57 protein-coding genes (1 of these 57 running past the window's edge) are annotated in these 55,631 nt (G+C 67.0%); 18 read left to right on the plus strand and 39 right to left on the minus strand.

Going from position 1 to position 55,631, the window contains the following annotated elements; genetic code table 11:
* Positions 1–210 precede the first annotated feature (210 nt).
* Together HNP51_RS12025 and HNP51_RS12030 are read right to left on the minus strand one after the other, a co-directional pair.
* The gene (locus HNP51_RS12025; protein WP_178827166.1) at positions 211–1,308 is read right to left on the minus strand and encodes a PepSY domain-containing protein; all 1,098 of its coding nucleotides are present in this window, start codon (positions 1,306–1,308) and stop codon (positions 211–213) included.
* Positions 1,308–3,476 carry a TonB-dependent receptor gene (locus tag HNP51_RS12030; RefSeq protein WP_184270663.1) on the minus strand — a complete coding sequence of 723 codons (2,169 nt, stop codon included), beginning with the start codon at positions 3,474–3,476 and terminating at the stop codon, positions 1,308–1,310. Before HNP51_RS12030 ends, HNP51_RS12025 begins: the two co-directional genes overlap by 1 nt.
* A gap of 349 nt (positions 3,477–3,825) precedes the next feature.
* Between HNP51_RS12030 and HNP51_RS12035 the strand changes: the two genes are divergently transcribed.
* Positions 3,826–4,062: a transcriptional regulator gene (locus tag HNP51_RS12035; RefSeq protein WP_258526377.1), complete on the plus strand. Its 237-nt coding sequence runs from the start codon at positions 3,826–3,828 to the stop codon at positions 4,060–4,062.
* On the plus strand, positions 4,059–4,592 hold the full coding sequence (locus tag HNP51_RS12040) for a HipA N-terminal domain-containing protein (protein ID WP_260398477.1): 534 nt from the start codon (positions 4,059–4,061) through the stop codon (positions 4,590–4,592). Before HNP51_RS12035 ends, HNP51_RS12040 begins: the two co-directional genes overlap by 4 nt.
* Here the strand turns inward: HNP51_RS12040 and HNP51_RS12045 are convergent.
* From HNP51_RS12045 to HNP51_RS18615, 5 genes are all read right to left on the minus strand, one after another.
* A complete protein-coding gene (locus tag HNP51_RS12045) occupies positions 4,539–5,252 on the minus strand; it encodes a TonB-dependent receptor (RefSeq protein WP_184270666.1) in 714 nt (237 codons plus the stop codon). The two genes, HNP51_RS12040 and HNP51_RS12045, sit on opposite strands and share 54 nt — an antisense overlap.
* Before the next feature lie 81 nt (positions 5,253–5,333).
* Positions 5,334–6,296, minus strand: coding sequence for a FecR domain-containing protein (locus HNP51_RS12050; protein WP_184270669.1), 963 nt, complete (start codon positions 6,294–6,296; stop codon positions 5,334–5,336).
* A gap of 14 nt (positions 6,297–6,310) precedes the next feature.
* Positions 6,311–6,847, minus strand: coding sequence for an RNA polymerase sigma factor (locus HNP51_RS12055; RefSeq protein WP_184270672.1), 537 nt, complete (start codon positions 6,845–6,847; stop codon positions 6,311–6,313).
* 389 nt (positions 6,848–7,236) lie between these two features.
* Positions 7,237–7,983, minus strand: a complete 747-nt coding sequence (locus HNP51_RS12060) for a hypothetical protein (protein WP_184270675.1) — start codon at positions 7,981–7,983, stop codon at positions 7,237–7,239.
* A 299-nt stretch (positions 7,984–8,282) separates the two neighbouring features.
* Positions 8,283–8,414: a hypothetical protein gene (locus HNP51_RS18615; protein WP_260398478.1), complete on the minus strand. Its 132-nt coding sequence runs from the start codon at positions 8,412–8,414 to the stop codon at positions 8,283–8,285.
* 165 nt (positions 8,415–8,579) lie between these two features.
* Between HNP51_RS18615 and HNP51_RS12065 the strand changes: the two genes are divergently transcribed.
* The 4 genes from HNP51_RS12065 to HNP51_RS18620 all read left to right on the plus strand — a co-directional run bounded on the left by HNP51_RS12065 (position 8,580) and on the right by HNP51_RS18620 (position 12,149).
* Entirely contained in the window at positions 8,580–9,494 is a 915-nt protein-coding gene (locus HNP51_RS12065; RefSeq protein ID WP_184270677.1) for a HEPN domain-containing protein, read from the plus strand.
* Between the two features lie 261 nt (positions 9,495–9,755).
* A complete protein-coding gene (locus HNP51_RS12070; protein WP_184270681.1) occupies positions 9,756–11,042 on the plus strand; it encodes an ATP-binding protein in 1,287 nt (428 codons plus the stop codon).
* 1 nt (position 11,043) lies between these two features.
* Positions 11,044–11,910 (plus strand): aminoglycoside phosphotransferase, encoded by an 867-nt coding sequence (locus tag HNP51_RS12075; protein ID WP_184270684.1) that lies wholly within the window; start codon positions 11,044–11,046, stop codon positions 11,908–11,910.
* Positions 11,911–12,014: 104 nt separating this feature from the next.
* A complete protein-coding gene (locus HNP51_RS18620) occupies positions 12,015–12,149 on the plus strand; it encodes a hypothetical protein (RefSeq protein WP_260398479.1) in 135 nt (44 codons plus the stop codon).
* 48 nt (positions 12,150–12,197) lie between these two features.
* Here HNP51_RS18620 and HNP51_RS12080 read toward each other — a convergent pair whose 3' ends face one another.
* From HNP51_RS12080 to HNP51_RS12095, 4 genes are read right to left on the minus strand one after another with little or no spacing between them, the layout of a single operon-like run.
* Complete coding sequence (locus HNP51_RS12080; protein ID WP_184270687.1) at positions 12,198–12,917, minus strand: SOS response-associated peptidase family protein; 720 nt, start codon at positions 12,915–12,917, stop codon at positions 12,198–12,200.
* 43 nt (positions 12,918–12,960) lie between these two features.
* Entirely contained in the window at positions 12,961–13,227 is a 267-nt protein-coding gene (locus HNP51_RS12085) for a hypothetical protein (protein WP_184270690.1), read from the minus strand.
* Positions 13,224–13,544 (minus strand): hypothetical protein, encoded by a 321-nt coding sequence (locus HNP51_RS12090; protein ID WP_184270693.1) that lies wholly within the window; start codon positions 13,542–13,544, stop codon positions 13,224–13,226. The genes HNP51_RS12085 and HNP51_RS12090 overlap by 4 nt, the downstream gene beginning before the upstream one ends.
* A 3-nt stretch (positions 13,545–13,547) precedes the next feature.
* The gene (locus HNP51_RS12095; protein WP_184270696.1) at positions 13,548–13,790 is read right to left on the minus strand and encodes a hypothetical protein; all 243 of its coding nucleotides are present in this window, start codon (positions 13,788–13,790) and stop codon (positions 13,548–13,550) included.
* 305 nt (positions 13,791–14,095) lie between these two features.
* On the opposite strand from HNP51_RS12095, the gene HNP51_RS12100 reads away from it, so the two are divergent.
* The 5 genes from HNP51_RS12100 (at position 14,096) to HNP51_RS12120 (ending at position 19,590) form a co-directional block, all read left to right on the plus strand.
* Complete coding sequence (locus HNP51_RS12100; RefSeq protein WP_184270699.1) at positions 14,096–15,565, plus strand: hypothetical protein; 1,470 nt, start codon at positions 14,096–14,098, stop codon at positions 15,563–15,565.
* 375 nt (positions 15,566–15,940) lie between these two features.
* Positions 15,941–16,420 (plus strand): hypothetical protein, encoded by a 480-nt coding sequence (locus HNP51_RS12105; protein ID WP_184270702.1) that lies wholly within the window; start codon positions 15,941–15,943, stop codon positions 16,418–16,420.
* A complete protein-coding gene (locus HNP51_RS12110; protein ID WP_184270705.1) occupies positions 16,417–17,799 on the plus strand; it encodes a 7-cyano-7-deazaguanine synthase in 1,383 nt (460 codons plus the stop codon). The genes HNP51_RS12105 and HNP51_RS12110 overlap by 4 nt, the downstream gene beginning before the upstream one ends.
* Positions 17,796–18,977, plus strand: a complete 1,182-nt coding sequence (locus HNP51_RS12115) for an XRE family transcriptional regulator (RefSeq protein WP_184270708.1) — start codon at positions 17,796–17,798, stop codon at positions 18,975–18,977. The genes HNP51_RS12110 and HNP51_RS12115 overlap by 4 nt, the downstream gene beginning before the upstream one ends.
* Entirely contained in the window at positions 18,952–19,590 is a 639-nt protein-coding gene (locus tag HNP51_RS12120; protein WP_184270711.1) for a hypothetical protein, read from the plus strand. The genes HNP51_RS12115 and HNP51_RS12120 overlap by 26 nt, the downstream gene beginning before the upstream one ends.
* A 203-nt stretch (positions 19,591–19,793) precedes the next feature.
* Here HNP51_RS12120 and HNP51_RS12125 read toward each other — a convergent pair whose 3' ends face one another.
* The 8 genes from HNP51_RS12125 to HNP51_RS12160 all read right to left on the minus strand — a co-directional run bounded on the left by HNP51_RS12125 (position 19,794) and on the right by HNP51_RS12160 (position 28,069).
* Entirely contained in the window at positions 19,794–21,029 is a 1,236-nt protein-coding gene (locus tag HNP51_RS12125; RefSeq protein WP_184270714.1) for a DUF3363 domain-containing protein, read from the minus strand.
* Between the two features lie 330 nt (positions 21,030–21,359).
* On the minus strand, positions 21,360–22,307 hold the full coding sequence (locus HNP51_RS12130) for a DUF2493 domain-containing protein (RefSeq protein ID WP_184270717.1): 948 nt from the start codon (positions 22,305–22,307) through the stop codon (positions 21,360–21,362).
* A gap of 304 nt (positions 22,308–22,611) precedes the next feature.
* Entirely contained in the window at positions 22,612–23,115 is a 504-nt protein-coding gene (locus HNP51_RS12135) for a GcrA family cell cycle regulator (RefSeq protein ID WP_184270720.1), read from the minus strand.
* Positions 23,116–23,248: 133 nt separating this feature from the next.
* Positions 23,249–23,668 (minus strand): single-stranded DNA-binding protein, encoded by a 420-nt coding sequence (locus HNP51_RS12140; RefSeq protein WP_184270723.1) that lies wholly within the window; start codon positions 23,666–23,668, stop codon positions 23,249–23,251.
* A gap of 30 nt (positions 23,669–23,698) precedes the next feature.
* Positions 23,699–24,109, minus strand: a complete 411-nt coding sequence (locus HNP51_RS12145) for a hypothetical protein (RefSeq protein WP_260398480.1) — start codon at positions 24,107–24,109, stop codon at positions 23,699–23,701.
* 121 nt (positions 24,110–24,230) lie between these two features.
* Positions 24,231–26,447: a ParB N-terminal domain-containing protein gene (locus HNP51_RS12150; RefSeq protein ID WP_184270726.1), complete on the minus strand. Its 2,217-nt coding sequence runs from the start codon at positions 26,445–26,447 to the stop codon at positions 24,231–24,233.
* 27 nt (positions 26,448–26,474) lie between these two features.
* Positions 26,475–27,407: a toprim domain-containing protein gene (locus tag HNP51_RS12155; protein ID WP_184270730.1), complete on the minus strand. Its 933-nt coding sequence runs from the start codon at positions 27,405–27,407 to the stop codon at positions 26,475–26,477.
* A complete protein-coding gene (locus tag HNP51_RS12160) occupies positions 27,404–28,069 on the minus strand; it encodes a RadC family protein (protein ID WP_184270733.1) in 666 nt (221 codons plus the stop codon). Before HNP51_RS12160 ends, HNP51_RS12155 begins: the two co-directional genes overlap by 4 nt.
* A gap of 420 nt (positions 28,070–28,489) precedes the next feature.
* Here HNP51_RS12160 and HNP51_RS12165 point away from each other — a divergent pair, with 420 nt between their 5' ends.
* Positions 28,490–28,690, plus strand: a complete 201-nt coding sequence (locus HNP51_RS12165; protein WP_184270736.1) for a hypothetical protein — start codon at positions 28,490–28,492, stop codon at positions 28,688–28,690.
* 102 nt (positions 28,691–28,792) lie between these two features.
* Here HNP51_RS12165 and HNP51_RS18870 read toward each other — a convergent pair whose 3' ends face one another.
* The 3 genes from HNP51_RS18870 to HNP51_RS12180 form a co-directional block, all read right to left on the minus strand.
* The gene (locus tag HNP51_RS18870) at positions 28,793–30,463 is read right to left on the minus strand and encodes a copper resistance protein B (RefSeq protein ID WP_311769947.1); all 1,671 of its coding nucleotides are present in this window, start codon (positions 30,461–30,463) and stop codon (positions 28,793–28,795) included.
* Positions 30,460–32,241: a copper resistance system multicopper oxidase gene (locus HNP51_RS12175; protein ID WP_184270739.1), complete on the minus strand. Its 1,782-nt coding sequence runs from the start codon at positions 32,239–32,241 to the stop codon at positions 30,460–30,462. The genes HNP51_RS18870 and HNP51_RS12175 overlap by 4 nt, the downstream gene beginning before the upstream one ends.
* A 243-nt stretch (positions 32,242–32,484) precedes the next feature.
* Positions 32,485–32,940 (minus strand): DUF305 domain-containing protein, encoded by a 456-nt coding sequence (locus tag HNP51_RS12180; RefSeq protein ID WP_184270742.1) that lies wholly within the window; start codon positions 32,938–32,940, stop codon positions 32,485–32,487.
* Between the two features lie 156 nt (positions 32,941–33,096).
* Between HNP51_RS12180 and HNP51_RS12185 the strand changes: the two genes are divergently transcribed.
* Positions 33,097–33,324, plus strand: a complete 228-nt coding sequence (locus HNP51_RS12185) for a heavy-metal-associated domain-containing protein (RefSeq protein WP_184270745.1) — start codon at positions 33,097–33,099, stop codon at positions 33,322–33,324.
* Positions 33,325–33,326: 2 nt separating this feature from the next.
* Positions 33,327–33,815, plus strand: coding sequence for a DUF411 domain-containing protein (locus tag HNP51_RS12190; RefSeq protein WP_184270748.1), 489 nt, complete (start codon positions 33,327–33,329; stop codon positions 33,813–33,815).
* A gap of 102 nt (positions 33,816–33,917) precedes the next feature.
* On the opposite strand, the gene HNP51_RS12195 is transcribed toward HNP51_RS12190, so the two are convergent.
* From HNP51_RS12195 to HNP51_RS12250, 12 genes are all read right to left on the minus strand, one after another.
* Positions 33,918–34,292: a copper-binding protein gene (locus HNP51_RS12195; RefSeq protein ID WP_184270751.1), complete on the minus strand. Its 375-nt coding sequence runs from the start codon at positions 34,290–34,292 to the stop codon at positions 33,918–33,920.
* Entirely contained in the window at positions 34,289–37,438 is a 3,150-nt protein-coding gene (locus HNP51_RS12200) for an efflux RND transporter permease subunit (protein WP_184270754.1), read from the minus strand. The genes HNP51_RS12195 and HNP51_RS12200 overlap by 4 nt, the downstream gene beginning before the upstream one ends.
* Entirely contained in the window at positions 37,435–38,727 is a 1,293-nt protein-coding gene (locus HNP51_RS12205; protein ID WP_184270757.1) for an efflux RND transporter periplasmic adaptor subunit, read from the minus strand. Before HNP51_RS12205 ends, HNP51_RS12200 begins: the two co-directional genes overlap by 4 nt.
* Positions 38,724–39,980 carry a TolC family protein gene (locus HNP51_RS12210; protein WP_184270760.1) on the minus strand — a complete coding sequence of 419 codons (1,257 nt, stop codon included), beginning with the start codon at positions 39,978–39,980 and terminating at the stop codon, positions 38,724–38,726. The genes HNP51_RS12205 and HNP51_RS12210 overlap by 4 nt, the downstream gene beginning before the upstream one ends.
* A 116-nt stretch (positions 39,981–40,096) precedes the next feature.
* Positions 40,097–40,438, minus strand: a complete 342-nt coding sequence (locus HNP51_RS12215; protein ID WP_260398481.1) for a hypothetical protein — start codon at positions 40,436–40,438, stop codon at positions 40,097–40,099.
* A gap of 130 nt (positions 40,439–40,568) precedes the next feature.
* Complete coding sequence (locus HNP51_RS12220; RefSeq protein ID WP_184270766.1) at positions 40,569–40,964, minus strand: copper resistance CopC family protein; 396 nt, start codon at positions 40,962–40,964, stop codon at positions 40,569–40,571.
* Positions 40,965–40,977: 13 nt separating this feature from the next.
* Entirely contained in the window at positions 40,978–41,361 is a 384-nt protein-coding gene (locus tag HNP51_RS12225; protein WP_184270769.1) for a hypothetical protein, read from the minus strand.
* Positions 41,362–41,377: 16 nt separating this feature from the next.
* Positions 41,378–42,559 (minus strand): copper resistance protein B, encoded by a 1,182-nt coding sequence (locus HNP51_RS12230; RefSeq protein WP_184270772.1) that lies wholly within the window; start codon positions 42,557–42,559, stop codon positions 41,378–41,380.
* A complete protein-coding gene (locus tag HNP51_RS12235; RefSeq protein ID WP_184270775.1) occupies positions 42,556–44,376 on the minus strand; it encodes a copper resistance system multicopper oxidase in 1,821 nt (606 codons plus the stop codon). Before HNP51_RS12235 ends, HNP51_RS12230 begins: the two co-directional genes overlap by 4 nt.
* Positions 44,377–44,516: 140 nt before the next feature.
* On the minus strand, positions 44,517–45,074 hold the full coding sequence (locus tag HNP51_RS12240) for an RNA polymerase sigma factor (RefSeq protein WP_184270778.1): 558 nt from the start codon (positions 45,072–45,074) through the stop codon (positions 44,517–44,519).
* Positions 45,075–45,079: 5 nt separating this feature from the next.
* Complete coding sequence (locus HNP51_RS12245) at positions 45,080–45,520, minus strand: periplasmic heavy metal sensor (protein WP_184270781.1); 441 nt, start codon at positions 45,518–45,520, stop codon at positions 45,080–45,082.
* On the minus strand, positions 45,520–45,789 hold the full coding sequence (locus HNP51_RS12250) for a hypothetical protein (protein WP_184270784.1): 270 nt from the start codon (positions 45,787–45,789) through the stop codon (positions 45,520–45,522). Before HNP51_RS12250 ends, HNP51_RS12245 begins: the two co-directional genes overlap by 1 nt.
* Positions 45,790–46,163: 374 nt before the next feature.
* On the opposite strand from HNP51_RS12250, the gene HNP51_RS12255 reads away from it, so the two are divergent.
* Positions 46,164–46,643, plus strand: coding sequence for a nuclear transport factor 2 family protein (locus HNP51_RS12255; RefSeq protein ID WP_184270787.1), 480 nt, complete (start codon positions 46,164–46,166; stop codon positions 46,641–46,643).
* A gap of 219 nt (positions 46,644–46,862) precedes the next feature.
* A complete protein-coding gene (gene petA, locus HNP51_RS12260; protein ID WP_184270790.1) occupies positions 46,863–47,408 on the plus strand; it encodes a ubiquinol-cytochrome c reductase iron-sulfur subunit in 546 nt (181 codons plus the stop codon).
* A 91-nt stretch (positions 47,409–47,499) separates the two neighbouring features.
* Here the strand turns inward: petA and copD are convergent, their stop codons facing one another.
* The 3 genes from copD to HNP51_RS12275 all read right to left on the minus strand — a co-directional run bounded on the left by copD (position 47,500) and on the right by HNP51_RS12275 (position 51,244).
* The gene (gene copD, locus HNP51_RS12265; RefSeq protein ID WP_184270793.1) at positions 47,500–48,426 is read right to left on the minus strand and encodes a copper homeostasis membrane protein CopD; all 927 of its coding nucleotides are present in this window, start codon (positions 48,424–48,426) and stop codon (positions 47,500–47,502) included.
* Between the two features lie 3 nt (positions 48,427–48,429).
* Positions 48,430–48,792: a copper homeostasis periplasmic binding protein CopC gene (gene copC / locus HNP51_RS12270; protein WP_184270797.1), complete on the minus strand. Its 363-nt coding sequence runs from the start codon at positions 48,790–48,792 to the stop codon at positions 48,430–48,432.
* Between the two features lie 106 nt (positions 48,793–48,898).
* Complete coding sequence (locus tag HNP51_RS12275; RefSeq protein WP_184270801.1) at positions 48,899–51,244, minus strand: heavy metal translocating P-type ATPase; 2,346 nt, start codon at positions 51,242–51,244, stop codon at positions 48,899–48,901.
* Positions 51,245–51,547: 303 nt separating this feature from the next.
* Here HNP51_RS12275 and HNP51_RS12280 point away from each other — a divergent pair, with 303 nt between their 5' ends.
* Both HNP51_RS12280 and HNP51_RS18875 read left to right on the plus strand, forming a co-directional pair.
* Positions 51,548–52,636: a class I SAM-dependent methyltransferase gene (locus HNP51_RS12280; protein WP_184270804.1), complete on the plus strand. Its 1,089-nt coding sequence runs from the start codon at positions 51,548–51,550 to the stop codon at positions 52,634–52,636.
* A 143-nt stretch (positions 52,637–52,779) separates the two neighbouring features.
* A complete protein-coding gene (locus tag HNP51_RS18875; RefSeq protein WP_184270807.1) occupies positions 52,780–53,265 on the plus strand; it encodes a DapH/DapD/GlmU-related protein in 486 nt (161 codons plus the stop codon).
* A 334-nt stretch (positions 53,266–53,599) separates the two neighbouring features.
* Here HNP51_RS18875 and HNP51_RS12290 read toward each other — a convergent pair whose 3' ends face one another.
* Together HNP51_RS12290 and hutC are read right to left on the minus strand one after the other, a co-directional pair.
* A complete protein-coding gene (locus HNP51_RS12290; protein WP_409360121.1) occupies positions 53,600–54,859 on the minus strand; it encodes an NAD(P)/FAD-dependent oxidoreductase in 1,260 nt (419 codons plus the stop codon).
* A gap of 137 nt (positions 54,860–54,996) precedes the next feature.
* Positions 54,997–55,631 carry the 3' portion of a histidine utilization repressor gene (hutC, locus tag HNP51_RS12295; RefSeq protein WP_184270812.1) on the minus strand. It continues 121 nt past the right edge of the window, so 635 of the gene's 756 nt are visible here — the last part of the coding sequence; its start codon lies beyond the right edge, outside the window; its stop codon occupies positions 54,997–54,999.

Genomic DNA, 55,631 nt, shown 5'->3' on the forward strand with positions numbered 1-55,631 from the left:
GCCATCCAGACTGCGAAGAGAAGCGTGACCCGCGTGATCGATCAGGCCGACAAGGATCACAAACCAGCTTGACCCCTATGCCCGATTAGAGAAGCGGACATTGGCTGAACGCCTGGAGGCGGACAGTCGCTTGGAGCGAGATAGACCCTCACCGTAGGATCCTCTCCTCTGCCCGTGTCAGTCTGGCGAACCTCTTCCCGCCCCAACCTCTTAGACACGCCGCGCACTTGGGCTTGGGCGTCGCCGTTTCGGCAGTCCGCTCGGGTTGGACCAGAAGGTGAAGACCGCCAGCGATCCCAGCAGGGTCAGCGCCAACCCGGAGGCGGCGACCACAAGTCGATAGGCCAGCCCCCCGACCTTGGCGGCGTGGATCGGGTACTGGGCGTTAATGACCCGCAGCCCAAGAGGCAGCCCCATGGCGTCGCGTGTTCCGACAATCCGTCCATCGGCGGGATCGAACCAGACCTGGGTCCGGCCGTTGGGCAGCCATTCCGCCGTCCGCCGCATCCGCAGGCCAATCAGACCGCCCTGTTTGGTTGGCAGGGAGACGATGCGCGCCTCGGCGTCAGGGAAGCGGGCCTGGGCCGCCGTCATCATAGCCGGCCAGTCCAGATCGGCGGACAACACCCCCCCTTCATGTTCCGGCTGGGCCATGACCGCCTTCAGGTCGGCGCCCGGCGACAAGGCCTGGGCCAATCCGTCATACAGGGGCGATAGGGCCACGATCGCCCCGGTCGTCAGGACGACGGCCAGGACCGGCGCGCTCCACACGCCCATGTCGCGATGATGCTTGACGATCCCTGGGCGCTTCCACGCCCTCGGCATGACCGCAAAGACGAAGGTGCGCCGCGTGGGCCACCACAGGATCACCCCGGTGACGACAAAGCCCAGACCCGCCAGGCCCGCGATCCCGGCGATGGTTTTTCCCGTGTCGCCGATCAGCAGATAGTGGTGCAGGTCGAACAGCCACAGCTCCGGCCGCGCCCACAGGCTTTCCCAGCGCGCTACGACCGCGCCCGACTGGGCGGCGTAGGCGCCGCGCGTCTTGTCCTCATAGTTCAGTCGGAGGACGCCCAGACTATCAGAGGCCAGGATGACCGAACGCGGACGGTCCGGCGCCGCGAACGCCTGATCCAGCGCCGCGCCAATAGCACTTGGGTCCGAAACCCGCGCCTCTGCGGCGTGGGGTACGACCAGGCGCAGCCAGTCGTCCTTAAACACCAGGACCGTCCCGGTCAGCCCCAGGACGAACAGCAGCAGGCCGATCAGCCCCCCGGTCCAGCGATGCGCCAGTCGAACCAGACGCATCAGAAGCGACGGTCCCACCCGAGGGTGAAGGAACGGCCCCGACCGGCGAAGTAGCGCAGGTTGTCGGCCGGATTGCTGGTGTCGGAGCTATAGGTCACATAGTCCTCGTTGAAGAGGTTCTGCACCGCCAGCGACACCCCGCCGAAGGCGAAGTCATAGCGCAGGTAGGCGTCCGCCACGGTGTAGCCTTCGAAATTGTTGCGCACGTCGCCGCCCTCGAAATCACGCGCCAGATAGGCCTGGACCTGCAGGCGCGCCGACAGCGGGCCGTTGGCGTAGACGGCGGCGGCGTTGATGCGGTCCGGCGAGATGTTGGCGCCGTCCAGGTCCCGGTCCACCCGGCCGTCGTCGTTGGTGTCGGTCTGGCCGCGCAGGCGGGCGTAGCCGGTCGAAACCGTCAGCCCCTCGATCGGGGTGCGGGCGCGCAGGTTGAGCTCCAGCCCCTCGATCTCGACGGCCTGGCGCTGGACGTCATAGACGCCGTCGGCGTTGCGAACGAGGAACTGACCCAGGTCCGACGAGGACCAGAAGTAGGTCGCCCCGGCTTCGAACGGACCGCGCTTCACCTCCAGCCCGATCTCCTGATTGTCCGAGACGACCGGACTGATGTCGAGGAAGCCCTCGACCGTGACCCCGTCGACGTTGATGGAGCGCAGGATGCGACCCACGTCAGGCACGGTGTAGCCCTCGGCGTAGCTGACATAGGCGCGCACGCCATCCAGCGGTTCATAGACCACGCCGCCGTTGACCAGGGTGGCCTCGAACTTGGGCTTGCCTCCCGTGACCCGGCGCGAACCATAGGAGGCCAGGGTGGTGAAGTCGTCGATCGACAGTTCGACGTTTTCCTGGCGCACGCCGCCGGCCAGGCGCACCCGGCCGTCAAACAGCCGCATATTGGCCTGGACGAAGGGCGCCACGCTCTGGAACTCGGTCGGCGGCACCCAGGCGCGGTTGGTGGCGATCATCAACTGCTCGGTGCGGTCCTTCATGGTGTCCAGACCCAGGGTCGCGGTCAGCCCTGGCACGCCCGGCACGGCCCGTTCATAGCTGGCGCGCGCGCCCAGCTTGCGCGACCGGTTCGACGACTGGTCGAACAGGGTCCCGATGGGAGCGATACTCGCGTCCTGGAAGGTGGCCGAGCGGTCGCCGCCGAAGGTGTCGCGCGTGCGGTTGAAGAAAACCTGGGCGCTGAAGTCGCCGCCGGCCAGATCGCTGTCGGTCAGCGAGGCCGAGACGGTCTCGACCCGGTTTGCGGCAGGCTCGCCCTGGACTTGACCGCGCACGCTGCTGGTCGGACGGCCGATGAGGCGATTGCCCGCCACCGCCACATAGTCGCCGTCGCCCTTCAGTTCGAAACGGTTGGCGAGCAGGTCGAGGCGCACCGTATCGGTCAGGTTCCAGCCGAAGCGGCCGAAGAAGGACAGGGCCTTGGAATCCTGCACCTCGCCCTGGGTGTTGTCGACGCCGACGCGGCGGCCGTTGGCGTCATAGAAGGCGCCGCGTTGGTCGAAAGCCACGCCGAAAACACCGTCGAAGTCACCGTGGCGATAGGCGGCCAGACCGCCCAACTTGGCCCCGACGCCGTCGCCTTCCGGCCCGCCCGCGCTCGAGACCTGGGCCAGCATCCGGCCCGTGAGGCCGTCTTCGGTCGGGGCTCCGACCGTCACCTGATTGACCACCCCGCCCGTGGCCCCGATGCCCTGCAGGGCGTTGGAGCCGTAGATCAGCTCCACCCGGTCGATGAAGAAGGGATCGATCGTATAGCCGTCGCGCGAACCGTCACGGATCGGCGTCGACTGCGGGATGCCGTTGATGGCGAAGAGCGGCGACCGGCCGCGCAGGCTCTCGCCCGAGCCGGTCAGCTTCTGCCGCGTCGGCGAGAAGGACGGCGACAGGGTCGCAACGGCGTCGATCACCGAACCGCTGATAGCCACCTGCTCGGCCAAGGCCTTGCGGTCGATCACCTCGACCGTCATCGGCAGGGCGCTGGCCGGCAGAATGGTCCGGGCCGCAGTGACCACCACATCCTCGACGGAACTGGCCGCTTGCTCCTGCCGCGCCGTCTGGGCGGCGGCGGTCGAGGCGAAGGCGGTCCCGGCCAGCAGGACCGAGACGGCGACAAGGCCCGAGGATCGGCGCAGCGGCGGAAGGGACGAGAAGAGAGGCATGGGGGCTCCTGAAGAAGGCCCCGCCGCTTAAATGCAATTGCGAGCGACTTGCAATAAAATTCCCAACTGAATCTTCAGCGAATGACGACCGGCCTGCGCCAGGGGCAGACATTGGGTCATTGCCGCTAAGTGGACCTTCGCCGAGTGTGTTGCAGCGATCAGTTTCACAGGCATCGAACTGCAGGATACGGGTCCGCTTCAGCGATCGCCTTCGCGAGCACCTTGGATAGTGATAGAATGATATCATTATTTATAAAAATCGTCTATTATCGTTATGATGATATCACTTCTTACCCCTGTCCGCGCCCTTGAGAAGCTCGGTGGGAATATCCGTGAGCGCCGACTGGCGATGGGCTTCACCCAGGCTGGTCTTTCCGCGCGATCCGGCGTGCCTCTGGGGACGCTGCGTAAATTCGAGCGTACCGGGCTGGGCTCCACTGAAGCTCTGGTGAAGCTGCTCTCCATTGTCGGCGGCCTTGAGGCGACCATCGAGGCGGCCAAACCAGAAGCGTTGACGTTCGCCTCGATTGACGAGGTCTTGAAGGATGCCCCTCGCTCCAGGCGGAAGAACGGATGGCGCACATGAACCTTTCACCCGTAGCCGCAGTGGCTGTCGGCCTGGATTTCGGCGGAGGCGCAACCCGCGTCGGCCGATTGGCCGCGCGCGATCGCAGAATCTATTTCGAGTACGACGCCGATTTCATCGCGAACGCCGTCGAAATTTCACCGCTCAGCCTGCCCTTGCGACCGGGCCTGCAGACGACCGATACCGCCCTGTTTGAAGGCTTGCCGGGCGCCTTCAATGACAGCCTGCCCGACGGCTGGGGCCGTCTCCTGTTCGATCGCGCCTTGCGCGTCCAGGGCCTTCTCCCGGAACAGATCAGCCCGCTCGACCGGTTGGCTCACGTGGGCGCCCATGGCATGGGCGCCCTGACTTACGAGCCCGACCTCACGCCAGAGGAGGCGGCGGCCGCCCAGACGCTCGAACTCGACCGGATCGCCGACCAGGCCCAGGAGGTGCTCGAGGGGCAGGCGGATGAGGTTCTGGCCGACCTTATCGCCCTAGAGGGCCGAAGCCCCATCCAGCAGGACATCGACGCGCGTCACCGCCGCTGACGGCAGGGCCGAGGCGTCAGCGAAGGCCCCGCGCGATCCTGTTCCCGCCAGCCTTCGGCCATTCACCAGGGTCAGGGTCGAGCCGACACCCAGCCCCCGCAGGTTGATCCCCGTCGCCAGGGCCGAATTGCCGCCCGAACTGTCCACGAACCCCAGGGCCGCCGCCGGCGTGCCCGACCCGGCGTAGTTCTGCGGCAGGTCCGCAAGCACGTCCGCCACGGTCGCGCGACCCCGCCGATCCAGCGCGTCGCGATCCAGAACCACGACCGGCGACGACAGGGGGCCAGACCCACGCAACAGGCTGCCGGTGACGATCACCTCCTCGAGCCGGGTGACCTCGTCGGTCGCGGCGTCGGCCGCGCCAAGAAAGATGACCCCGGGTCGGGTCTCCTTCCAGACCAGATCCGTGCCGGCCAGCAGTCGATCAAGGGCGACCGAGGGCGCATAGGCGCCGCTCAATCCAGCCGTTCGCCGTCCCGCCACGAGGTCCCCGGAAAACAGGATCTGCTGGTCGGATTGCGCCGCGAACAGGTTCAGGGCGTCGCGTAGTGAGCCGGCGGGAATGTTGAAGGCGCGCGTTTCCTGGGCGCAGGCGGGCGGGCTGGCGGCGAACAGGCAGGCCGCAATCGCGCTGGCGGACACTAGACTCAGACGTTTCATCTTCAGGACTCCCCACAACGCCCCATGGCGTTTGGGAAGAGATGGCTGAGCCCCCGAAAGACCCTGGCGCTCGCCCTCAGCTCATTCGTTCCGCCCCGTCAGGACGATGGTTCCGCCCGGTCCGGCCGAGGCCTTGAGGTCGAACACCTCGGTCGCCGTCGAGACGAAGGCGTCGCGATCTCCCGTCCTGAACACCCCGTTCACCGACGCCCGACCGGTCACCCTCTCGTCCAGAACAATCTTCTCCGGCAGGTAGCGGTTCACCTCCGCCACCGCCGCGCGCAGCGGGGCGTCCCGGAAGACGATGCGGCCGTCGACCCATCCCGTTTCCACGTCCACGTCCGCCGCCCTGGTCGTCACGCCGGCCTTGGTCACCTTGGCCTGCTGGCCGGCGGTCATGCGCTTGGCCGCCCCCGCGCTATCGGCCACCTCTACGGCTCCCGAGACCAGGATCACCTTAACGCCCGCCCCGTCACGCCGCACGTCGAAGACCGTGCCCAGCGCCGTGACCCTGGCGTCGCCGGCCGCCACCACGAAGGGGCGGCTAGCGTCATGCGCCACCGTGAAGAAGGCCTGGCCTTCCTGCAGCTCGATGAACCGGCGATCGCCGTCGAACCTCACCCTCACCCGGGAGGCCGTGTCGAGACGGACCGACGAGCCGTCGGCGAGCCGGACTAGCCGTTCTTCGCCCACGCCTGTCGAAAAGACCGTTCGGGACTGCAGCCAGAAGCTGAAGCCCCCCGCGAGCGCCGCCGCCGCGCCGACGGCGGCCAGGCCCAGAAGGAGCCGCGGCGGCCGACGCCGCTGCGTGCGCCGCGAGAAGGCGGCGTTGAGCGCCTCGGTCACCTGAGGGTCGCCCGCCAGTCGTGCGGTTCCCGACCAGACGGTTTCCACCCGCGCATAGGCCGCAGCATTCGCGGGCGACTGACGCCAGGCGAAGAAATCTTCGATCGTGCGGGTGTCGACATTCCGGGCGCCCAGGCGTCCGTGCCACTCTGCCGCTTCGATATCGGCGGCGCTCATACGGGCCTTCGGGCCAGCCATGCGATGCCCCATCCTTAGCGTCGAACCTGGGCGGCGCAGCGCGCCAAAGCCCGCGTCATACGCCATTCGACCGTTTTTGGACTGATACCAAGCTGGTCGGCGATCTGACTGTTGGTCAGTCCGCCCACACGGGAGAGCAGAAAGACATCTCGGAGAGGTTGTGGCAAGTCGAGGACCATCTGCCGGAAGAAGACCGTCTCCAGCTGATCGGCGTCCTCATGCGACACGGTCGGCGTCACGGCAGCAAACCGTTCCGCCACGGCGCCGCGTCTCACCTGCCCCAGCGCCAGGTTGCTCGCCACCCGCAGCAGGAAGGCCTTCGGATGACGAATGGCGTCGAAGCTGTCGAGCGCCGCCATCCGCAGCCAGGTCTCCTGGGTGATGTCCTCGCCGCTCTGACTGGAGAACCGCCGACGGATCTGGGCCGACAGCCAGCGGTCGTAGCGGGCGTGCCAGTCCGACAGGGTCTCTCCCTTCGAGACGTGGGCCCGCGCCGTCCCGTCCAACAGGGCGACGTCGCGCTCCCCGCCCGCTCCTCCCGGCTTGGCCATGCCCGTTCCTCCAAACGGCGTCAGGGGCGGCGAACAGCGCACATGGAAATCCTGCGGCCCCAAGCGGGGGCGTTCGGCGCAGCCCAAGGGAAGCGCCGATTCGCAACAGCTCGCGCACGCCGAAAGGCGCACTGCAGCTATCGTCATTGAGAAACATCGCAGGGGATTCCACGCCCCTATCGACCGAGGTCGACGCCGGAATCGTGGCCGATTTGATTCCAGGGCGCAAGACCGTCCGCCCTCCTCCTCAAAAAGGAAGGGGGGACGGGCGTTGGAACCTTGCGAGAAGGCCCGGAGGTTTCAGAAACGGCCCCACCGGCCGCCGGCTCTCGCCAGCGCCCCCCGGTCATCGGGCCAGCGCCTATCGCTCCGGCGCCCGTGATCTCGAGCTACTGGGCGATATACTTCGAGGCAAGGGCAAGTTCACGCTCAGTGTTGAACTTGAGGTCGTCCTTCGGGGGCATCACACGGATTTCCTCACTGCCGACCGAACAGCGAATGACGATCGCACGCTCTCCCCACCACAGCACCTTACCCATGCAGGGCGCATCCTTGTCGGTTACGTACAACCCCTTGGCGAATCCGGCCCTGACGACCTGATTGAACAGAGCGCCTGCAGTCCCGAAAAACCAGATCGTCAGCGAAATCGCCACGAACACAGCCATCGCCCACATGCGGCACTTCGCCCAGAACGAGAGCGGAGGCGATTTCTTGGCCTGTTTGAGCAACAGGATCCCGGAACTGGAAAAGAGAAACGCTGCGAAATACCGCCACTGTGTACTGGGCGGGAAAACAAGCCAGGCGGCTGAAACCGTCAGGAGCAACCAAGAGAAACGATGAAGGATCAGCCCGACCGCGCCCTTGGTCGAGAACCAACTTCCAACGTGGGCGAGCATGAACGGAAGTACGATGATCGTGAAGACGAGGTACCCCATCCCAAATCCCGGAAACACGACGTCCTGCGGCGTCACGAGCTGGATTCCGGACAGCCCCCATTCGCCGAACACAGCGATCAGGAACATTGAGGTGCAGAAAATACCTCCGACGGTCAGTAGAGGCAGATTGGCGACCACCCAGTTCCAAACGCGTTTTGGCAAGTCCGCAACGCGTGCGGCTTCTTCTGATTCAGTCATCATCCCCTCGGCTTCCGGGGGCGGCCCTACCCTAGCGAACAGATTCGACCAATGGCCGAACCCCGTCCGCCACACGCACGATCAGAAATGGGGTGCGGGCGTGGAATCCTCCGATGAAGAGGCGCGCTTATTCGACGACGACCGCGTCCGATGCACGACAGGCGTACATCCCCCGGACCAGAGCCGTCCTCTATTCACGACAACCCGCTGTCCAAAGGATAGCGCTGACGGCCATAGAATCCCAGCAGGAGCCAAGCTTGCCGCCGAGCCCCGGCGCCAACCACGCCGCCCGTAAACGAGACTCAGGCCCCGCGACGCATCCAGGCCATGAACAGGCTCAACAGCAACCCGTTGCGCGCGGCGCGGACGCGGCGCGCATGACGCCCCTTGCCCACAAAGACTTCGAAGCCCGTCAGCCTGCTCGCCTGGCTCATGGTTTCAACCTTCTCGCGCGGTGATTCCGCCTGCGCAGTCTGAAGCGGGATGCGATTCCCTCAAAGGGTTCCAGCGCCTCGCCGGCACTCTCTGCTTTGGCTGTGGCAATAGAGCAGCTTAACAGCACCTTGCCGTCGCCCGCCCAATCGTCGAGACTCGCCACCATGAAGAAGCCTCTCAGGGAACTGCCGGCCGGCAAGCGGCGCGAACTGGACCATGCAGTGGCCATCCTGCGTGAGACCTTCGCCAGCACGGTGGCGACCCGCAAGGCGCCGCGCCTGCGCGACGGCAAGATCCTGAAGATCATCCTGTTCGGCAGCTATGCGCGCGGTGACTGGGTGCATGATCCCGTCGGCCGATACTTCTCGGACTTCGACCTCCTGGTCGTCGTCGATCATGAAGACCTGACCGATCTGGAGTTCTGGGAAGCCGCCAACGAGCGCCTCCTGGGCGAGATCGCCACGGACAGCCAGCTGCGCACCCCGGTGACCTTCATCGTCCACAGCCTGGACGACGTGAACCAGAAGCTGGAACTGGGCCGCTACTTCTTCACAGACATCCTCCGCGACGGCGCCGTCCTCTTCAGCGAGCCCGGCATTAGTTTCGTGAAACCGCAACCGCTCACGCCTGCTACAGCGCTAAGCGAAACCGAGGAATACTTCGAAGAGTGGATGAAAAGCGCTGACGAACTTCTTGAAACAGCGAACTTCACACGTGGCCGAGGCTTCACGAAGAAATCTGCCTTCTTGCTGCATCAAGCGTCCGAAGCCCTCTACATCGGGCTGATGCTGGTGCTCACCCTGCACTCCCCCAAGGCTCACAACCTCGTCCATTTGCGGAAGTTGACCGAGCCTCTCGTCCCCCGCCTCGCAGAGGTCTGGCCTCACGAAACCAAGTTCGAAAAGCGCTGCTTCGAACTGTTGCGCGCTGCCTATGTGAAGGCCCGCTATTCGAAGCACTACAAGATCACGGACGAAGAGCTGGCCTACCTCACCCAGCGCATCGCCCTCCTCCGCGACATCGTCCGCGAAGCCTGCGAAGAGCGGCTTGTTCAGCTTCGACGCAACGCGTCAGACTGAACCCTAATGGCCCCGCCACAGCGTATCCACTACATGAGGCGGAACATAGAATGTGAGAGGAACCGGACGACTCGGTACCGGGATCACCGGCTCCCTCGACCCAGGTCTTCACGTCCATGCCTATACGAGTGCCGAAGCGATATATCTTCGATGGCCGAACGGGTTGAGGCCAAACTCGAGGATGCGTTGACGGCCACCGCAAGGACGTAGAGAATCCACTTAATCTTTCGGGCGGCGTTAGCCGCCGTCCTAGGTTTTCCAATGTACGTACGTCGGCTGAGCATCACAAACATCCGCTCGATCGAAAACTTCGAGATGAAGTTCGCGTCTTCTGAACTGGCGGGATGGCACGTGGTGCTGGGCGCGAACGGTGCCGGCAAGTCCAGCGTCGTGCGCTCCTTGGCACTTGCCCTGGCTGGCCCGAAGGAAGCTGCGGCACTGCGCCAAAACTGGGGCACCTGGGCCAAGCACGGAACCGACGATGGTCGGATCAAGCTGCAGATCGAGTGCGGACCCAAGGACGTATTCACCAAGATCGGTCGACGGGCCAGCACCGTCGATGTGGAACTGGAACTGCGTCCGCTAGAGTCGTCGATCGGCGGCCCCAGGTTTGAGGTCGCCGTTGCTGCGGGCGGACAGAAGGGTGAGCGGTCGATGTGGGGGACCAACTCCGGCTGGTTCTCGGCGTCGTTCGGGCCGTTCCGTCGCTTCACGGGCGGTGACCAGACGTTCGATCGACTCTTCTACTCCAACCCTCGCCTGGCATCCCACCTTTCGGCCTTCGGCGAGGACGTGGCTTTGACGGAGGGCTTGCGCTGGCTGCGCGACCTGCGAGTCAAGCAGTTGGAAGATGAGCAGGAAGAGGGAAAGTTGCTCAATGTCCTGATTGATTTCCTAAACAAGTCCGGTCTTCTGCCCCATGGAGCCAAGATCCACGAGGTCCGCGCCGAGGAGATCTTCGTCCTCGACGGCGGCGGTGCGCGCGTTATCGTAGAGCAGTTGAGCGATGGTTATCGCTCGGTCCTATCGATGATTTTTGAAATCCTCCGCCAGATGACCCGGGCCTATGGCGTCAACGAGATGATCGCCGCGCTTGATGTTGATGGCAGCGCCGTGCGCCTTCCCGGCGTGGTGGCGATCGACGAAGTCGATGCCCACCTTCATCCATCATGGCAGAAAGACATCGGGCCGTGGTTCACGCGTTGCTTCCCCGAATTGCAGTTCATCGTCACCACCCACAGTCCGATCATCTGCCGCAATGCTACTTCTGTCTGGCGTTTGGGCAATCCGGGGACTGAGGAGGCCGCTGGTCGTATCGAGGGCACGGCGCTCAACCGCCTAATCCATGGGTCGATCCTCGACGCCTACGGGACCGAGTTCTTCGGTCGCGACGTCACGCGTTCCGAAGACTCCCAGGAGATGCTTCAGGAACTAGCAGGCCTGAACCGCAAAGCCCTTCGTTCCCAGCTAACGGGCGAGGAGAAGAGCCGGCTTCAGGAGCTCAGGCAAACCTTACCAACCAGCGCTGCTGACACGGCCGCAGCCTGACATGCTGAAAATCGCCGAGCGGCCGCTGGGACAAGCGGCCATCCAAGTTCTGTCGGAACTGCATACCGGGGTCGTAGCAGCGGGCGATCACGCCGCTCAGGTCGAAGCCGCAAAGGCCGCCTGGAAGATTAAGACTTCGACAAAGGCCAAAGAGACGGCGTTCAAGGCCGTGCGCGAAAACTTGGCCAAGATGTCAGTTGGATCGGTCCGCTGCGCCTATTGCGAGGACTCATTGGCCGATGAGATCGAGCACATCCTCCCCAAATCTCTGTTTCCAGAATACGCCTTCCTATGGGTCAACTACCTGTTTGCCTGCGGCCCCTGCAACGGCCCGAAGAGCAACAGCTACGGCACCGTACAGGGCGACAGCGTGGTGGAGTTCATTCGCAAGAAGGACGACCCGATCATTGCGCCCGCCGCCGGGGTTCACGCCCTGATCGACCCACGGACCGAAGATCCACTGGATTTTTTGGACCTCGATGTCGGCGGGACGACACCGGACGGTGTGAAGATCAACGGCACCTTCGAGTTTTTACCCGCCTACGGGCTCGGCGCTCCGCAGATGGCGCGGGCCGCCTACACAATCAGAGTGCTTGGCCTGAACCGAGAAGTCATGCGGGTCGCGCGCCAAAACGCCTTCGGCGGTTTCCGCGCCCGTTTGCGCGAGTATGTCGAGCAGAAGGCTGCGGCTGCCGAGGCCGCTCAATTGTCGCGCCTACAGAGCGATCTGCTAGCCTCGCCGCATCTGACTGTCTTCGCCGAAATACGTCGGCAGCGGGCGGTACTTCCGGAGATCAGCATTCTGATTAATGACGCTCCCGAAGTGTTAGCTTGGAGCTTGGTGCCCGCCGGCGTCGCGGCCACCTAGCTAAACGCCGGTTTTATCATTTTCGATCACAGGGTTATCATCGGAAATAAAACCGCCGACGGGCGCTCAGAATGTCGTGCTCTCAGTAGCGCTCCTATTTCCTCTTGTGGCGCAAAGCTGACACCGCCCCCCTGCCCGCCTTCCGCCTGAGCCTGACAGCCGCCTCCTCCGCCCAGAGCGCCCGAAACCGCAACACCAGCGACGCCCCGATCCAGGAAGCCAAGCGTGACCGCTCGTGAAGCCGTCGCGCCCGGCCTTCCAGCCGATCCGCCCAGAGCCGCTCCTTCTCAGGCGTCATCAAGCTTCACTCCCCTGGCGACGATCTGAAGCGCGCCGTCGGGCAGCGGACGCTGCAAGGTTTTCGCCTCCTCCCACGGCGACAGCATCCACTGCTCAAGCTCCCAGTCTTCGGTCAGGATGACCGGCATGGCCTTGGGGTGGACAGCCTCGACCTCGGCGTTGGGCCTGCAGGTCAGGAAGGCGAACGTGTCGATCGTCTCGACGCCGGTCCTGATCTTGCGCACCCCGGTCCAGTCCCGGCGCCATATCCCGGCGAAGAAGGACAGCGGGCGATCCTCGCCCCGCGCGAACCAGATGTCGCCGCCTGCCTCGCGATTGAACTCGCTGAAGCTGGTGAAGGGCACCAGACAGCGGCTGGCCGGCGTCAGATGCGGAGCCCAGTGCGAGCTGGAAAGGTTGCGGACGTTGGTCACGCCCTTGTCCGGCTCCATCTTCAGCAGTTGGGCGAAATCCACGCTGCCGCCACGGGCGCGAAGCTTGTTCGCGCGGGCGCTCGTCGCTTCGAATATGACCTGCGCCGGCGACGGCATGCCCCAGCGCGCCATGACCAGTTCGCGCACCCCGTCTTCGCCCGTGCAGATTATGGGCGCCGGATAGTCCGGAAATATCCCCGGCAGGGGCGCCAGGTTGCCGGTCAGGTCGCGCATGGCCCTGGCTGCTGCGCGGATCGCCGCCTGCCCCTTCGTCTCCGAGTAGAGATTGCACATCGGTCGAGCCTCTCACGCAGAACACGGCTTGTGGAGTCGTCGGCTAGCGCGGCCACTTTGAATGTTCGGGCCGCTTAACGAAGGGGTCCGGCAAGGCCCGCCGGCCCGCCGAGTCCGTCCCGCTCCATATCTCGGGATTGCCCGTCCAGTCGATCGCCGCCGTTCGGACGGCGTCAAAGGCGTTCACCACCGAGTTGTGCTCAGGCGTGGCGGGCCGCAGCTGGATCATCAGGCCTTCGAGAATGTCCCGGGCCTCCTTCAGGCGCGCCAGATCCCGGGCGTTCGGTCGGGCGCGACGCGGCGTCCTCATGCCAGGGCTCCTGTCTCAAGTATGCGAGGCGCCTGCTCCAGCAGCGTCCAGAACAGACCGGTCTGCTGACCGGGCGGCGTCCCCATGAAGATCATCCGTCCGCTGCATCCCATGCGACGGCACCGGCACGACTTGCCAAACAGGACCAGGTCCGGCCCGTTGAGGCGGACCACCAGGTCCAGATCGATGCGCAGATCCAGCTGACAGGCCTGACAACGGGCCATGACCACCCAGCCCCTCTGCCGCATCTCTGACACCGACACCGGCGTGGCCAGATGATAGGACAGCGGCCGGTTCTCATGTTTGCGAAACCCCATGGCCTAGTGCCGTCCGGCGGCCCCGGTCGCGGCGGTCAGCCGTTCGAACAGGGCCCTGCCCTTGGCCGCCGCATCGGGCGAAATCCGCGCCAGTTCGGCCGCGATCCTGGACTGCATGTTCAGCAGCACCGGATCGGCGCGCGCCGCCTCGCCGTATTGCCAGAGCGCCATCAGGCTCCCGAGCATACGGTCCTCGCCTGTCGGTTCAGACATCGACGGCGCCGACCGTCCTTCATTCGTTTGCATGGTGCAGCTCCTGCTCAGCCGACCGACCCTTCCCCGCTCTAGGACAGCGCCCTCATGCTCACAACTGATAAGTTCCTATTTTGTTCTCACACTGTGGAGAAAGACGACAAGGCCATCCACCGGCAGGCGCGCCGCGCCTAGGATGACGGATCCAAGGCGTCATCTACTGGGGACGGCAAGACGATAGCGATCGAGCGGGCCGTTGAAACCACCGTCAGGTCCTTGGCGTGGGCCGTGGCGCATTTCATACTGGCCGGACGTCGGAACGCGGCCCTCTGCGCCCGGATCGGGTCTGGAGCTGCGGCATGTCGATCAGAACACAAGGGGTTGCCCATATCAGGCACGCGGAGACCGACGAAGTCTTCGCGATCGAGGCCGATGAACTCGACTGGAACCAGGTCGGAGGCGAAGAGCGGGGTATGGGTGATCAGATCACCTACAGCGCGGAGATCGCTCATCCCGATCTCGGCGATCTTGCCTGGTGGGCTTACGAATACCCGGTCGGCATGCTGGACCATACGGACAAGACGATCGGCCCCCACAAGATGCTGCAGAACTTCAAGTTCGAGCTGGTGGACAGTGAGTTCGCCGATCAGGAAGCCCGCATCCAGTCGATGGTCAGCTGGTTTCACGCCCGGTTCGAGGATCCCTCGCAATCAACGCCGTACAATGGTCGCGAGGGCGGCTTCCTCTACATTCACGGCGGTCCGTATGACGCGCGCGACGAGCTAGAGAAGCGCTTTCCCGACGAAGACGAAACCCTCATCGATCTCGCCATCCAAGAGATCGAATCCGATGGATTGACGGAATGGGCGCCGGTCAGAGGCCAGGACGACGACCGCGAGACGCCGCTCGAAGCAGCCGGCGTCCTGCCCGGCAGCCTACGCGCCGCCGAAGCCTTCCGAAAAATTATGGACCAGGTTCCGGACGATGTTCCCGGCCCAATTTTCGCCTCCGCCGCGGACGGGCGCATCGACCTGACCGGCTGGAGCGGCGAAGCCTTCCCCGAAGGAGAGCTTCTGTCGGCGCTGCGTGAACACACGGCCGATATCATCAGCGACCTGGCGGGCACCAATGCCCATCAGGACTTGCTGCATGCGCTTCGAAAGTACCAGCTGGCGCTGGAGGAAGGCCCCGTCTCCACGCCGCTGCTCTACACACGGGGTGTCTTCCTCGACAATACCGCCAATCAGGTCGGCAAGGAGCTCGTTGAGGGAGACCGTCCTCCCCTGCCCGGCCCCGTCCCCAGCCGTCTCCATACGCTGCGCGAACTGCACGGTGCGCTCATCGTGTCGTCAGAAGAGGGGGCGGCGCTGGTCGAGGCCGCTGCGCGCTATCGCCGTACGACTGACGAACAGGTTGCGCTCACCCGGGCTGTGGTCGCCATAGCCGAGGCCATCCGCGCGACCCCGGAGGTTTTTGGCCCCGGCGCCTTAGCCGTCGCCGAGGAAGCAGCAGCGAACGTCGGTCGCGGCGCACACCCGGATCGGTCAAACCAGGCGGCGAAAACCATCATGGAACGACTGCTGGCCCGCACAGGCTGGGTCGCGGGCTTCGCCATCACTGCCGTCTCCATGACCATCGTGGGCGACGGCGTCGCAGCGAGCATGATCGGTCAGCAGGCACAGGGTTTGGTCACCGCGGTCTGCGACGGAGCCTTTGAGTTTCTGATCGCCCACCTGGATACGATAAGGACGTTCGCCGCCGTTGGTGGGGCGGACACGGTTTGGCTGCGACACCTCAACGCCTGGCTCGCACTACATCGTTATCGTTGACAGCCTTGCGGCGACCCAGATCGGGATGACCGCCAGCCTGGTCGACTACAATGACCACACCGTCGCTGAGAGTGCTGCCACAAGTCGCGTCACCGCTGGAACGATCCTGAGGTCAACGTCGATCGTTGCAGCAGGAAGGAGGGCGCAACCAGCATTACCGCCGTTTGATCGGCCGTCCGGCTTGACTCAAAAAGCCTGCAACAGACCGAATGTCAGAAATCATCGGTATTTTGCTTGACAATGTCAGGGCGCAAGATCAGTCTCCTGACATGGAGGCAAATAATGAGTGATGGTCCTCATCGTAGCCTGCCTCTGAGGCGAGCTTGGAAGAAAGTCTGCGAGATCGCAGACGGTCGTGCTCACGCCTTGGAGGAAGTGGTCGAGAAAATTCCGGCCGCTTTGGCGGCGGATGCTAAAGGAGAGATCGGCGAGGGGCTGCTCAAAAGCCTTCGCCGGATCCTGATGCCCGAACAGCCACAACTGATCGACGACGCGCCTCAGCAGGTCGCGGCGCTGCGTTCGCAAGCCGCTTCGGTCATGGAAATCGATCTGGTTGAAGCCGTCGGCGATGCGCTGCGTGACGGCAAGAAACAATCAGAGGCCTTCCAGGCCGGCGCCGAGGCCGTCCTCGAAGAGCGGGGACAGGCGGCGACCCGTTCGGTCGTGGAGCACTACTTGCGTAAATCGCCACAAGCGAGAGCCGCCCATGTTGAGCAGCGCGTGAGCGAAGCCCTCAAGAAGGCGGGCGACCGTGTGCGAGATGTCGCGACCGGACTGGTGACCGGCGCCATGAACCGCGCGCTTCCAAAAGCCGTGGACCGATCCGGGCTGGATGATGGACCTGCGTTCGCATGACGGGGACCACCTCCTATCGCGCCTCTGAAACGGCGCTTTTGGTCGATGCGATCGAAGTCGGGGTGCCGTTCCGTGCAGGCGCAACGCCTGCCGTGCTGGGCGAAAGCCTTCGCCTCGATACTCGCGGGCTCACCTCGTTCTTTTTCGCACGCTTCGATCGTCGCCTCTTCGACCTGTTAGTCGTCGCAGCTGCGGTTGAGTTTTGCGATCGGATACAACGGCGTCCGGGCTGGGGTTGGTCGCGTTCTTTTGACGTCCGCGTCTCGGTTCACGATCCCAAACTCTGGGCGGCGCCGGAAATCACGGCGCTTCTGGAGGAGACTCTGTCGTTTCTCACCGGTGACGTCTGGCGGTTCCGTTTCGAGGCGCGGCGGGAGGCCGAGCCGGATCCCGTAAGCGCTCAACTGCCGTTGCCTCCTTATCGGGCATTGATCATGCCCTACAGCGAGGGCCTGGATTCACTCGCAGTCCACGCGCTGACGGCCCATGCGACCAACAGTGAGTTGGTGCGGGTCCGCTTGGGCTCTGGCGGGGTAGATCGGCAAGCGTTGGATAAGGACCGCAAGCCCTTCGCTCGCGTGCCGTACAAGATTTCCGTACCGAACAGCCCGGAGTCATCGGCCCGATCGCGGGGCTTCAAGTTCGCGGTCGTGACCGCCATCGCGGCGGCGATGTCCGATGTCCAACGGATCATCGTCACGGAAAGCGGTCAGGGCGCCTTGGGGCCCGTGTTGGTCCGATCCGGTCACGCCTATCCCGATTACCGGGTCCATCCCGCGTTCAGCCGCAAAATGGAGCGTCTTTTTCTGGCGCTGACGGGACACGAGATTCGCTACGACTACCCCCGCCTCTGGCACACCAAGGGTGAAACTCTCGCCGCTGCGAAAGCCCTGTCAACGCCGCCCGACTTCGTTACGCGGACGCGGAGCTGCTGGCAGAGTTCGCAGCAAGCGTCCGTGGAGGGCGCACGTCGCCAATGCGGAATCTGCGCGGCCTGCATGCTGCGCCGCTTAAGCATGTTCACGGCGGAGATCGACGAACCCGCCGACAGGTATGTGTGGGAAAATCTCACCGTTGCCGACTTCGACGCTGGCGCCGCCAGCGCATTCCAAGGACATACGCACGCTTTGAGAGAGTATGGGATAGCGGGCGTGCTGCACATGGATCATCTGGCTTCACTGGCTTCACCATCGGCGCAGACGCTCGCTTTCCGTCGCGTCGTTCGGCTGACTGCCGATGCGCTTGGCGATGATGAAGGCGCGGTTCGTGTACAGACCCAGGAGCTGCTGACTCGCCATGCGGAAGAATGGCGACGGTTCGTGGCCGCCCAAGGTGATCAATCCTTCGTTGCGCGCTATGCCGCCAGCGTGGCCGCATGATGGACTCGACTCCAACCATTGACCTGATTGCTTTAGGCGAACGTCTTCGACTTGCGCGGGACGCGGCGAAGATCACTCAAGCCCAAGCGGCCGAAGGGATCGGGGCGGTCAGGACGACCTTGGTAGCAATCGAACAGGGCGGTCGTCGGCCGCGCCTGGAGGAACTGCAGACGCTCGCGGGACTGTACGGAACGACGGTCAACGCTCTCCTCCGGCGAGAATCCGCAAAAGTCGACTTGCGCCCCCGGTTCCGCCGGACCCAGGACGGTGGCTCGGCGGTCGAGGCCGCTTCGGCTCTACTTACGGATCTGGTCAAGGCCGAGGTCGAACTCGAAGATCTCCTCGGAGTGGTTCGAAGCCGATCCGAACCCTCTGAACGCCCTATCCTGCCCGGCAATGTCCTAGCGCAGGCTGAGGAGGATGCCTTTGAACTACGCCAGTGGCTCGGCATTGGAGACGCGCCGGTACACGATGTGGTCTCGATCCTGGAGCTACAACTCGGCGTGCGCATTTTCGTGCGCCGGCTCGATGCCAAAATATCCGGACTCTACGCCTACGATGACAGCGCAGGTCCCTGCATATTGCTGAACGCGGCTCACCCGAGAGAACGGAGGGCCCAGACTGCCGCTCACGAACTCGGCCACTACATTGCCACCCGTCGGGCGCCGGATAGCCTATACGAAGGCTCGCCCGAGCAATCGCGCGAGGAACGCTACGCCAATGCCTTCGCCCGCGCATTTCTGACGCCCTCACGAACCGTCAAGTCGATGTTCCGAGACACCACGGCAGGTGCATCGAACCTTACCCGCCGTCATGTGATCGTGCTCGCTCATGCCTTTGGCGTGTCGAGAGAGGCGCTGGTGCGACGTCTGGAGGAATTGGAACTCGTGGCGAACGGGACTTGGGACTGGTTTGACCGCACCGGCGGCATCACGAACGAGCAGGCGCGACAGGTGCTGGGCGAGAACCCTACGTTTGATCCGCGCGGCGAAGACGCGGAGCGGTCGGTGTCACTGCGGCTCCAGCTGCTGGCGGCGGAGGCTTGGAAGCGCGACCTGCTCTCAGAAGGCCAGGTCGCCAGCCTGCTCAAGATTGATCGCGTTCATGCGCGGGAACTAATCGACTCCTATCAGTCGGATGAGGAGGCAGCCGATGGACTTCCCCGAATCCGGCGCTGAGGTATCTTGGCAAGTCGCGGATGCGAGCGTGTGGATTAACCTCGCCGCGACGGGTCGGTGCGCTGAAATTCTCGCCGCGCTGGGCGCGCCGGTCGCGATCGTCGACGTGGCGTTGCGCGAACTTCAGCGCGGAAGCTCCAACGGCCACGACGTGTTGGCGCACATTGAGCCACTCATTCAGTCTGGCCAGATCGGTGTTGCGACCATGACCCCAGACGACGAGGATTTGTTCCTCAGCCTCGTCGCAGGAGCCACGGCTGAAACCCTCGATGACGGCGAAGCAGCGACCTTGGCAGTGGCGGTTCGCCTGAAGGGAATCGCTCTCATCGATGAGCGAAAGGCGACAGCTATCGCCAAGCAACGGTTCCCAGCTCTTGATCTCCGATCCACCACGGAAGTGCTCTTCGCCACCTTGCCTGACGAAGAGACGCGCATCGGCCCTTTAGCGGACGCGTTATTCTTGGCGTTGCGAGACGCGCGGATGCGGGTGCCAACCCATTGGCAAGCCAGGGTAGTTGAAGTCTTGGGTCCTGAGCGTGCGCGCGTTTGCAACAGCCTGCCGGCACACCTTCGAACGATCCCGATTGACGCGGCAGACATTCAATTTTTCTAGTGCTGAACCTTCCGAGTCAGATCGCACAGAAATTTTGGGGTCGGCAAACTCCGCTCGGCCTTTGGTGGCTACGGTGCCTGTTACGCCCGAGATCGGACGAAGCGTTCGCAGGACATGTTGTAGCGTCACGACCCGGAACCGAACTTCGCTGGAGTCCGGCTTGATTCAGCGGCGACCGTGATCGGCTTTTCCATACAATCCCCTCAGCGCTCCAGACTCCGCCCCTTCATCACCACCGCCATCCCCTGCCCCACAGGCGCCAACGCCACCGCATCCCCAACCGCCAACGCCTGCCCGCCCACCTTCAGCCGCCCATAGTGCTCCACGCCCTGAGCATCGCGCACCACCACCCAGGGCGCCGCCCCCACCTCATCGTGAAACCCCGTCTTCACCACCACGCCGGCCACCTTGTCCCGCCCAAGCAGCCGCACCTCCCGCGCCCCCTCCAGCCGACGCTGATTCATCGTCCTGATGATGTCCCGCCGCACCTGAAGCGTTCGCAGCTCTATCTCCATCTCAGGCTCGAGCCGGTATCGACGACCCGTCCGTACGGCGAGCCCCAGCCCCTCCAGGTGCCGGAGCCGCCCCCGGCTCAGCGCCGCCCAGGCGCCGGTCCCTCCCGTCCCGTCATCGACCATGCCGCCCGCATCCGCCGCCGCCAGCAGCCGTCTATCCAGCCCAGTGAACCGGTCCGCCTGGGTCTCCTTCCAGACCCGCCGTTCGGCCTCGACGCGCGAAAGGTCCCCCAGCCGTTCCTGCGCGACCTCCTGCGCCCGCGCCCGGAAGCCGTAGCCCATGTAGTCGCGGGGAATGACCAGGTCCCGACCGTCCGCACGCCGCCCCCTCACCAGGACATGGGCGTGCGGCTGGTCGGTGTCGTAGTGGCAGGTCGCGACCCAACGCAGATCCGGTTCACCCAGATCCGCCGACACCCGCGCCATCACCTCCCGCACATACCCCCTCAGATCGGCGATCCGGTCGCCGTGCTCCGGCGAGATGATGAAGCGGAAATGATGGCGGTCCCCGCTCCACCCCCTGGTCTCGAGCGCCGCCTCCACCCCGTCGTCCATCCGGCCGAAGAAGTCCGGTCGCGCCCCCTCGGCGCCCGCACCCGACCGGCCGAGATAGGCGACATGCGCCGCCAGCGCCCCCGCTCGCGTCGCCGCCTTTCCGACGTGTCTCGACACCAGGGCCTTCACGATCACCCGCTGGCGGACATCCATGCGAAAGGCCCTGCCCGACCGTCCCTGGGCCGCCCTGAGCACACCTGAACGATCCCCCAGGGCGAACTGCCGCGACGCCGCCAGCCTCTGAAACATGCCTGTGCGAACCGGAACGCGATCGGTCTTCAGGGACAGGGGAAGACGGACCTGGACGCCGTCGACGCCGTGCGCCGCGCCCGCCGCCAGCCGGTCTTCGATCGCCTCGCGGATAAGCATGACGCACCTCCCGAAAAGGCCGCCGATCCAGCTCGAGCCCGACAACTCTCCGCAAGTCATCAACAGCCCGACCTTCGTCGGCTAACCCTCCGAAAGGATAGCGAAAAGGCGAAGACGCCAACACCGCCTTTTATCTTGCCCTAAGCCCCATTTCACAGATTTCCAGACCTCCTTTTCATCACCCGACACACCCGGACACACCTCGTCAAACACGCGCCGTCCCACCGCCGTGCAGCGCTCGCCGCCCGCCAGCGCCCTCCGGATGACATCAAATAACCCGCCCGGCCGAAGCCGAGCGGGTCAGGTCTAACGCTATGTCGTCAATGTCTCTCAGTGCGGGCGCGACCTCACCGCCAGATGCCGGACGCCCTGCTCCATCGCCTTCTGTCCAAGGTTGAGCGCCGGTCCGAACGGACGACCGTCCGCCGCGCTTGCCGCGTCGAGCGATCTCGCCAGCGTCAGGCAGCAGGTCGGCTCGAGCGCAATCAGATCGTCATTGGCCCTGAAAGGCGCCGCCTTGCCATGGGCGTCGAAATCCGCCCGTGCCAGGATGAGCGTCACCCCCTTCTGCTGGGCCCATCGGATGGCCAGCTTCTCCGCGCCCTTCGCCCCGGTCGTCGCGAGCGCCATGTCCGGCCACTCCGCCAAAGCCCAGTTCAGGGCGTCGAAGATGCGCGCCGCGTCCTCCGCCGCATCCGCCGACGGCGCGCCCCGGAAGGCCACCACCGGTCCCGCATGTCGCGCGTCCTCCGCCCGTCGATCCCGAACCGCCCGGATAGCCTGCTTGGCTTCCAGCTGGGCCGCCGTCAGGAAGCTTCCCCGGCGACTGCCCCGCCAGGCGGTCCAGACCTCGCCCGTGGAAACCGTCCAGGCGGCGGAGGCCGCATCCCTGATCCTCTCCGCCGCCTGAGTGGCCGCATCTCCGGCCCGAGCCCGAGCCGTCGCCTCCTGCAGTTCGACGTCGGAGGCTTCCGATCCGTCGAAGTCGCGGTCGAGCCGGCGCATCACGTCGCGCGCCCGGTCGGCGTCCCGTTCGATCCGTCCCGCCGCCGAATGAAAGGCGCCGATCAGGGCTTCGCCAAGCAGGGTCTGGAAGTCCTCCAGCGCCGTGTCGGCGATCACGTCCAGCAGTTCGGTCATGAGCGCTCGCCCGAGCTGGACCAAGGCTTCTTCCGAGGCCTGCGGCCGCTGATCGCCCAGCGCCGCAGCCAGGTCATCGAAGGCGGTATCTGACTTCGGCGCAAAGGCCGTGATGAAGGCGGGGTTCGAGCTATGCATTGCATCATTCCAGTTCTGAAATGTCGCAGCGCCCCATGCGCAACGACCCCATTCCTGGCCACGTCGGGGCCCCCGGCAGTCACCGCAGCGGTCCTCCTCTCGAGGGCCGTAGAGGGGAACGGCGAAGCCGTTGACGGCCGGGGTGACGTGTCAGGATGGGAAGTCGTTGTGTGGGGGCATGTCCTCGTCCCGCTTCGGACGAGGACCCTATTCGGCGCCGACGCGCCGATAGCCACGGCGGCCATGCGGTCGCCCTGGGCCCAGACGACGGCCCGCGGCCGTCGTCCTGGACGCAGCACGAGTCTCAATCGACGCCGACCATTCTCAGCAGGCTCTCGGCCGTACAGGGCCGCTTCTGGTAGCCCGCGGCGGCATGGGCCGCGCAAAAGGCGCCGCGAGCCACTGGACGCCCGCAAAGACCGAAGCCTGCTTCGCCGGAACAGCCATAGGGCCAGCGGCACTGGCCGGCCCTCACGGACAGGATGGTCGCCGTCGGCGCGCGCGGCGCAGCCAGCAAGGCCGCTGAAGGCCCGATCGTCGACCTGCCCGTCAGCGATCCAGACAACCGTGCGGCAGGTCGCGCGGCGATGATCGTCTCCCGAGGCGACTTCGTCCGGGGCGGCGCCGCAGGGCGCGCGCGCCGGGCCTCCGGTCCGCGGACCAGACCCAGGCGATAGACCTTGCCGAGGACGGCGCAGCGCGAGACGCCGCGGCCGAGATCAGACGCAATGGCGGCGGCGGTCCGGCCTTCCAGCCACAGGGCGGTCAGGCGGAGAATACGATCCTCGGTCCAGATGGAGACGGTCATGGGGATGCTCAGGGTCAGCGAGCCCGATCGGCTCGCCCCCGGCCGCCCTTCCTCCCTCTTTTCGCGTCCGACACGACAATGGCCCGACGCATCAGCGCCGGGCCATGCCGTCCGCATTGCGATGCGGCTGCGATCAGAAGGGGATGTCGTCGTTCAGATCATAGCCGCTCGCCGCATCCGGGCCGGCGTCGCCGGCGGCCAGCTCACGGTTCGAGGGGGCGTCGCGCCGGTTCTTCAACCGCATGTCCTCCACCACCACCCGCAGGTCGTAGTGTTCGACCCCGTCCTTGCCGGTCCAGCTGTCGTTCTCGACATGGCCCTGGAGGATGACCCGGCTGCCCTTGCGGGCATAGGGGGCGATGTAGTTCTCCGCCGTCGTCTCGTTGAAGCAGACGCAGTTGAATCCGGTCGTCCGCTCGCCCTGTTCGCCGTCGGCGCGCCGATAGCGGGTGGTCTCCAGCACGCGAAAGCTCGCGCGTTTGCGGCCCGAGCCCTGAGCCGAGAGGATGGACGGGTCGGCGGCCAGATAGCCTTCGATGACGAGGGTCTGCATGGTTCAGTCTCCTTGAAATGAGGGTGAGGGTCAGGCCGCCGCGCGGCGGCCCTTGCGAGGGCGGGCCGCCTCGACGGCTTCATCGGCGACGTCCGCCGAATCTTCCGCCCCGGGTTCGGCCGCCCTGTCGCTCGCCCAGTCGAGAACCGTCAGCCGGTTCACCACCAGCTCCTTGGCGGCGCGCTCGGTCCCGTCACGGGCCGTATAGGCGGTGTCGGCGAAGGCCCCCACGACCAGGGCCTCGCAACCCTTGGCGAGGCCTCGGGCGATGACCTTCTCATTGAGCCCCCTGGCCCAGCTGACGCAGTTGACGCCGACGATGCGGTCCTTGCCGCCGGCGTCCACGCCGCGTTTCTCGAGCAGCCGGAACACCGCCTTGGCGAAGTCCGGGCTGATCTGGGGATCGGCCGCCAACCGGCCGGTGAACACCATGGTCTGCATGACAGTCTCCTTGTGATCAGAGGCCGGGAAGACCCTCTCCCCGTTCCGCCTCGCCCTCCTGGTCCCTTCCTCCCTCCGGACCGGTTCCGCCGGGCGCGACCCGACGAAACCGGCTTTCCGGTCAGGCCGCGTCGGTCGCCGCCTCGCCCTGAGCACCGTCAACCAGGGCCGCCTCCCCGGCCGGCGTCACCACAAAGACGCCGACGCCCCATGTCGTCTCGCTGTCGGTCACCTCGCCGCCAGTCTCCGGATCGTCAGTCTCGACTTCGCCGTCGTCAGGGGTTTCGTCCGCATCCGCGTCGGGCGCGTCCGCGTCGAGGGCGTCACCGTCCTCCTCCGGAGCCAGGCCCCACGACAGGCAGGCCGGCGCCCAGCTTCGCGCCTTCGCCTGGTCCTCGGTCCAGGCGACGAGGTCGCCCTTCTTCAAGCGGGCCGGCGCCTCGGTCTCGGCCCCCATGCGTTCGAGCATGGTCAGGAGCTGCTCGCGGGAATGCGGGCGCAGATAGGCCGCGTCTGGCGTCCACCAGCGCGCCACGTCCGCATCGCAGAGGTCGGCGAGCTCGGCGGCATCGGCCCTCGGCGTCAGGCGCACCAGGCTGGTCCGCTCCTCACGCAGGTCCAGGCTGAGAGCGGTCAGTTCCGCCAGGAGGCCCATGCGCTCGACCGGGTCCAGGGCGTGGACCCAGGCGATGAGTGTTTGGCCCGACGCCTCCCAGGCGCGGCGGCGTTCGTCGAGGCGTTCGCGCACCACGCCGTCGAGGCCCTCGACGACGCGCCCGCCCGACGGGCTGAAGGCCGAGGCGGTGATCGCCAGGGCCGCCTCGGAGCGTCCGACCGGCGGCCAGACCGCCAGAGCCCCGAACAGGCGCGCGACCAGGGCGGTCAAAGCGACTTCGGGCGTCTCGGCCAGGGCGCGGATCAGGCCCCGCGTCGCCATATCCGTGCGGGTCGCATGCAGGACATGGCTGACCCCGTCGACCTCGGCCGTCGGGGCCTCGGCCTGGGGCGGCGCATAGGCGGCCCGAACGGCTCGCCGGCCCCGGCCTTCCGTCGCGGTCGCGGTCTCGGTCTCGGTCTCATCAGCCGCGTCCTCGGCAGACCCCGCCGGTTCATCCGCCGTCTCCGCCGGTCCGTAGCATTCGATCTCGACGCCGGTCCGCAGCGAGGGACGGAGCACCAGGACCGTAGCCAGCTGCTGTCCGGCGCCGGCCTGATCCTGGGCGATGCGCGCCCGCACATAGGCCGCCCGACGCTCGTCGGCCTCATCTTCTGGGGTCGCGGGCTCGACCGCTTCAACGGCCACGGCCGCCGCCTGGGCCCGATCACGGGCCTCGCGATAGGCCGTGGTAGCTTCATCGGACAGGCCGCCGTAGGCGTAGTAGAGCTGCTCCAGGTCATCCGGCAGGTCCGGCCCGTCGTCGCCCGGGCTCAGATGGACGGTCAGCCCCTCCGCCTCGAAGAGCGCCGCCGCCTCCGCAGCCCGCTTGAGCCAGGCGCGCGTCAGGGCCGCGGGATCCATGAGGACCGGCGGCAGCTCCCCGAACAGGTCGGCCTCGGTCCGGCCGCCTTCCGCCGCATAGAGCGCCGGCGTCACCAGGCCACAGCGGGGATCGCGATCGGTGATGCGGCCCTCGCCCAGTTGCTCCTGGATGCGCCACTCCTGCAGGCCGTGGCCGTCAAGAACGGCCTGGGCGAGCTCAATCTGCTGCGCCTTGTCCTTCAGGCGGGCGAGCAGCCGCGCCTGGCGCAGGGTGATCCTGCCGGCCTTGAGCGCCTCCAGGGCTGTGGCGGGCAGTTTCGACAGGGCGGCCAGACGGCGGATCTCGATCTCGCCATGCCCAAGCGCCCGGGCGATGACCTTCACGCCGAGACGCTCCTTCAGCATCCGGCCGATGGCGGCGATAACGTCGGCGACATGGACGGGCACGGCCGTATTGGTCAGGACGACCGCCGCGGCCTGACGGGCCCGATCGGTTTCGACGAAGACCTCGACCGGATGATCGTCGTCGATAAAGGCCCCGTCGCGCAGCAACCGCAGGGCCAGCAGCCGGCGGCGTCCGTCCAGCACCATATAGGCGGCTTCATCGCCTCGGCCCGGCCGGACGGTTGGGTACTGCAGGAGGCCGGCGGCGGCGATGGTGTCCGCCAGTTGCGGGATGTCGTCGTCGGGCGCCTCGCCGTGACGAAGGTTCTCGGGGGCGATGTCGAGGTCGCCGAGGCGGACGGTCTTCTGGTTGCGCGTCGGGGCCGAGATCGGGGCCTGGGCCGAGGCCGTCAGCGAAGCGCCTGGAGCAGCGGACCTGGTCTTGCGGCTGCGGCTATGAGCTGTGCGGGTCATGGGTCTTCTCCCGCCGGTCGGCGGAGCCTATCCCCGCCTTGCCGGCGCCCCGCCCCGCCCTTCCTCCTCTGCTTTCCCGCGCCCCACCGCGACGTCGTTCCAGTCGCCGAACGGCGTCGGCGGCTGACGCATTGAGGCCGCCACGCCCTGGGCCCTAAGCCGACGACAAAGGCGCACGGCCGCCGCCTCCCCGGCCGGACCGCGATCAGCCGCTACGATCACGCGACGCACCCTCTCTGGGGAGGTCCAGCGGCAGAGATTGCCGGCGGACAACAGAGCCCAACCCGGCAGGCTGAAGCGGGCCGAGGCCGACAGGGTGGTCATCACCCCTTCCCCGACCACCATGACGGCGCCGGCCGGCGACAGGCGTACGGCCGCGCCGCCAGGAACGGCCCCCACCGTCTTCCTCGGCAGGCGCAGGCGCGCGCATCGACCGTCCCCTTCGAGGTAGACGAGTTCGACGGCGCACAGCCGGCCGCCCGGATCCCGGATCGCGGCGACCAGGGCCGGACGGGTCGGGCTAGCCGGTGCGAAGACCGAGACCGGCGCAGCTGGATGGCGGCGCAGGTCAGCGAGGCGGTCAGGCGGGGTCTCGATCCCGCGCATCAGGAGATGGCGCGCGCACAGGTCGCCGTCGGCGATCGGGATCGTCGCCTCCCAGAGACGAACCGCCGCCTCGATCCGCGCGCTCGCGTCGGGGCGCGCAGACGAAGACCGGACCAGGGACAACCCTCCACCCGCCAGCCGACCCTCGGCGTCGATCAGACCCAGGCCGCGCAGGTGGTCGCGAACCTCGCGCCAGTCGGCGGCGCCGAAACCGTGGATCACCAGGCGGTCGCCGTCGAGCAGGAGGGAGACCGACCGGTCATTGGAACTATGGCCGGGCGCGGGCACATTGGCCCTTAGCCCGGACTGGTAGAGGTCGCCGCCCAGGGCGGCGACGAGGGCGCGCAGGCTCATGACGGTTCCATCAGGCCGAGCGCCCGGAAGCTCGCCGTGCCCTCCCGGCCGACAATCACATGGTCGTGGACCTTGATGTCGAAGACCCGGGCCGCCTCCACCACGCGACGCGTCATGTCGATGTCCGGGCGAGACGGGCTGGGATCGCCGGAGGGATGGTTGTGCACCAGGATCAGGGCCGAGGCCGACAGCTCCAGCGCCCGGCGAACGACCTCGCGAGGATAGACCGGGGCATGGTCGATCGTGCCGTCCGCGCGCCATTCGTCACGCATCAGGATGTTGCGCTTGTCGAGATAGAGGGTGCGAAACTGCTCTCGCGGCGCATGGGCCAGCGCCGCCCTGAGATAGGCGGTCAGGGCCGTCCAGGAAGAAAGGACCGGCCGATCGCAAGCCTGGGCGCGCGTCATGGCCAGGGCCATGTCGCGTATTCGGACCAGTTCTGCGACGCCGCCGCGGTGGAGGCCCGCGCGAAGCAACGCCGCCTCGTCGGCCGCAGCGACGCCCGCCAAGCCATGGAAGGTCGCGATCATGTCCACGGCCGCGGCGCGGCCGGCCTCCCGGGACAGGACGCGCTCGAAGATCGACGCCAGAAGGACCTGATCGGCGCTCTCGGGCAAGGGTTCTGGCTGGCGATGAAAGACGGCGGCAGGGCCGGTCGACATGACGACCTCCATTCTGACGCTCCCGATTGGAGCGCCCCTGGTCGCCCTTCCTCCCCCTTTGCCGCGAGGCGGGAATCGTCGGCCACCGGGCCTCGCCGAACCCAATCCAGGTGCGGGCGAGCCGGGGATCGAAGGTCTGCGACGAGGGCCCCTGACGCTCGACCTTCGACCAAGCCGACCCGACGACCGCGAGCTCTGCTGTCGCCACGGGAGCCCTCCATAAGGCGAGGCCTTCGCCCCCTAGAGTCGCCTCCGCGGGTCCTTCTTCGCGGGGCCGCGACCGCGCCATATTGTCCGGAGTTCTTCAACCGTCCCGCTAGACGAACGCCGTTCTACTGGACAGCGGGCCGCTACCCTCTTTAGAAGCACCCTCACCGCCCGCAACCTCACGTAGGCGCAACGGATAAGCGGGGGCTTTCCATGACAGAAGATGCGGCGACCCTCAGCCTGCGCGCACACCTGGCGCGCGAAATCCTGGTGTGGATGAACGACGCTTTCGCGGAAGTCGATTTCGAGGCTTCGTCCGACAAGGTTGTCGAAGGCCTGACCTTGGCGTGGAGCGGCGTGGTTCTTCGGGTCGAGGCCGTCGACCACGCAGCCGCGACGGCCGCACGATCCTGACCAACTCCCATACAGGATCCCGATCCAGCCGAGTGTTGGGGCGCTCGATCCAGGGTAGGAACCGGCGACGGTCGTGCGACCGTCGCCGGCTTTCTGGAGCAATCAGAACCAGGCCTTGATCCCGACGACCAGACGCGTCGCATCGACGTCGTCGCCGCGCGCCTTGGCGTAGTCGGCCGTGTCGCCGAACGACCGGCTCCACTCGACCCCGACGTAGGGCGCGAACTCCTTGCGGATTTCGTAGCGCAGACGCAGGCCCGCTGTGACCGAGGTCAGGCCGGACCCGATCTCCAGCTCCGGGATGTCGCTGGCCGAGAAGGCCACTTCGACGGCCGGTTGCAGGATCCACTTCTGGGTGAGGCGCTGGTCGTATTCCGCCTCGGCGCGCGCGGTCAGGTCGCCCTCGGTCGAGAGGAAGGCGGCGGCGCTCATTTCGAACCAGTAGGGGGCCACGCCCTGGACGCCGACCGTCAGATGGGTCGTGTCGTCGCCATCAGGGCGGAAGTCCTGGCGCACGCCCGCCTGCACGTCCCAGAAGGGCGCGACGGCGCGGCTGTAGAGGGCCTGAACCTCGGCGTCGTGCAGCTTGCCGTCGAACGCGCCCTCGCCTTCCGTCTTCCACCAGAAGCGGTTGATGTCGCCGCCGGTCCAGCCCTGGGCGTTCCAGCTATAGCTCTTTTCGCCGTCGCCGAAGCTGGCCTCGATCGAGTCGATCAGGACCGCCGTGGTGCGCACGTCGCCGTTTTCGACCAGCAACTGTTTGCGCGACGCCGCCATGACGGCCGGGTCGAACAGCAGGTCCGCCGCATGGGCCGGCGCGGCGCGGGCGGCGGCGGGCGGCGGCGTCTCGACCATGCGCCCGCCAACGGCGTCCACGCTGGTCGGGATGTTGGGCGCGCCGCCCGCCATGGCCGACATGTCGTGCCCGGCGTGAGGGTCAGCCGCTGGCGTCTGGCCCATGTCGTGACCCGCATGAGGGTCGGCGGCAGGCGTTTGCATGGCGCTCATATCGTGGCCGGCGTGCGGGTCCGCCGCAGTCGCCGGAGCCGCGCCCATGTCGTGACCGGCGTGAGGATCAACTGCGGGCGCCGTGGCCGGAGCCATCTGCATCCCGCTCATGTCATGACCCGCGTGCGGATCGGCCGCAACCGCCGGGGCGGCGCTCATGGTGTGGCCCGCGTGGGGATCAGCAGCAGGCGCAGGCTGATCGCCGTGCCCGGCGTGACTTCCCATGTCATGACCCGCGTGCGGATCGACCTGCGTCGCCGGGGCCGGAGCCGTCTGCATACCGCTCATGTCGTGACCCGCGTGCGGATCGGCCGCAACCGCCGGGGCGGCGCTCATGGTGTGGCCCGTGTGGGGATCAGCAGCGGGCGCAGGCTGAGCGCCGTGCCCCGCGTGACCGCTCATGTCGTGACCGGCATGCGGATCGACCTGCGTCGCCGGCGCCGGAGCCGTCTGCATGCCGCTCATGTCGTGACCGGCGTGCGGGTCTGCCGCAGCCGCCGGGGCGGCGCTCATGGCGTGGCCCGCATGAGGATCAACAGCGGGCGCCTGGGCAGGGGCCGCGGCCGGAGGCGTGGCGCGACTCGGCTGGGGCGCGGCGACGCGCGGTTTGGGCTTGGGCGCGGGCCTCGGGCGGGCTTGCTGCGGGCGGGCGGGCGCGGCCTGGGCGCCGTGGCCTCCATGTCCCCCGTGGCTCTGGGCGACGGCGGAACCGGCGGCCAGCATCAGGGGCAGAACCGCAACAGCGGCGAACAGGGCGCGGCTCATCGGGCGGCTCCTTCCATCGGACGAACCGTGACGACGTTGAACATCCCCGCGTGCATGTGCATCAGCAGGTGGCAGTGGAAGGCCCAGTCGCCGGGCGCGTCGGCGGTCAGGTCGAAGGTCACCTTCGAGCCCGGCGCCACATTGACCGTGTGCTTCAGCGGCTGATGCCCGTCGTGGCCGTTGACCAGCTGGAAGAAGTGGCCGTGCAGGTGGATCGGGTGGGCCATCATGGTGTCGTTGACCAGGGTGACGCGAACCCGCTCGTTCAACTCGAAGCGGATCGGTTCGACCAGCTCCGAGAACTTGCGGCCGTCAAAGCCCCACATGAACCGTTCCATATTGCCGGTCAGGTGGATTTCCATCGAACGCGACGGCGGACGGGTGTCCTTGTTCGGTTCAAGGGAGCGCAGGTCGGTATAGACCAGCACCCGGTGATCGACATCCTGAAGCCCCTGCGGCCGTTCGCCCAGACGGTTGGCGGGCGCCGGCGCGATGGCGTCCACCCCGACGCCGACCGCCATGTCGGCGGGGGCCTTGTTCGGGTCGCGCATGCTCATGGCGCCATGGTCCATCGGCGCGGCGGCGGCGGCCCCGGCGGCGGCCCCTGCTGCGCCGTGCGCGGAATGATCCATGCCCGCCATTGAGCCGTGATCCATGCCCCCCATGCCCATGTCGGCCATGGTCAGGTTCGGCACCTTGCGAAGCGGCGGAACCTCGGCCGTCATGCCCAGGCGCGGGGCCAGGGTGGCGCGGCCCATGCCTGAACGGTCGATGGCTTCCGAGACGATGGTGTAGGCCCGATCCTCGGTCGGACGGACGATGACGTCATAGGTCTCGGCGACCGAAATCTGGAACTCGTCCGTCTCGACCGGGCGCACGTGCTCGCCGTCGGCCTGAACCACGGTCATGGCCAGCCCCGGAATGCGGACGTTGAAGATCGACATGGCCGAGGCGTTGATGACGCGCAGACGCACCCGCTCGCCGGGCCGGAACAGGCCGGTCCAGTTCTCCTCGGGCCCGTGGCCGTTGATCAGATAGGTATAGGTGGTGCCGTTGACGTCGAGGATGTCGCGCGGGTCCATCCGCATCCCGCCCCACATCCGGCGCTCGGCCAGATCCATGCCGTCCGACCCGTCCAGCAAGCCCGCCAGCGTCGTCTTCTGCATGTTGAAATAGCCGGGGCTCTTCTTCAGCTTGGCCAGGATGTCGTGCGGATGCAGGAAGCTCCAGTCCGACAGGACCAGGACGTGCTCGCGGTCATAGCCGACCGGATCGACGCCCGCCGGGTCGATGACGATGGGGCCATAGTGGCCGATCGCCTCCTGAAGCCCCGAATGGCTGTGATACCAGTAGGTGCCCGACTGCTTCAGCGGGAACTCATAGACGAAGGTCTCGCGCGGCTTGATGCCGGGGAAGCTGACGCCCGGCACGCCGTCCATCTGGAAGGGCAGCAACAGGCCATGCCAGTGGATCGAGGTGTCCTCGTCCAGGGTATTGGTCACCGACAGGCGCATGTTCTGGCCCTCGCGCATCCGCAGCAGGGGGGCGGGCAGCAGGCCGTTGACCGTCACCGAATGGCCGGTGCGGCCGCCGACGGTGAAGTTCGAATGGCCCACCGTCAGGTCGATGTTCGGCCCCGTCAGCGTCGGCAGATCGGCGCGCAGCCCCGGCGAACCCGTCTGGGCCCAGGCCGGAATCAGGCCCGAAAGGCCAAGCAGCCCGCCGCCTGCGGCCGCGCCGCGCAACAGGGACCTGCGATCGAGAGCCATGCTCGACATAGAGGGGATCATCCTTCCTTGATTGAGCTGCACCGACAATTTCGGGGTGAGCTTCACTGGGTACTACGCACCCGCCATCCCTTTCCCCTTGCGACAGGTCGCCACACAAGCAAAAGCTCGCGATCGCATTCAAGGCGTGCAGCCGCTCCCGCTTTCCGAGAACGGGACCCCAGGTCGCCTCGCTGCCTCCGCTGGCGGCTTTTAGGACGAGCCGTTCGAGGACGGCTTGAACCCAGGTCGCAGTCAGCCAGCCTCAAGTCGCGCCAGAATCGTCTGCATCTGAGCGATCTCGTCGTCCTGCGCCCGCACGATCCGGTCGCACAGAGCGAGGATTTCCGGATCGCGGATCGAAGCCTGCTCGCACATCAGGATCGCGCCGGAATGATGGGGAATCATGGAGCGAAGAAACTCCTTGTCGCCCACGCCCGCCTGGGTCCGCATGCCGACGAAAGCCACAACAAACACCGCCGCCGCACCGCCGACGATCGCCAGGTTCAGCTTTCGCGACGGATACATGGCCCTCATGAACCACAGCATGAGAATGGCCATGGGCATGACCATCATGAGCGTCATGTAGACGTTGTTGAGATTGAAATAGAAGTGATCCAGCGTGGCGATCATCGTGTACATGACGAGGTACATGACGATGAAATCGAGAATGAGTTCGATCCCGAATGAGCGGTATTGACCCTTGTTCACGGCGCGTCTCCCTGCCTCTAAGAATCCGAATCTTCTGGCGCACATGCGCCTGAAGCTCCCCAGCAAACCAATACAAAAAATCAAGGTTCCAACCGTTGACCTTCCCATGTGGGGAAGGATTAGAACCACAGGCGTCGATTGTTGAAAGGTTCGCCAATGTCCGCCCATGCCCCCGGGGTTACCGATCTACAGGTTCTCAACATCCCCAAGATCCGCTGCGGCGGCTGCGTCGCCGGCGTCGAGAAGGCCATCCATTCGGTCGACGCCTCGGCCCAGATCACCACCGACATCGAGGCCCGCCGCGTCGAGGTGACGACCAGCGCCGACCGTCAGGCCCTGCTCACCGCGCTTGACGCCGCCGGCTATCCGGCCGAGGCGGTCTGACCATGAACAGGCTCAAGCTTTCCGCCCTCGCCGCCGGCGTCGCCATCCTCGGCGGCGCGGGCTTCCTGCTGAACGGCCTGCCCACCGTGGCCCAGGCCTCGGACATGACCGTCTACAAGAGCGATTCCTGCGGCTGCTGCGGCGGCTGGGTCGAGCATATGCGCAAGGCCGGCTACGCCATCCGCGTCGTCCCCACCGACGACCTGGCCCCGGTGAAGACCCGCCTCGGCGTGCCGCAGTCGCTCTGGTCCTGTCACACGGCGGTCGTCGACGGCAAGGTGATCGAGGGCCACGTCCCCGCCGCCGCCGTCAACGCCTTCTTGAAATCGCCCGGCGCATCGCGCGGCATCGGCGTGGGCGGAATGCCCACCGGCTCGCCCGGCATGGAGGCCCCCGGCTACGCCCCCGAACGCTACGACGTCATGCGCTTCGGCAGCGGCGCCCCCGCCCCCTTCATGACCTTCGAAGGCGCGACCCCGGTTCGTCGCTAAAAGCAAAATGGCCCCGCCGGTTGTTCGGCGGGGCCAGGCCTATGTCGGGTCGAGGACCGGATAGGGCGTCGAGTTCGGCCGGCGCCCTGCGGAACGGCCGGCCTATTGGGGCCGGATCGCAGTCACTTCGCTTTCACGACCGCGTACCGTCACATCGAACTGGATACGCTCGCCGACCCTGGCCTTTGCGACTACGGCCGGAGCCGCCTTGAAGCTCATGGTCATGGCGGGCCAGCCGACGCCCGGGATCGGACCGTGATCGATGGTGACGGAGCCCGTCGCCGCATCGACCTTCGTGATCACGCCCGATCCGGCGCCTGACTTGACGGCTTCGGCCGGGGCCATGGGCGTGGCGGCCATGTCGCCGGCGGCCGCCGGAGCGGCGGCCGGCGCCTCGACCGGCGCAGGTTCGGTCTTCTGGCCGCAGGCGGCGAGACCGATGGCCAGACCGGCCGAGAGAATGAGGGCGTGTTTCATTTGGGTTCTCCAGGGTTGGACGTGGGGGACGGAAGCTTTCGACGACGAAGCAGAAGATAGCCGGCCGGGATCACCAGCATGGACAGCAGGGGTGCGGTCAGCATGCCGCCGATGACGGGCGCGGCGATGCGGCTCATGATTTCCGATCCGGCGCCATGGCCGATCAGGATCGGCAGCAGGCCGGCGATGATGACGGCGACGGTCATGGCCTTGGGCCGCACCCGAAGCAACGCCCCCTCCCGGACCGCCGCCTCCACCTGATCGCGATCGGGGTTCGGCCCCCGATCTCTCAACGCGTGCTTGAGGTAGATCAGCATCACCACGCCGAACTCGGCCGACAGGCCGGCCAGGGCGATGAAGCCGACGCCGGTCGCCACCGACTGGTGATAACCTAGCAGGTAGAGCATCCAGATTCCGCCCGTCAGGGCGAAGGGCAAGGTGGCCATGATCAGCAAGGCCTCGTCGAAACGACCAAACGTCAGATACAGCAGAATGAAGATGATCACGAGCGTGACCGGGGCCACGATCTTGAGCCGGTTCGCCGCCCGCTCCAGATATTCGTACTGACCCGAATAGGCGATGACGACGCCCTGACTGAGCGGCACGTCCCTGGCCACGACCCTTTTCAGATCGGCGACGACGGACGCCAGGTCGCGCCCTCGCACATCGACATAGACCCAGGTCGAGGGGCGGCCGTTCTCCGACTTCAGCATGGGCGGTCCGTCGGCGATCTCGAGTTTCGCCACCGTGCCCAGGGTGATCTGTTGGCCTGACGGCGTCAGGACCGGCAGCGCCCTGAGCTGCTCCAGATCGTCACGCATTTCGCGCGGATAGCGCACGTTGATCGGATAGCGGGCCAGGCCTTCGACGGTCTGGCCGATCGTCTCTCCGCCGATGGCGCCGGATACGATCGACTGGACATCGGCGATATTCAGCCCGTATCGGCCCGCCGCCGCCCGATCGATGTCGATGTCGACATAGCGCCCCCCGGTCAGCCGCTCCGCCAGGGCCGAGGTGACGCCCGGCACGGTCTTGGCGACCCTGGCCACCTCGCCGCCGATGCGGTCGATCTCGGCAAGGTCGGCCCCGGAGACCTTGACCCCGACCGGGCTCTTGATCCCGGTCGCCAGCATGTCGATACGGTTGCGGATCGGAGAGACCCAGAGATTGGCCAGGCCCGGCGCGCGAACGACGCGGTCCAGTTCCTCGACCAGTTTCTCCGGCGTCATGCCCGGTCGCCACTGGTCGCGCGGCTTGAACTGGATGGTGGTCTCGAACATCTCCAGCGGCGCGGCGTCCGTCGCCGTCTCCGCCCGCCCCGCCTTGCCGAACACGGTGGCGACCTCTGGCACGGACCGGATCATCCGATCTGTCTGCTGCAGCAGTTCGGCGGCCTTGGCGGTCGATAGACCCGGCAGGGCCGAGGGCATGTAGAGCAGGTCGCCCTCGTCCATCGGCGGCATGAACTCGCCGCCCAGTTGGCTCAGGGGCCAGGCGGTGGTGGCGAAGGCCAGGGCCGCGATGGCCAGGGTGGTCCATGGCCGCTTCAGGACCCAGTCCAGCGGATGACGATAGGCGCGCGTCAGCCCGCGATTGATCGGATTGCTCTGCTCGGCGGGTATTCGTCCCCGGATCAGATAGCCCATCAGCACGGGAACCAGGGTGATCGACAGGATGGCCGCCGCCGCCATGGCGTAGCTCTTGGTGAAGGCCAGCGGCGCGAACAGTCGCCCCTCCTGCGCCTGCAGCGTAAAGACCGGCACGAAGGACAGGGTGATGATCACGAGGCTGAGGAACAGGGCCGGGCCGACCTCGGCCGCCGCCTCGGTGATGACGGTCCAGCGAGTCTCGCCGGCCAGCTTCTGGTCCGGATGGTCGTGCTCCCATCGTTCGATATGTTTGTGGGCGTTCTCGATCATGACGATCGCCCCATCGACCATGGCCCCGATGGCGATGGCGATCCCGCCCAGCGACATGATGTTGGCGTTCACCCCCTGGGCATGCATCAGCAGAAAGGCCGCCAGCACCCCCAGCGGCAGGGTCAGGATGGCGACGAGGGCTGAACGCGCGTGCCACAGGAACAGGCCGCAGACGAGCGCGACGATGATGAACTCCTCGATCAGCTTGTGGCTGAGGTTGGAAACGGCGCGGTCGATCAGTTGCGAACGGTCGTAGGTGGTGACGACCTCCACGCCCGGAGGCAGGCCGGCCTTCAGGGTCTGGAGCTTGTCGCGCACGGCCTTGATGGTCGCCCGCGCGTTCTCGCCCGAGCGCAGCACCACCACACCGCCGGCCACCTCGCCCTCGCCGTTCAGTTCGGCGATGCTGCGCCGCATCTCCGGGCCGATCTGGATCGTCGCCACATCGCCCAGCGTCACGGGCGCGCCGCCGGCCGCGGTGCGGACCGGTATGGCGCGGAAGTCGTCCAGATTGGTCAGATAGCCGTTGGCCCGGACCATATATTCGGCCTCGGCCAACTCCAGCACCGAGCCGCCCGTCTCTCCATTGGCGCGCTGGACGGCCTCGACCGCCTGCTGGTGCATGACGCCGTAAGCGGCCAGTTTGATCGGGTCCAGGACGACCTGATACTGCCGCACCATGCCGCCGATGGCCGCGACCTCGGCCACCCCCGGCACGGTCTTGAGCTCGTAGCGCAGAAACCAGTCCTGCAGGCTGCGAAGCTGCGCCAGGTCGTGACGCCCGGTCCGGTCGACCAGGGCGTATTCATAGATCCAGCCCACGCCCGTGGCGTCGGGGCCGAGCGCGGGGCGGGCGCTGTCGGGGAGTCTGGACTGGACCTGGCTGAGGTATTCCAGCACCCGCGAGCGGGCCCAATAGAGGTCGGTTCCGTCCTCGAACAGGACATAGACATAGCTGTCGCCGAAGAAGGAATAGCCGCGCACCGTCTTGGCGCCTGGCACCGACAGCATGGTGGTCGCCAAGGGATAGGTGACCTGGTTCTCGACGATCTGCGGGGCCTGGCCGGGGTAGCTGGTGCGGATGATGACCTGGACGTCCGACAGGTCCGGAAGAGCATCGACCGAGGTGTTCCTGACCGCCCAGAGCCCCGCGACCAGAAGGGCCAGCGCCGCCATGAGGACGAAGACCCGCCCCTTGACCGAGGCTCGGATGATCTGGGCGATCATCGGCCCGGCTCCATCTTCGCTGTCGGCTTGGGCGCGAGTGCGGCAGGGGGCGCAGCCCCGTCGATGGGCCGCGCCTCGACGCCCGACAGGCTGGCCTCGGAATCAATCAGAAACTGACCGGAAGCGATGACCCGCTCTCCGGCGCCCAGACCCGCCAGGATTTCCGTCTGGCCGCCGCTCTCTCGCCCGACGCGGACCAGAGCCGGCTGATAGCGCCCCTCAGGCAAGGCCAGCATGACGATGTCGCGCTGTCCCGTACGGATGACCGCCTCGGACGGAACCAGCAGCGCCGGCGTCGTCGCCCCGCCGAAAACGATCCGGCCGAACATGCCCGGCCGCAGACGCCCGCCCCGGTTCGCCATCTCGATGCGCCCCGTGAGGGTGCGGCTGTCGCCTGACACCTCCGGCAACAGGGCGGTCAGGCGGCCGGTGAAGCGTTCGGACGGGAAGGCCGAAAGAGTCGCCTCCACGGACTGTCCGACCCGCAGTTGTCCGGCCAGGGCCTCGGGGATGGCGGCGTTGAGCCAGACGGTCGACAGGCCGCTGATCTCGGCCAGGGCGGCGCCTTGCGGCACGCTCATGCCCGACCGGACCGCCAGCGTGCGGATCGCCCCGGCGATGGGGCTGGTGATGGTGATCGTGCTGTGCGGCCGTCCGCTTCGTTCGACCGAGGCGATCAGGCTGTCGGACATGCCCATCAGCACCAACCTTTGGCGCGCGGCCTGGATCAGCCGGGCGTCGCCGGTCCGGCGCACCGCCAGATACTCCGTCTGGGCTCCGCCCCAGCTGGGGACCAGGAGGTCCACCAGGGGCGCGCCCGCGGCGACGACATCGCCGGGCGCGCGGTCATAGACCCGCTGCACGAAGCCGTCGGCCCGGGACTGCACGATCGCCACGTCGCGCTGATTATAGTCGATCACGGCCGTGGCGTTCAGGTCGCCGCCCAGGGTTCCCATGCGCGCCGTCGCGTACCGGACTCCCAGATTCTGGGTCAGGGCCGGATCAATGCGCAGGCCGCCGGACGCCGCGCCCGCCCCGCCGCCCTCGTCGGCGTATTTGGCCACCAGGGGCATGTCCATGAAGGGCGACGGGCCCGGCTTGTCGAACTTCCGGTCGGGATACATCGGATCATAGTAGTAGAGCGGTTTGCGGCCGCCTGCCCCGTCAGCGGCGGGGGCGCCGGCGCCGTCGGATCGTTGACCGATCACCACGCCGGTCCCGACGCCGATCCCCACCAGCACCAGAGCGCCCAGGGCGACGCCGAGACGATTATAGCTGAACCCGCTCATCGGCCGCTCCCATAGGTCAGGGTGATTTCGGCGGCGTGGCGCATCACCGCCGCCTCCTTGTCCAGCGCATCCAGCCGGGCGTTGGCCACGGCGGTGAAGGCCTGGACGATTTCGGAGATCCCGATCCGACCCGCGGCATAGGCGGCGGTCTCCAGGTCGGACTGTTGCATGACGGCCGGCAGGACGATGTCGCGCGCCCGGGTCCACTGATCGTGGTCCATGGCGTGTTGGGCCAGATCGCCCTGCAGGTCCGCCTCCAGCTGACGGCGCGCCGCCTCGCGCTTGGCTCCGACCCGGCGGGCGTCGGCCGCTCGCGCGGCGATCAAAGGCTCCTGCCGCTGCCCCTGAAACAGCGGCAGGCGCACGCTGGCGCCGACCGAGACCATGTCGCCGAACGCGGGGTTGCGGCGCTGATAGCTGGCCTCGACCGACCAGTCCGGACGCCGTCCGGCCCTGGCCAGGTCGAGCTCGGCCTGGGCCCGTCGATCCTCGGCCTCGTAGGCCTTCAGCATGGGCAGGACCTCAAGGCCCATGCGCAAGGCCGCCGGATCCGGCGCATCCAATGGCGGCGCGCCGTCCGTGGTCGGGGCGGGATCGCCGGTCCATCGGGTCAGCACAGCGCGCGCGGCCTCTCTCTCGGCGATCAGACGGCTGCGCCGATCGTCCAGCGCCGCCTTCAACTGGATCGGCGCCAGGGCCATGGCCGGACGATCCGCCCCCGACGCCACCCCGGACGGCGCAGCGTCCCAAAGCGGTTGAAGCGTCGCCAGGACCTCGTCCACGGCGGCCAGCTTGCGACCCGAATAATAGAGATCGATCCAGGCCAGGCCCGCCGCGATCCGCACCGCGCGCAGCGCCGTGGCGTTGTCGGCCACCGCCACGCCGATAGCGGCCTCGGCCAGGCCGCGCTCGGCGCGACGGCGCGCCCGGCTGGGCAGCTCCTGCTCGACGCCGACCCGCAGGGCGGTGAAGTCGTCTTCGCCGAACCGGCCGGCCATGGGCCCGGTCACGGGAAAGCCGTCCAGTCCGAATTTGAGGCTTGGATCGGGCAGCCGCCCGGCCGCGACCACGGCCGCACGGGCTGCATCGACGCCAAGGGCGCTGGCGCGCAGATCAGGCGCGTCCGACGCCGCGCGGGCCATGGCGGCCTCGAACGTCAGGGGCTCGGCCCGGGCCGCCGCAGCCCCTGACAGGCTGGCGGCGGCGAGCGCAAGCACGGTCGCCCTGGCCGCCGGTTTGAAACGGGGGAGCATGAAATCTTCCTTCGGAACAGCAGGCGTCGGCCGTGGACGGCGCGACGCAGGGGGCATGGCTTTCCATGGGCGTGACGGGACCCGCCTAGGCGCGGCCGATCAAACCAAGGGGCGGTTCAGCCCTGCTGTTGCGGAGGAGAAAATAGCGGCGCCGGCCCGGCCCCTTCCCGCGTGATGTTCAAAGTCACGAAGGCGATCAATAGCGGCGCGACGGGGGGCGGGATCAGGACCAGTGGCGGCAAGGGCGCGGCGACGGCGGCGCAGCCCATCTTGGCGACGCACTCCGGCGTCATGTCCTTGCAGCAGTCGCCCGGACCGCCGGCTTCGTCGGTCGCCATGTCCATGGCTTCGGCGCAATCCATGGTTTCGGCTTCGACTTCGGCGCTGTGGAACACCTGGACGGGCATGGCGTGCGCCGTCGACTGGCCGAAGAACCCGGCCAGGGCCAAGATGATCAAAACTGTGCGGAGCCAATTCCACATCACAGCGTCAGGTTACGCGCTCGGAGCATCGACAAGTCAGAATCGCCGGAACGGCTCCGGTCGGCTGCCCATGAGTGGCGGGTACCGACCGGAGCCAAGGCCGATTCTAGTGGACCATGAAGCGGGTGGAGCCGTTCATGACATGGCCGTCGGCGCCCTGGGCCGACCAGGCCAGAACGTGATTGCCTTTTCCAAGCGCGGGCAGCGAGACCGTCGCCCTCGTGCCGGCGGCGGCCTGAACCGGAACGGCCGTCGGACGGCCGCCGTCTGTCGCCAACGTCAAGGACTTCAGGGTCATGGCATGGGGAAAGGTGATGGTGAAGGCGGTCGGCGCGGTCGAGGACATCGAGCCGTCGGCCGGCGAAGTCTGCACGCCAGCTGACGCAGGCGCAGCCATAGCCATGGAGCCATGACCCGCATGAGGATCGGCGGTCTGCGCGGAAGCAGCGCCGGCGGAAACCAGCATGGCGGCGACGATCGCGAAGGGAATGAAATTACGCATCTTGGTATCTTCCTTAGTTCGGGCTTGGTTTCGGAGAGTGGTCCATGCCGGGCATGTCCGGCATGGTCGACATGTCATGACCCGGCATGGTCGACATGTCGTGACCCGGCATAGGGGCGGGTTGGGCCTTGCTCGCGGGCGGGGTCTGGGACGGGCGCCGGGTCTGGTCTTCGGACCGGGCCGGAGACACAGGCTTGGCGGGTTCCGCCGCTCGCTGACCGGCGTCCTGGGCCGGTCCCGTCGGCTCTGATGCAGGCGCGGGAGCCGCAACTGGCGCTGTCGCGGCCTCAGGCGCGGCGACGGGGGCCGCGTCCTTGGGCGAGGCCTTTTCGTCGGCCGGCTGGCAGGCCGCCAGCAGGCCTGCAGCCGCCAATGCTGTGGCGAATTGAATCTTCATCATCTTCTCCAAAAAACTAGAACCAGGCTCTGACGCCCACCACCACTCGGGTGTCTTCGGCGCTTCGCCCACGCGCTTCGGCGAAATCGCGCGTGGCGCCAAAGCTCCTGGTCCATTCGACCCCGACATAGGGCGCGAATTCTCGACGTATCTCGTACCGCAGACGGGCGCCGACCTGCAGGGTGGACAGGCCTGCGCCGATCCCCAGCTCGGGGATATCTTCCGCCGACAGGTTCACCTCGGCGCGGGGCTGAAGGATCAGCCGCTGGGTGATCCTCTGATCATACTCGGCCTCGGCGCGCGCCGTCAGTTCCCCCTTGTTGGACAGGAAGGCCGCAGCGTCGAGTTCAAACCAGTAGGGGGCGAGGCCCTGGACGCCGACGACCAGGTCGGTCCGGTCGCCCTCGGGCCGATAGGTCTGCCGCAGCCCGGTCTGGAAGTCGAAATAGGGGGTGAAGGCGCGGCTGTAGAGCGCCTGGAGTTCAGCCTCCTCAAGCGCGCCTCCGAATTCGCCCTCGCCTTCCGACTTCCACCAGAAGCGATGAATGTCCCCGCCGTACCAGCCCTGGGCGTCCCAGGCGTAGCCCTCCTCGCCATCGACGGACGTCGCTTCCAACTGGTCGATCATGACTGCGCCGACGCGAATGTCGCCGTTTTCAGCCACCAGAACCCTGCGCGCCGCGGCCATGTCCTCGGCGCTGAAGATCTGGTCAGCCACATGGGAAGGACCGTCCAGGGCGCCGGCCGGCGGCGGTGTCTGAGGCGGACGTCCAGGATTGTCCGCGCCTGTCGGAACCTCCGGCGGCATGGCCATTCCAGCCATGCCGGACATGTCGTGTCCGGCATGGGGATCCGTCTGCCCCGAGGGGACCGCCCCCATCGGCATCGTGGACATGTCATGTCCGGCCGTCGCCGGCGCGGGCTGGGCCTGCCCCATGGTCGACATGTCGTGACCGCCGCTGGCGGCGCGGGCGGGCACGGTTCCCCGAGGGCAGGCCGAAGCAGGCGATTGGTTCATTCCCGCAGTCCCCGTCGTCGCCGTCGTCGCCGTCGCTGAACCCGGCGCGACGCATCCCTGCGTCGTGGGCGGCGCCTGGCGCGTCGCCGGCGAGGTCGCGCCGTGTCCCGCGTGGCTCTGGGCGAGAGCGGGCGTCGCCGCCAGGATCAGAGGAACCAGGGCGAGGGAGAACCGGATCATGACCCCGAGCCTTCCATCGGACGAATGGTGACGACGTTGAACATGCCGGCATGCATGTGCATCAGCAGATGGCAGTGGAAGGCCCAGTCTCCCGGGTTGTCGGCCGTAAGATCGAAGCTGACCTTGCCGCCCGGCGCGACGTTGACCGTGTGTTTCAGGGGCTGATGCCCGTCGGGCCCGCCCGTGACGAGCTCGAAGAAATGCCCGTGAAGATGGATCGGGTGCGCCATCATGGTGTCGTTCACCAGCGTCACCCGCACCCGTTCGTTCCGCTCGAAACGGATGGGCTCGACCAACTCCGAGAACTTGCGCCCGTCGAAGCCCCACATGAACCGTTCCATGTTGCCGGTCAGGTGGATCTCCATGGAGCGGCTGGGCTCGCGCCTGTCCTTGTTGGGCGTCAGGGAAACGAGGTCGGTATAGACCAGCACCCGGTGATCGACCTTCTCCAGGCCCTGCGGTCTTTCGCCCAGCCGGTTCATCGGCATAGGCGATATGGTCTGAACCCCTACGCCCACGGCCATATTGGGCGGGGCGTTCTGCGGATCGCGCATGTTCATGGCGCCCATGGATCCGTGATCCGTTCCGGACATGGCCTCGCCGGCCGGGGCGGCGGCGGCGTGATCCATCCCGGCCATGGCGCCGTGATCCATGCCCGCCATCGGCGCGGCGCCCATCCCCTCCATTCCGCCCATATCGCCCATGTCGCCCATGCCCATGTCCTTCATGGTCAGGGTGGGCACCTCGCGCAGCGGCGGAACCTCGGCCGTCATGCCCAGGCGCGGGGCCAGGGTGGCGCGCCCCATGCCCGAACGGTCGATGGCCTCGGACACGATGGTGTAGGCACGGTCCTCGGTCGGACGGACGATGACGTCATAGGTCTCGGCGACCGAGATCTGGAACTCGTCGGTCTCGACCGGCCGCACATTCTCGCCGTCGGCCTGAACCACGGTCATGGCCAGGCCCGGAATGCGAACATTGAAGATCGACATGGCAGATGCGTTGATGACGCGCAGACGCACCCGCTCGCCGGGCCGGAACAGGCCGGTCCAGTTCTCCTCAGGCCCATGGCCGTTGATCAGATAGGTATAGGTGGTGCCGTTGACGTCGAGGATGTCGCGCGGGTCCATTCGCATCCCGCCCCACATCCGGCGTTCCTCCAGGCTCATGCCGTCCGCGCCGGAGATCAAACCGGCCAGCGTCGTCCGATGGCGGTTGAAATAGCCGGGGCTCTTCTTGAGCTTCGCCAGGATTTCATGCGGATGCATGAAGCTCCAGTCCGACAGGACCAGGACGTGCTCACGGTCATAGGCGACCGGATCGACGCCCGCCGGATCGATGACGATGGGGCCGTAGTGGCCCAGCGCCTCCTGCAGCCCGGAATGGCTGTGGTACCAGAAGGTCCCGGACTGCCGGACGGGGAACTCATAGACGAAGGTCTCGCGCGGCTTGATGCCGGGAAAGCTGATCCCCGGCACGCCGTCCATCTGGAAGGGCAGAAGGACGCCGTGCCAGTGAATCGACGTGTCCTCATCCAGCTGGTTCGACACCGCCAGGCGAACGTTCTGGCCTTCGCGCAGGCGCAACAGCGGCGCCGGGAGCAGACCGTTTATCGTCGTCGCCGTGGCCGTCCGACCGTTCACGGTGAAGGGCGACTGTCCGACCGTCAGGTCGATGTTCGTCCCGGTCAGGGTCGGGATATCCGCTCGCAAGCCGGGAGAACCGGTCTGCGCCCAGGCCGGCAGCAAGCCTTGCAGGCTCAACACGCCTCCGCCGACAACCGCGCCGCGCAGCAGGCTCCGACGATCTAACGTCATGGCACAGTCCTCACCGCCGGTTCGTTCCAAGAAGCGAACCCGGCTCTCCAATAGGATACGCACGCGAGACATCCCTCCCCTCAGAGGCGTCAGGTGCAGCAAGTCCGGAAAGCGAACGCGGTTCCGACCAACCCGTCAGATCAGGTTTCGGGCCTCAGATGCAGCGCCAGCTTCTGGCGTGCCCGGGCCAGCCGCATTTCCACCGCCTTGGCGGAGAGGCCAAGGATTTCCGCGGCCTCGGCGTGACTGCGCTCCTCGATGGCCGTCAGCAGCAGCGGCTCCTTGAGTTTCGGCGGCAGGGCGGCGATGGCCGCATGCAGGCGCTGCGCCTGTTCTGCGGCGTCATACTGGTCTTCCGCGCCGGCCTCATCGTCCGGGACGGCCAGGGCCTCGGCGGAGTGGAGATCAGTCGATCCCATGAACAGCCTGCGGATATTGCGGCGGCGACTCCAGTCCCGGCATTTGTTGATGGCGATCGTCCTCAGCCAGGCTTCAAAGGATCGCTCCGGCTCATAGCGGCGGATGGCCAGCCAGGCGGCGGCATAGGCCTCCTGCACGAGATCATAGGTTTCGTCGGCGTCGCCGACATAGCGCCGGACAAACCTGTAGAGACCTGCCTTGGTGTCGCGCATGAGCGCTTCGAAGGCCACGACGTCGCCGTGGGCCGCTCTCGTCTGAAGGGCTTCCCTCTCCTTCACGGACGCTACTGGGTGTCGGCGGTGAGCGCCTCGACCACGCTCCGGTCGAACCGTCGCGCCTGGGCGTCGTTCATCACCGTCCGCATTTCGAAGATGTGGGCGATGGTCGCCTGCTGCAGGTCGCCCATGGCGTCGTGGAAATGATCGACGGCGGGCTGCACCGCCCGACTGTCGCCGTTGCTGACCCTGATCGCTTCGGCAAGCTCGCCATTGGCCGCGTTTACGCGGCCTTCAAGCTGGACGCGTTGTCCCGCGAACCGGGTTTCAATCCCCTCGATCTTGGCCAACTGCTGCGACGAAAGATCTAGCTCCTTGTGAACGATCTCGTGCAAGGAGGGTGGCGCCTGCTTGTTGAGCACCCAGCTGGCTCCCGCCCATGCGCCGACCCCGCTCGCTGCGGCGGCGAGCGCGACCGTCACGGCGATGGACTTCCAGGCGATCGCCATCAGCCCGCTTCCAGCCGCACCAGGGGCGACGTCGCCGCCACCGAGAAGATCGCCATCTCCGAAACGGTCGTCTGTGCGAATGTCGCGCCGAGGCCGCCGTTGGCGACGCCGATCACAAGGGCCATGGCCACGGCGGCCAAACGAATCCGATCGGTCGCCCGCTGCGCCTGGATCGCTTTCACGCGGCTCCAGACGTCCTCCTCGAGCCGATCGAGCGACACGCCGTCGCCGGGCGCGGCGCGCGCCAGCCAATTTCCAAGATCATCCATGATCGGTGCCTTTCGACGTTCTTACTGGAGATACGCATGACCCGGCCCTCATCCCTCAAGACGGGCCGCCGGCTCACTGTGGCGCATTTTGAGGGGCCCAAGCCAGACCGTGCGTAGGGGAATTACAGGGGCTTCGCCGGGAGGGGCGAAACATGGTCGTCACGGCCTGGATACGACCGTCGCCGGCGGGTTCAAATCTGATGAGACCGCAGGTGCTCACCCGGCTCCTGGCCCGCTCGCTCGCCGAGGCCGCCTGCCTACGTGCGGGCCCGGGGGCGACCAGGCCGGCGCGCCAATCGTCGACTTCGCTCGACACAACCCCACGGCCCGCCCCGAACCGGGACGCGTCGTTCACAATGACCAAGGAGAAGCCTTTGACCTATCGTTCCATGATCATCGCCGTCGCCGCTCTCGCCACACCCCTCATGATCGCAGCGCCCGCGCTGGCGCAAACCACCGCAGAGACCCAGGTGGTCGCCGTCCTCGACGGCTACCGCGGCGCGCTCGAGGCGCTCAGCGCCTCCCGCGCCGAAACCTTCTTCTGGCCCGACGCCCAGGTCTTCGAACAGGGCGGCGCGGAGGGCTCCATCTCCGAATACCTGTCCCACCACCTCGCCCCGGAACTCGCGGAATTCTCCAGCTTCGCCTTCCAGGATCATGTGACGAAGGCGACCGTCGTCGGCGACGTGGCCTACGCCACGGAGACCTATCGGTTCCAGATCGCCTTCAAGACGGCCGGCCGCGCCCCGGCCGAACGTCGCGGCGTCGCCACGAGCGTCCTCAGGCAGCGCGACGGCGAATGGCGCATCGTCAGCTATCATTCCTCCACCCGGGCGCCGCGACCGGCCCCCTGACACGCGCCTGGGCCGCGCATGGGCCGCGCATGGGCACCCCCTTTCGCGGCTCAGCCGGTCTCTTTTCCCGAGCACTCCCGTGCGGTGGAGGTCGGGAACCGGCCCTTCCGCAGCGAGGTTGATCCCGCAGGATCAGTTCCGCGGCAGCCGGAAGGCAAGGATTGCGCCCCTCGCCACGCCCGTCTCGGAACCCAGGACCTCATCTCGAGAGGAACTTGAATGCCGCATCCGGACAACAAGGCCGCTCTCTCCTCCCCGGACCTCACGGATCGGCGGGACTTCATCCATGTGGCCGCCGGGGCTCTGGCGGTCGGCGCCGTCGGCATGGCGCTCTGGCCGCTGATCAACTCCATGAACCCTGCCGCCGACACCCTGGCCCTCTCATCGGTCGAGGTCGATTACGGCAAGGTCCAGCTCGGCCAGCAGATCGTGGTCAAATGGCGCGGAAAGCCGGTCTTCATCCGCCACCGCACGCCCAAGGAAATCTCCGAAGCGGTCGCGGACGACAATGCGGCGCTACGTGACCCTGCGACGGACGCCAGTCGTCACAAGCCCGGCAAACCCGAATGGCTGATCCTGATCGGCGTCTGCACCCATCTGGGGTGTATTCCGACCTTCGGGACGGGCGACTACGGCGGCTGGTTCTGCCCGTGCCACGGCTCCCACTACGACACCGCCGGCCGCATCCGGAAGGGGCCTGCGCCCAAGAACCTTTTCCTGCTGGACTACGCCTTCCTGAACGAGACACGGGTCAAGCTCGGCTAGCGAACGTCCTCCCCCCGCGCTGACGGCGCAAGGGGAGGACGTCATCGCTCCAAGGCTTCGAGGGCGACGGGCCGCGTCGTGGGCTCAGTGGTCACATCATCATGGCGGCGGGCGGCGCGAGCGTTCCCATCACAGCGACGAGCCCCAGAAGGATGACCGCCAGGAGCGTCTCCAGCACCAGGCTGCGTTGTAGGGCGCTGATCGCCGACGGCTTCTGGCTCTCATCCTCCAGGGCGCGACGAAGGCAGGGCGTCAGGACGAAACGATTGGACGCGGCCAGGGCCAACATGCCGAGGAAAACCGCCAGTTTCGCCGTCAGCAGAAGGCCGTAGGGCGTCGTCAGAAGCGCCCCCAGCCGATCGGGACCGACCAGGAACCAGGTGTTCACCAGACCCGTGGCGACCAGAAGCCCCACCGCGAGCGTGCCCATGCCGGCGAAGCCGTGCAGGGCGTCATGGGTCAGACGGTCCCGCTCCGCATCCCCGTGAGGAATGGTCAGAAACAGGCCCAGCGCCGCGAGAGCGCCCAGCCACATGGCGGCGGCGAGGGCGTGAATGATGTCCGCCCCGAGATGAACGACGCCCAGGGCGCCCTCGGTGGCGGCGCCATGGCCCGTCCAGGCCAGACTGGCGCAAACCGCCAGACCCAGGACCGTGAGGTCGATCCAGCTCGCCCGGTTGGGCCGAAGCACAAGAAGCAGCACGCCGGCCAGGGCGGCGACCACCGCCCTCGCCAGAAAGGCGCGACCGATCTCCATGTCGAACGCCATATAGGCCAGGGACGCCGGTTTCAGCGCTTCCGTCATCGACCCCGCCATGACGGCCGTTTGCAGGACCAGGGCCGCGAGCGAGGCGATCGCGGTCGCGAACGCCGCAATCAGCAGGGTCTTTCGCGGCCATCTTTCGACGGCCGCGCCCGACACGGGCATCCTGAAGGCGAAGAAGAGGGGCACGCCCAGCAGGAGCATGGCGCCCAGATACTGCGCCAGCCTCAGAAGGACGACCGCGAACTCCAGCATGGATCAGCGCACGATGAAGGTGGTGGAGCCCGTCATGCGGTGGCCGTCGGGCGAGGCCACGCGCCAGTTGACCGTATAGGCGCCGGCGGCCAGGGCGGCGCGCGGCGAGCCGCTCAGGGTCTTGCCGTCCTTGGAGACGCGGGCCTGGACCGGGATGACGGTTCCCTGGGCGTTGGCGACGTCAAAGCCGGAAAAGGCCGGGGCCACGCGCTCGCTGAAGGTGAGGCTGATGCTCCGCGGAGCCGCCACCGTGGCGCCGGTGGCCGGCGTGGCGCTGACGAGGCGGGCGTGGGCGTCGGCCTGGCCCGCGAAAACGGAAAGCGCGGCGACCGCGCCGGCCAGGGTTGCGATCTTGAAACGGTTCACGTGTGTCTCCTTGAGGAAGCGCCCCCCTCTCTCATAGATACGCAAGCCTGCGGCCTTCCCCTCAAGACTGGCGAGCGCCAGGCGAATCCTTCGCCGCCTGCATCGCCTAGAGCCTGACCGCCCTGAGACGAAGCGCATTGGCGATCACGCTGACCGACGACAGCGCCATGGCCAGCGCCGCCAGGGCCGGCGACAGCATCAGGCCGAACACCGGATAGAGGACGCCCGCCGCCACGGGGATTCCCAGGGTGTTGTAGCCGAAGGCGAAGACCAGGTTCTGGCGGATATTGCCCATGACCGCCCTGGACAGATGCCGCGCGCGGACGATGCCCTGGAGGTCGCCGCCCAGCAGGGTGACGCCGGCGCTTTCGATCGCCACATCGGAACCCGCCCCCATGGCGACGCCGACATCGGCGGCGGCGAGGGCCGGTGCGTCGTTGACGCCGTCGCCCGCCATCGCCACGACGCGCCCTTCGGCTCGAAGCTGCGCCACGACCGAAGCCTTGTCCTGCGGCAGCACCTCGGCGCGCACGTCGTCGATGCCCAGGCGGCGCGCGACGGCTTCCGCAGTGGTGCGGTTGTCGCCGGTCATCATCACCAGCCGAAGGCCTGCGGCCTTCAGGTCGCGGATGGCGTCGGCGGTGGTGGCCTTCACCGGATCGGCGATGCCGAGGACGCCGGCCACAGCGCCGTCAACCGCGACGAAGATGGCCGTAGCGCCCTCCTCTCGCAACACTTCGGCCGCCGCCTCGAGGGGCGCGACATCGACCCCGGCCTCCGTCAGGTAGCGGGCATTGCCCAGGAACAGACGTCGACCGTCGACCAGGCCGGTGACGCCGCGGCCGACCGGACTGTCGAACTCCGCAGCCTCGGAAAGCGTGAGGTCGCGATCGGCTGCGGCGCGCATGATGGCGTCGGCCAGAGGGTGTTCACTGCCCCGCTCGAGGCTGGCGGACAGGCGAAGAAGCTCGACGTCGTCAAAACCCTCGACCGGGCGGATCGCCGTCACCGAAGGACGGCCCTCGGTCAGGGTGCCGGTCTTGTCCAGCACCAGGGTGTCCACCTTCTCGAACCGCTCCAGCGCCTCGGCGTTCTTGATCAGGACGCCGGCGCGCGCGCCCCGCCCGACACCGACCATGATCGAAATCGGCGTGGCGAGGCCCAGAGCGCAGGGGCAGGCGATGATGAGCACCGAAACCGCCGCGACCAGGGCATAGGACAGGCGCGGTTCGGGCCCGACCAGGCCCCAGACGACGGCCGCGACCACGGCGATGCCGATGACGGCCGGCACGAACCAGCTGGACACCCGATCCGCCAGGCGCTGGATGGGCGCCCGGCTGCGCTGGGCCTGGGCCACCATCTGGACGATCTGGGCCAGCAGGGTGTCGGCGCCGACCTTGTCCGCCCGCATGACAAAGGAGCCGGTCTTGTTCAGCGAGCCGGCGATGACCTTGGCGCCGGCCTCCTTGGTGACCGGCATCGACTCGCCCGTCACAAGGGATTCGTCGATAGCCACGCGGCCTTCGAGAATCTCGCCGTCGACCGGTATCTTTTCACCCGGGCGGACGCGCAGCCGATCGCCCACTGCCACGAGGTCGAGCGTCACATCCTCGTCGGCGCCGTCGTCGCGCACCCGGCGGGCTGTCTTGGGCGTCAGGTCGAGCAGGGCCCGGATCGCGCCCGAGGTCTGCTCGCGCGCGCGCAGTTCCAGGACCTGCCCCACCAGGACGAGCACGGTGATCACCGCCGCCGCTTCGAAATAGACCGGCGCGCTCCCGTCCATGCGCAGCATGGCCGCAGGAAACAGGCCCGGCGCCAGGACGGCGACGACGCTGTAGATCCATGCGGCGCCGACGCCCAGGGCGATCAGGGTGAACATGTTGAGGCTTCGATTGAGGAGGGAGTTCCATCCGCGCACGAAGAAGGGCCAGCCGGCCCACAGCACCACAGGGGTGGCCAGAACGAACTGGATCCAGTTCGACGTCTGCCCGGGAATCCGCTCCATGAGTCCGGTCAGGTGACCGCCCATCTCCAGCGCTGCGACCGGCAGGGTGAGGACGGCGCCGACCCAGAGCCGCCGCGTGAAGTCTTTCAGTTCCTGATTGGGCAAGGCTTCAGCCGTGACCGTCTCGGGCTCCAGCGCCATGCCGCAGATCGGGCAGGAACCCGGCCCCTCCTGGCGCACCTCCGGATGCATTGGACAGGTGTAGATCGTCCCCGAGGGCGCGGCCTTCGCCTGCGGCTTCTCGCCCAGGTATTGGCCCGGGTCAGCGACGAATTTCGTTCGACACCCCGCCGAGCAGAAGACGTAGTCATGCCCTTCGTGCTCTGCACGATGCTGGGCGGCGGCCGGATCCACGGCCATGCCGCAGACCGGGTCGATCGCTGTCCCGCCTCCATGCGTGGCGTCATCGTGAGCATGTGTCTGGCGCGGATCGTGGACCGTCGGCATGGCGTCCCTCCAAATTCAGCGATCTTCCGGCCTATACCCCTTGAGGAAAGGGCTCAAGACGAGGCGTGAAGCCCGCGCCCGCCGTCATTCAGATGACGAGCTCCCGAACACCCTGCAATCTTGGACAGCCGCGAAGCAAGCCCCTGCCCCGCGTGACAACGAATGCCAAGCGGATGGGTTCGCCGGCCGACTGGCAACAATTCGACGTCCATCGCGCTTATGTGCGGGATGTGGAGACTTCCGTCGCCGTCAGCCCCAACTGGCCTCGCTGCCGGAACGGCGACAGGGCAAAGGAGTCGGCACATGGACGCGCCCCTCAAATCCCTGGATGGCGGGCGGACGCCTACGGCGCCCACGGGCGCCGATCATTCTTTCATCCCTTCCAGCTTCGTGCCTGGCCAGGCCTCCTTCTGGCGGTGTCCGCATTGTCGAGGCGTGCTTGCATGCCGCAAGGAGACCCTGGAGTGCCTGACGTGCGATGATCACTTTGGCCAGGTCGACGGCATCCCGGACCTTCGCATCCCGGGCGAGAGCTGGATTGATTTCGAAGAAGATTTGGCGATCGCCCGCGAGGTCGCGGCTATGGACCTTCCCCTGGAAGATCTGGTTCGCTCGATTTACGCCCGTCGCCCCGGATGGGAAGAGGGGCTGATCCGGTTGAGAACGCGCCAGGTCCTGGCGGCGCCCGAACGCCTTCACGAGGATGTGGCCGGCTGGCTCGCCGAGGCCACGTCTGAGGAAGCCTGGCTCGACCTTGGGTGCGGACCGGGCATGCTGCTGGCGGCCGCTGCGGACATGAAGCGGCCCGGATTCGGCATCGGCGTTGACGTGTCGATGACCTGGCTGGTTGTAGCCAAACGCCTGATCGCCGCGCACGGAGGAAGGCCGATCTTGGCCGCGGCGCTGGGAGAAGCCCTGCCCCTGGCTGACGGAACCCTGTCGGGCGTGGTCTCGCTCGATGTGATCGAACATGTCGATCGCCCAGACGTCTATCTTCGGGAGATCGACCGCGTCACCCGGCCGGGCGGACGCCTGGCGCTGAGCACGCCCAACCGGTTCAGCCTGGCGCCGGAACCGCACGTGATGGTGTGGGGCGTCGGCCTGCTGCCGCGCCGCTACCAGGCTCGCTACGTCGCTTGGCGGAGCGGCAAGGCCTACGACTCCACATGTCTGATGGGCAGCTTCGGGCTCCGGCGGATATTGAAGCGCTGCACCCGCTTCGCATTCATGATCATCATCCCGCCCGTCCCGGAGGAGGAGGTCAGACGATTTTCCTCCACAAAGGCGATACTCGCACGCCTCTACAACCGCATGTCGGGCGCGGTCGCCTTGCGTGCGATCTTCTTGCTGATTGGCCCGTTCTTTAGGATCACCGGCGTCAAGGGGGCGTAGGACTTCCATCTGAGCCGCCCCATCGAGTTGGAGACATCAGAATGACCTTCGGCGGACTTGCACGGGCGCTCGCGGGCGACCTCCGCCTGCAAACGACGCGACGCCTCCTGGGGCTCCGTGTCCGTTTGCGCCACCCGACGCTCATGAGCGATCCGACCGCCATCTGGGATTACGGCTTTCGCGACCTCGAAATCATCGAACTCGGCGAGCGCGTCAGCATAGGCGCCTATTCGGAGATCATCGTCTTCCGCCGGACGAAGCACAGCAGCCTTGAGGGACGGCTGACATTGGGCGACGGCGTGGTCATATCGACCGGCGTGAACCTCAGGGCCGCCGGCGGCGCGATAAGCGTAGGGGCCGGCTCCGCCATCAGCCAGCACTGCGTCGTCGTGGCGGCCAATCACCGCCTGGAGCCCGGCGCCGCCCGCATCCACACGGCCTGGGACGAAACCTGCTGCGGGGTCGAGATCGGAATGAACGTCTGGATCGGGGCCGGCTGCATCGTGCTGCCGGGCGCTCGTATCGGCGACAACGCCGTCATCGCCGCCGGAAGCGTAGTCCGAGGCGAGGTCCCGGCCGGAGAACTCTGGGGCGGCGTTCCCGCCAAATACATCAAAACGATCGAATAGGCGGACGAACGTCCGCGACCACTATCCTCAATGCAGGCCTGACGCCTCTCTCGACTGAAGGATGGACTCGGCCGCGCGCGTCGCCGTGCGCCAGGCGGCGGTCTGTGATCTCGAGCTCCCAGAACTCAGGGTCAGCCCCTCGACATCGACAACCGCCCAGAGCCAGACTTCTGCCGGATCGAACCGGAGCTCAATCGCGAATTCGGACAGGTCCCTGGGCAGCATAGCCGGCTCGCTTCCTGGATTTCTCAGCTCCATAGCAAGACGCACGCCGAGAACCGAGGTTCCCGACCCAGCGCCGTCGGCGGCGTCGCACGACCATATTTCCCGTCGGCTATGCAGCCTCTATGCTCAGGCCTCGCCGGATTGAAGGGACGGGGGCTCCCACCGCCAGAACCACGTCCTTCATCGAGGTCGCAGGGTTCGCCAGCAGGTCGGTGTCCACCGGCGTGCCCTTCCCTATCAATTGACGCCCGCCCATGAACTCGGCCGGGGCGCTGACCGCCTCTACGCAGACGATGCGGTCGCCGTTCAGGTGGAAGACGGCGAAGGCGCCGCTGGCCGGATCACCGCGCACGACCTGACGGTCTGCGTCGAAAGGCAGGCCTGCGATCTGCAGCTTGACGTCGTACTGGTCAGACCAGAACCACGGCACTTCGGCCGCTGGAGCCGCGCGGCCGACGATGGCGGCGGCGGCCTGCTTGGCCTGCTCCAGGGCGTTGGGCACGCTCTCCAACCGGTGCATCCGCCCGCCGTGGACCGGGATTGGGCGATGGGTCACGTCGCCGATGGCGTAGATCGACGGGTCGGCAGTGCGGGCGTTCTCATCCACCACCACGCCGTTCTCGCACGCCAGGCCCGCAGTCCGCGCCAGGGCTTCGCGCGCCAGGGCGCCGACGCCGACGAGCAGCGCGTCGGCCGCGATCAGGCTCCCGTCCGCCAACCGCACGCCGTCGTCCTCGAAGCCCGAGACCTCGGCGCCGGTCAGGATTTCGACGCCGCGGGCCCGGTGATAGTCGGTGAAGAAGGCCGACAGGGTTTCCGACGCCACCCGGGCCAGCACCCGGTCCATGCGCTCGATCACCACGGCCTCGGCGCCCAGGGCGCGGGCCGAAGCCGCCGCCTCCAGCCCGACATAGCCGCCGCCGACCACGGCCAGCCGCTTACCCGGAGCCAGGGCGGCCTTCAGCCGCTCGGCGTCCTCGAGCGTGCGCAGCTCCATCAGATCGGGCCGGTCCGCGCCGGGAATGGCCAGTTTGCGCGCCATCGACCCCGTGGCCAGGATCAGCACGTCATAGGGTTCGACCGCGCCGTCGGCGAAGCTCACGGTATTGCCCGCCGCGTCGATGGCGGTGGCGGTGACGCCGGTGCGCAGGTCGATCTTCTGCTCGGTGTAGAAGCTCTCGGGACGCAGCAGCAGGTCCTCCAGACCCGCCTCCCCCTTCAGCCAGGCCTTGGACAGGGGCGGCCGCTGATAGGGCGCCGCCGCCTCCTCGCCCGCCAGGACGATCTCGCCCTCGAACCCATACTGTCTCAGCAGCGCCGCCGCCGAGCCCCCCGCGTGTCCCGCGCCGATAATCAGAACCTTGGTCATGATTGGAGACATTGAGCCCCTGCTTTCTCATTCCACATTTTCATCGGAAGCCACGCCCCTCGGCGCGATCCCAGATCGCCCGGGGGCCCGCCACGCACGGTCCCGCCTGGACCGCCAAATCTTCGATCAGGAGGCCGTCAGGACGCGGCGTCCCCTGGGTCGGCGACCTGGTCCAAAGCCTCTTCGGGGGTCGAGGACGCGAACCGCGCGCCGAGATCATAGGCCTCCCCCGGAAAGGTCAGTCGGACGAAGGTGATGCGTTCCGCGCGCCGCCAGGTCCGCCGTTCGAGAGACAGGCAGGCGGCCGCAGGGTCCACCCCGAGGGTCAGCGCGGTGGCGCGGGACACGTTGACGGCCCGGATTCTGTGCTCGGCTTCCGTCCAGGGAACGCGCTCCAGCAGCCATGTGCCGGGCGGAACCCCGGAAAAATCGGCGTCTCGAGCCTGAGGCACGGAGGCCAGGCTGATCAACCGTTCCTCGAGCGCGAAAGGACGACCGCTGCTGCGGTGGAGGCAGCGCAACTCGATCACCTCGCCGGATGCGGCGAGTGCGAGTTCTTCCGCGTCCCGCTTGTGCGCGGCCCGGACCTTCCGGGACAGGAGTTCGAAATCATAGGGTTCGCCGCGATTGAGAATCTCGGCCTGTATGTCCGGGATATCCAGCACGAAGGAATGTATCCGCGGCCGCGCCACAAAGGACCCGAAGCGTCGACGGCGTATGATCATGCCCCGTTCCGCCAGCGGCGCGAGGGCCTTGTTCACGGTCATGCGCG

It is taken from the genome of Brevundimonas bullata (assembly GCF_014207965.1).
Lineage (GTDB): Bacteria > Pseudomonadota > Alphaproteobacteria > Caulobacterales > Caulobacteraceae > Brevundimonas > Brevundimonas bullata_A.

Bases quoted from the DNA above. Each gene is read 5' to 3' on its own strand.
- HNP51_RS12025 (WP_178827166.1), bottom strand. From the start codon at position 1,308: ATGCGTCTGGTTCGACTGGCGCATCGCTGGACCGGGGGGCTGATCGGC.
- HNP51_RS12030 (WP_184270663.1), bottom strand. From the start codon at position 3,476: ATGCCTCTCTTCTCGTCCCTTCCGCCGCTGCGCCGATCCTCGGGCCTT.
- HNP51_RS12035 (WP_258526377.1), top strand. From the start codon at position 3,826: ATGGGCTTCACCCAGGCTGGTCTTTCCGCGCGATCCGGCGTGCCTCTG.
- HNP51_RS12040 (WP_260398477.1), top strand. From the start codon at position 4,059: ATGAACCTTTCACCCGTAGCCGCAGTGGCTGTCGGCCTGGATTTCGGC.
- HNP51_RS12045 (WP_184270666.1), bottom strand. From the start codon at position 5,252: ATGAAACGTCTGAGTCTAGTGTCCGCCAGCGCGATTGCGGCCTGCCTG.
- HNP51_RS12050 (WP_184270669.1), bottom strand. From the start codon at position 6,296: ATGGCTGGCCCGAAGGCCCGTATGAGCGCCGCCGATATCGAAGCGGCA.
- HNP51_RS12055 (WP_184270672.1), bottom strand. From the start codon at position 6,847: ATGGCCAAGCCGGGAGGAGCGGGCGGGGAGCGCGACGTCGCCCTGTTG.
- HNP51_RS12060 (WP_184270675.1), bottom strand. From the start codon at position 7,983: ATGATGACTGAATCAGAAGAAGCCGCACGCGTTGCGGACTTGCCAAAA.
- HNP51_RS18615 (WP_260398478.1), bottom strand. From the start codon at position 8,414: ATGAGCCAGGCGAGCAGGCTGACGGGCTTCGAAGTCTTTGTGGGCAAG.
- HNP51_RS12065 (WP_184270677.1), top strand. From the start codon at position 8,580: ATGAAGAAGCCTCTCAGGGAACTGCCGGCCGGCAAGCGGCGCGAACTG.
- HNP51_RS12070 (WP_184270681.1), top strand. From the start codon at position 9,756: ATGTACGTACGTCGGCTGAGCATCACAAACATCCGCTCGATCGAAAAC.
- HNP51_RS12075 (WP_184270684.1), top strand. From the start codon at position 11,044: ATGCTGAAAATCGCCGAGCGGCCGCTGGGACAAGCGGCCATCCAAGTT.
- HNP51_RS12080 (WP_184270687.1), bottom strand. From the start codon at position 12,917: ATGTGCAATCTCTACTCGGAGACGAAGGGGCAGGCGGCGATCCGCGCA.
- HNP51_RS12085 (WP_184270690.1), bottom strand. From the start codon at position 13,227: ATGAGGACGCCGCGTCGCGCCCGACCGAACGCCCGGGATCTGGCGCGC.
- HNP51_RS12090 (WP_184270693.1), bottom strand. From the start codon at position 13,544: ATGGGGTTTCGCAAACATGAGAACCGGCCGCTGTCCTATCATCTGGCC.
- HNP51_RS12095 (WP_184270696.1), bottom strand. From the start codon at position 13,790: ATGCAAACGAATGAAGGACGGTCGGCGCCGTCGATGTCTGAACCGACA.
- HNP51_RS12100 (WP_184270699.1), top strand. From the start codon at position 14,096: ATGTCGATCAGAACACAAGGGGTTGCCCATATCAGGCACGCGGAGACC.
- HNP51_RS12110 (WP_184270705.1), top strand. From the start codon at position 16,417: ATGACGGGGACCACCTCCTATCGCGCCTCTGAAACGGCGCTTTTGGTC.
- HNP51_RS12115 (WP_184270708.1), top strand. From the start codon at position 17,796: ATGATGGACTCGACTCCAACCATTGACCTGATTGCTTTAGGCGAACGT.
- HNP51_RS12120 (WP_184270711.1), top strand. From the start codon at position 18,952: ATGGACTTCCCCGAATCCGGCGCTGAGGTATCTTGGCAAGTCGCGGAT.
- HNP51_RS12125 (WP_184270714.1), bottom strand. From the start codon at position 21,029: ATGCTTATCCGCGAGGCGATCGAAGACCGGCTGGCGGCGGGCGCGGCG.
- HNP51_RS12130 (WP_184270717.1), bottom strand. From the start codon at position 22,307: ATGCATAGCTCGAACCCCGCCTTCATCACGGCCTTTGCGCCGAAGTCA.
- HNP51_RS12135 (WP_184270720.1), bottom strand. From the start codon at position 23,115: ATGACCGTCTCCATCTGGACCGAGGATCGTATTCTCCGCCTGACCGCC.
- HNP51_RS12140 (WP_184270723.1), bottom strand. From the start codon at position 23,668: ATGCAGACCCTCGTCATCGAAGGCTATCTGGCCGCCGACCCGTCCATC.
- HNP51_RS12145 (WP_260398480.1), bottom strand. From the start codon at position 24,109: ATGCAGACCATGGTGTTCACCGGCCGGTTGGCGGCCGATCCCCAGATC.
- HNP51_RS12150 (WP_184270726.1), bottom strand. From the start codon at position 26,447: ATGACCCGCACAGCTCATAGCCGCAGCCGCAAGACCAGGTCCGCTGCT.
- HNP51_RS12155 (WP_184270730.1), bottom strand. From the start codon at position 27,407: ATGAGCCTGCGCGCCCTCGTCGCCGCCCTGGGCGGCGACCTCTACCAG.
- HNP51_RS12160 (WP_184270733.1), bottom strand. From the start codon at position 28,069: ATGTCGACCGGCCCTGCCGCCGTCTTTCATCGCCAGCCAGAACCCTTG.
- HNP51_RS12165 (WP_184270736.1), top strand. From the start codon at position 28,490: ATGACAGAAGATGCGGCGACCCTCAGCCTGCGCGCACACCTGGCGCGC.
- HNP51_RS18870 (WP_311769947.1), bottom strand. From the start codon at position 30,463: ATGAGCCGCGCCCTGTTCGCCGCTGTTGCGGTTCTGCCCCTGATGCTG.
- HNP51_RS12175 (WP_184270739.1), bottom strand. From the start codon at position 32,241: ATGTCGAGCATGGCTCTCGATCGCAGGTCCCTGTTGCGCGGCGCGGCC.
- HNP51_RS12185 (WP_184270745.1), top strand. From the start codon at position 33,097: ATGTCCGCCCATGCCCCCGGGGTTACCGATCTACAGGTTCTCAACATC.
- HNP51_RS12190 (WP_184270748.1), top strand. From the start codon at position 33,327: ATGAACAGGCTCAAGCTTTCCGCCCTCGCCGCCGGCGTCGCCATCCTC.
- HNP51_RS12195 (WP_184270751.1), bottom strand. From the start codon at position 34,292: ATGAAACACGCCCTCATTCTCTCGGCCGGTCTGGCCATCGGTCTCGCC.
- HNP51_RS12200 (WP_184270754.1), bottom strand. From the start codon at position 37,438: ATGATCGCCCAGATCATCCGAGCCTCGGTCAAGGGGCGGGTCTTCGTC.
- HNP51_RS12205 (WP_184270757.1), bottom strand. From the start codon at position 38,727: ATGAGCGGGTTCAGCTATAATCGTCTCGGCGTCGCCCTGGGCGCTCTG.
- HNP51_RS12210 (WP_184270760.1), bottom strand. From the start codon at position 39,980: ATGCTCCCCCGTTTCAAACCGGCGGCCAGGGCGACCGTGCTTGCGCTC.
- HNP51_RS12220 (WP_184270766.1), bottom strand. From the start codon at position 40,964: ATGCGTAATTTCATTCCCTTCGCGATCGTCGCCGCCATGCTGGTTTCC.
- HNP51_RS12225 (WP_184270769.1), bottom strand. From the start codon at position 41,361: ATGAAGATTCAATTCGCCACAGCATTGGCGGCTGCAGGCCTGCTGGCG.
- HNP51_RS12230 (WP_184270772.1), bottom strand. From the start codon at position 42,559: ATGATCCGGTTCTCCCTCGCCCTGGTTCCTCTGATCCTGGCGGCGACG.
- HNP51_RS12235 (WP_184270775.1), bottom strand. From the start codon at position 44,376: ATGACGTTAGATCGTCGGAGCCTGCTGCGCGGCGCGGTTGTCGGCGGA.
- HNP51_RS12245 (WP_184270781.1), bottom strand. From the start codon at position 45,520: ATGGCGATCGCCTGGAAGTCCATCGCCGTGACGGTCGCGCTCGCCGCC.
- HNP51_RS12250 (WP_184270784.1), bottom strand. From the start codon at position 45,789: ATGGATGATCTTGGAAATTGGCTGGCGCGCGCCGCGCCCGGCGACGGC.
- petA (WP_184270790.1), top strand. From the start codon at position 46,863: ATGCCGCATCCGGACAACAAGGCCGCTCTCTCCTCCCCGGACCTCACG.
- copD (WP_184270793.1), bottom strand. From the start codon at position 48,426: ATGCTGGAGTTCGCGGTCGTCCTTCTGAGGCTGGCGCAGTATCTGGGC.
- HNP51_RS12275 (WP_184270801.1), bottom strand. From the start codon at position 51,244: ATGCCGACGGTCCACGATCCGCGCCAGACACATGCTCACGATGACGCC.
- HNP51_RS12280 (WP_184270804.1), top strand. From the start codon at position 51,548: ATGGACGCGCCCCTCAAATCCCTGGATGGCGGGCGGACGCCTACGGCG.
- HNP51_RS18875 (WP_184270807.1), top strand. From the start codon at position 52,780: ATGAGCGATCCGACCGCCATCTGGGATTACGGCTTTCGCGACCTCGAA.
- HNP51_RS12290 (WP_409360121.1), bottom strand. From the start codon at position 54,859: ATGACCAAGGTTCTGATTATCGGCGCGGGACACGCGGGGGGCTCGGCG.